Genomic DNA, 49,022 nt, shown 5'->3' on the forward strand with positions numbered 1-49,022 from the left:
CGCCTGCCGCTGCGGGTGGGCTGACCCCGCCGGCGGCCCGAGCCGGTGCCGCCGGCGGCGCAGAGTCGGCATGGTGCCCGGTGGCCGGCCCGGGACCGGCGGACGTCGTCGCCGCGGCCGGGCGGACCCGGCGCGAGTCGCCGCCCGCGGCGGCGCGGTTCAGCCGAGGCGGACCGGGAGGCTGGTCAGGCCGCGCAGGGTGAAGCAGGGCACCCGGCGGCGGGCCGGCCCGGCGACGCTCATGCCGGGATACCGGCGGACCAGCGCGGCCAGCGCGGCGCCGACCTCGATGCGGGCCAGGGTGCCGCCGAGGCAGGAGTGCATGCCCCGGCCCAGCCCGAGGTTGCGCGGCGCCTCCGGGCGGCGCAGGTCGAGCCGGTCCGGGTCGGCGAAGACCCGCTCGTCCCGGTTCGCCGAGCCGAGCAGCAGCATCACCTGGCGGTGGGCCGGGATGTCCACCCCGTCGACGTGGTAGACGCCGGTGGTGACCCGGGTGGAGGTCTGCACCGGGCTGTCGTAGCGCAGCAGCTCCTCGACCGCGTTGGGCATCAGCTCCGGCGAGCGGCGCAGCAGGTCGAGCTGGTCCGGGTGCTCCAGCAGCGCGAGCATCCCGTTGGCGATCAGGCTGACCGTGTTGTGGTGCCCGACGATCAGCAGGAAGACCCCGTTGACCAGCAACTCGGCCAGGGACATGGTGCGGTCGTCGCGGCTGGCCGCCAGCCAGCGGCCGAGCAGGTTGCCGCCCGGCACGGTGTCGCGGCGGCGGACCAGCCGGGCGAAGTAGGCGCCCGCCTCCCGGGTCGCCTCCGCGGCCTGCTCGCGCTGGGCGTCGGTGAGCACCGCGTCCGGGTCGGAGGCCACCCCGAACTCGTGCGACCAGCGGCGCAGCAGCGGCTGGTCCGCCCGGGGGATGCCGAACAGCCGGGCGATGATGGCGACCGGGATCGGGTACGCCACGTCGTCCACCAGGTCGATGTCGGTGCGCCCCCGCGCCTCCAGCTCGTCGAGGACCTCGTCCACCGTCTCGGTGACCACCGGGCGGAGCGCGTCCACGGCGGCCGGGTGGAACTCCGGGGTGATCGCCGAGCGGATCCGCCGGTGGTCCGGCGGGTCCAGCGCGTTGAGCGGCAGCGGGAACCGGTTGTCCACGCCGCGCGCCCGGAAGTAGCGGTCGTAGTGCTCCAGCCGGGCGAAGTCGCAGCTGAGCGCCGGGTCCTTCAGGCCGCGCACCACGTCGGTGTAGCGGGGGACCACCCAGATGTCCGAGCCGGCGTGCATCGCCGGCGCGGTCTCGCGCAGCCGGCGCAGGAAGGGGTACGGGTCGGCGACGTACTCCGGGGTGCCGACCACCGACAGGAAGTCCTCGGTGGAGGTGACGGCCATCGGTCAGCCGATGCTGACCGGGAGCTTCGAGTAGCCCCGCTGGGCGGGCCGGTCCAGCCGGGTGGGTTCCTCCGCCAGGGCCAGGTCGGGCAGCCGGCGCAGCAGCCGGGGGAAGGCGACCCGGCCCTGCAGGCGGCCCAGCGCCTGGCCGAGGCAGATGTGCGCGCCGGCGCCGAAGGTCAGCGGGTGGTTGTTGGGCCGGTCGGGGTCGAAGCGGTCCGGGTCGGGGAAGCGGTTGGGGTCCCGGTTGGCCGCGCCGAGCATCATCTGCACGTGCTGGTTGGCCTTCACGTGCACCCCGGCGACGGTGACGTCCTCGGCCGCCCAGCGCAGCGTCCACTGGATCGGCGACTCCATCCGCAGGATCTCGTCGACGAAACCGGGCGCCAGCGACGGGTCCGCGCGCAGCCGCCGCGCCTGCTCGGGGTGGTCCAGCAGGATGACCAGCCCGCTGCCGAGCATGTTCGCCACCGTCTCCCAGCCGGCCATCAGCAGCAGCACCAGGTTGGCGATCAACTCGTCGTGGTCCAGCCCCTCGACCGCCGTGTCGTTCGCCTCCAGCAGCGCGGTGAGGAAGTCGTCGCGCGGCTCGGCGCGCCGCTGCGCCACCACCCGGTCGAAGTAGCGGGACAGCTCGTCGGTGGCGTGGTCGGCGCTGAACAGCGCCTCGCCGAACTGCATGTTCTGCACCTTCACCAGCTCGTCCCAGTGCGGGCGCAGCCACTCGCCGTCGGCGTCGGGCACCCCCATCAGGTCGCAGAAGATGCCCAGCGGCAGCGGGTAGGCGAAGGTCTCCATGAACTCGACCGACCCGCCCCGGCTCTCCAGCAGGGTGTCGATGAGCCGGTCCACCCGCTGCTCGATCTTCTCCTGCATGGCGGCCACCCGGCGGGCGGTGAACGCGGCCCCGAAGACCCGGCGGACCCGGGTGTGGTCCGGGGGGTTCACCGAGTGCAGCGAGTTCGCCATCATCCGCATCGACGGGTGCTCGCGCCAGTTGCGGACGTACCGGTCCAGCGACACGGTGCCGTCGAGCAGCAGCCGGGAGTCGCGCATCATCGCGTCGACGTGGTCGTACCCGACGATGATGTGGACCCGCCGGCCGAAGGGGATCACCGGTCCGTGGGCGTGCATCGCCGCGTACGCCGCGTACGGCTCGGCGCGGCCCTCCGGAGTGTTCAGCACCTTCAGCGCGCTCGCGATGTCCACGTCCTCCACCTCCGCACTCGGGGCATCCGGGTTGCAAGGTAGACCGAAGGCCGGGACGCGTTCGACTGTGCAACCTCGCCACTTGGACCCCGCCCGGCGGGGGCCTGACCCGCTCACCGGGCGCCGGCTGATCCGCCCGCCGGCGCCGGTCAGCTGCCCCGGGAGAACGCCGCCGGGCGGCTGAGCTGGTGCAGCAGCATCTGCTGCTGACCGGCGGCGATCAGCCGGCCGTCGTCCGACCAGACGGCGGCCGTGCCGCCGACGAAGCCGTGCGCGGCGGCGGTGCCCCGGGCGTCGACCAGCAGCCACTCGGCGTCCCCGGCGTCGCGGTGGAAGGTCACCGCCAGGTGCGTGGTGAGCGCCAGGGTGCGGTCCCGGTCCGGCATCAGCACCCGGATCGCGGGCCACTGGAGACTGTCCACCAGGATCAGCGCCCGGCAGGCGTCCAGCCACGGGTCGCCGAAGGCGGGCACCGGCCGGAACCGGGCCCAGGTCAGCTCGGGCGCCGGGCCGGGCACCACCCGCAGGGTGACGCTGTCGTGCCAGCGCGGCACCCACGCGCCGGCGGCGGAGAGCCGGTCCTTCAGGTCGGGCAGCCGGTCCGGGCCGGGCGCCGCCGGCATCCCGTGCCAGGCCACCGCGGGCCCGGCCGGATGCTCCGGGGTGGCCCACACCTGCGCCTCCAGCAGTTGGTCGCCGCCCTGGAACATCGCCACCCGCAGCGCGGTCGCCCGCTCGGTGACCCGCAGCACGGTGCCGGCCAGCTCCACCCGCCCGAACCGGGCGGGGGTCAGGAACTGGCAGGACATGCTCGCCGGCCGGTACCGGTCGGCCAGCCGCTGACCGGCCCGCAACGCAACCGCCGCCAGGTAGCCGCCGTTGGGCCCTACGAGCTGCCAGTCCGCGGAGAGGGTCGCGGCGAACCGCCCCGGCGCGACGGGTTCCACCTCGGTGTCGGACGCGAGATTGCCCACGATGTTCACCTCCGTGTGCGGCTGCTCACGCTAATGTGACTGTTCCACCGAGCGGAATCGAGGACGGCATGGACCGACAGCCGGTGCGGTACGTGGGTGTCAGCCCCTACCTGTACTACGAGGACGCGGCCGCGGCGTTGGACTGGCTCGCGCGCACCTTCGGCTTCGAGGAGCAGGTGCGCTGGGTCGATCCCGACGGCGCGGTCCAGGAGGCCGAGATCCGGGCGGGTGACACCGTCTTCCAGGTGTGCGGGTGCCCCGGGTTCTGGGCCGAGCGGGGCGTGGCCGGGCCGTTGGGCCAGGAGAACATCCTCTACGTCGACGACGTCGACGCCCACTGGGCCAACACCCGGGCGGCGGGCGCCGACCCGCAGCCGCCGGAGGACAAGCCATACGGGGTGCGCGCCTACGGCCTCAAGGACCCGGGCGGGCACTCGTGGGTGTTCTGGCAGCGGTTGACCGACACCGTCGAGTTGCAGCCGGGGTGGCGGGAGATCCGCGGCGGCCAGGTCACCCGGGAGGCCGTGGCGACATGACCCCGGCGGGCGGGGCGCACGCCCAGGCGCAGGCCCTCGGCGGGCGGCTGTTCCAGGCGAGCCTCGCGGCCGCCGAGCTGATGACCGTCTACCTGGGCGTCCGGCTGGGCCTCTACGAGGCGCTGGCGAAGGGGCCGGCCACCGCCGCCGAGTTCGCCGACCGGGCCGGCGTCGCCCCCCGGTACGCCACCGAGTGGCTGGAACAGCAGGCGGCGGCGGGGATCGTGACGGTCGACGACGTCACGGTCCCCGCCGACCGGCGCCGGTTCACCCTGCCGGAGGGGCACCGGCTGGCGCTCACCGACACCGGCGGTCCCTGGTCGGTCGCCCCGCTCAGCGTGCTGCCGGTCGGCGGCATCGCGCCCGCGCTGCCCCGGCTGGCCGAGGCGATGCGGGCCGGCACCGGGGTGCCCGCCGACGCGTACGGCGAGGCGCTGCGGGCGGCGCAGGCCGGGATGAACCGGTCGGTCTTCACCGACCAGCTCCCCGGCTGGCTGCGTACCGCCCTGCCCGACGTGCACCAGGCGCTGCGCCGCCCCGGCGCGGCGATCGCCGACGTGGGCTGCGGCACCGGCACCTCCACGCTGGTGCTGGCGCGCACCTACCCGCTGGCCCGGGTGCACGGCTTCGACCGGGACGCCGACGCGCTGGCGACCGCGCGGGCCGCGGTGCCGGCGGCGGCCGCCGAGCGGGTCCGGTTCTCCGTCGCCAACCTGGCCGCCGACGCCGTCGACCCCGCCGACCCCGCCGACGCCGTCGACCCCGCCGATCCCGCCGGGGCCGGACGGTTCGACCTGGTCTGCGTGCTCGACGCGCTGCACGACATGGCCCGCCCGGTGCAGGTGCTCGCCGCCTGCCGGGCCCTGCTGAAGCCGACCGGCGCAGTGCTGCTGATGGAGCCCCGGGCGGCCGAGCGGTTCACCGCGCCGGCCGACGAGACGGAACGCTTCATCTACACCGTCAGCCTGCTGCACTGCCTGCCGCAGAGCCTGGTGGACGAGGGGTCGGTGGGCACCGGCGCGGTGCTGCGCCCCGAGACGGTACGCCGGCACGCCACCGCGGCCGGCTTCGCCCGGGTCACGGTGCTCGACGTGGGGCACCGGTTCCACCGGCTCTACCGGCTCGACATCGACTGAGGACGGTCAACTGCGCGCTGTGCTCGCGGTTGTGCCCCCGCGCCGATCCCAGCATGGTGCTCAGGGAGAAGTGTCGTCGGCCAATGGATGAGTGAGGTCCGCGGTGTCAGAGACGGTCGTGAGTACCCGGCAGCCAGCCCAGACCAGTTCGATCGGGAGCATCCGCAGCCAGCAGAACTCGCAGTTCGGGCTGGAGAGCGTGGCGAACCTCGTCACCCCGTACGCGGTGCGGGTCGCCGCGACGCTGCGCCTGGCCGACCACATCACCGACGGTGCGACCGACGTGCCGACGCTGGCCCAGCGCTGCGGCGCGAACCCGAAGGCGCTGCGCCGCCTGCTGGTGCACCTGGCGAGCTACGACGTGTTCACCGAGCGGCCCGACGGCGGCTACGACGTCGGCCCGGTGGGGCAGCAGCTGCGCAGCGACCACCCGATGAGCATGCGGGTGCTGCTCGACCTGGACTCGTTCAGCGGCAAGGCCGACCTGTCCCTGTCCGGCCTGCTGGAGTCGGTCCGCACCGGAGAGCCGGTCTACCCGGCCCAGCACGGCAAGCCGTACTGGGAGGACCTGGTCTCCTCGCCGGCGATGGGGGACAGCTTCGAGACGGCGCTGGACACCATCGTCAACTTCTCCTCGCGTTCCCTGCTGCGCGGCTACGACTGGTCGACGGTGAAGCGGATCGTGGACGTCGGCGGCGGCAGCGGCGCCCCGCTGATCCGGCTGCTGAAGAAGTACGAGCACCTCCAGGCGACGCTGGTCGACTTCCCGCAGATGATCGAGCGCGCCCGGCGCAACTTCGAGGCGGCCGGGGTGGCCGACCGGGCCTCGGTGACCCCCGGCAGCTACTTCGACCCGCTGCCGCCGGGCGCGGACGCGTACCTGCTCTCCGAGGTGGTCGACCAGGAGTCCGAGGAGAACGCGGTGCGGATCCTGCGCCGCTGCGCCGAGGCCGCCGGCGACACCGGCAGGGTGATGCTGCTCCAGACCCCGGTGACCAAGTCCAACCGGGCCGTGATGACCGCCCTCGACCTGCGGATGCTCACCAGCGTCGGCGGGCAGGAGCTGAGCGTGGAGCAGTACCGCGAGCTGTTCGCCAAGGCCGGGCTGAAGCTCGACACCACGTACCCGGCCAGCAACATCACCACCTTCTCGGTGATGCTCTTCGTCTGCTCCGCCGCCTGAGCCGATGGTCGCCCTGGCGACCGCCACCGGCGCCCGGCTGGTCGCGGCGCTCGCCGCCGGGGAGGTCGGCAGCGCCGAGCTGCTGGAGGCGTGCCTGGCGCGGGTGGCGGCGTACAACGACGGGTTGAACGCGGTGGTCGCGACGGACCTGGACCGGGCCCGCGCCGAGGCCCGGGCCGCGGACGACGCCCGCGCCCGGGGCCGGCCGCTCGGCCCGCTGCACGGGCTGCCGATGACGGTCAAGGACGTCTTCGAGACCGCCGGCCTGCGCACCACGGCGGGTGCCGCGGAGCTGGGCGAGCACGTGCCCGCGCGGGACGCCGACGCGGTGGCCCGGCTGCGCGCCGCCGGGGCGATCGTCTACGGCAAGACCAACGTGCCCCGCTACGCGGGCGACTTCCAGACCTGGAACGAGCGGTACGGGCTGACCGTGAACCCGTGGCGGCCGGACCGGACCGCCGGCGGCTCGTCCGGCGGCTCGGCCGTCGCGGTGGCCGCCGGGATGAGCCCGATCGAGCTGGGCAGCGACATCGCCGGTTCGATCCGGGCGCCGGCCCACTACTGCGGGGTCTTCGGTCACCTGCCGAGCTGGGGCGCGGTGCCCGGGCGGGGGCACCTGCCGCCGCCGCCGGGCGCGCTGGCCGTCCCCGAGCTGGGCACCGCCGGCCCGCTCGGCCGCGGCGCCGACGACCTGGAGCTCGCCCTCGACGTGCTGGTCGGCGCCGACCTGGCCGGGGTGCCCGGCGGCCGGCTGCCGGCCAACCGGCTGCGCGAGCTGCGCGGCTGCCGGGTCGGGCTCTGGCTGGACAGCCCGCTGGCCCGCACCGACCGGGAGCTGCTGGGGATCCTGCGCGGGCTGGCCGACCGGCTCGCCGACGCCGGCGCCGTGCTGGTCGAGCGGCTGCGCCCGCCCCGGCCGTTCTACGAGATGCACGAGGTGTACGTGCGGCTGCTCGTCGGCGTGCTGTCGGCGCACTTCACCCCGGACGAGTACGGGCAGTTGCTCGCCGTCGGGGCGGACGACCCGCTGGCCCGGGCACTGAACCAGTCCTACCGGGACTGGGTCGCCGCCCAGGAGCGGCGGGCCCGGATCGAGGCGGCCTGGCCGGCGGTGTTCGACCAGGTCGACGTGGTGCTCACCCCGGTGACCCCGCTGCCGGCGTTCCCGCACGACGTGCGGCGCCCCGCCCCGGAGCGGATGCTGGAGATCGACGGCCGGTCGGTGCCGTACTTCGTGCACATGGTCTGGACCAACCTGGCCAGCCTGGCCCGGCTGCCGGCCACCGTGGTGCCGGTCGGGCGCACCGCCGCCGGCCTGCCGGTGGGGGCGCAGGTCATCGGGGCGCGCTGGGACGACCGCTCCACCATCGGCTTCGCCCGGCTGGTGGAACGGCTCACCGGCGGCTTCGTCGCCCCGCCGCTGCCCGCCGCCACCGATCCGCCGGCGGACACCCGGCCGGCGTCGCCCGCGACGTCACTCGACCTCGGCCGCGAGGCGCTTCGGCGCGGTTAGCCGGTACGCCTCCCGGACCAGCTCGCCCACCTCGTCCCAGTCCAGCCCGGGCGCCTCCAGGTCCACCCCCACCCAGCCCCGCGCGCCCAGGTAGCTCGGCACGTGGAACCGGACCGGGTCGGCGCCGACCAGCGCCTGCTGCGCCCCGGGCGCCGCCTTGACGTGCAGCACCACCCGGCCGTCGCCGTGGTGGTCGTCGAGGAACCACAGGAAGGTCTTCTTCCGCACCCGGTAGCCGACGTGCGGGCCCTCGCCGTCGGCGGTCACCTCGGGCAGCGCGGTGGCGATCGCGCGCACCCGCTCGCGCAGCCCGCCGCCGGTCACGACGCGACCCGCTCGGCGGCCGCGACCCGGCCGGATCCGGCGGTCGCGACCCGGCCCGTGCCGGCGGTCACGACGCGGCCCGCCCGGCGGGGCGGAGCTGGCCGAGCAGCGCCGGCAGCGACCGGCCCGGGTCGGCCAGCACGGCCCGGGCGGTGGCCGCGAAGTCGGCCAGGAAACGCTCGACCCACTCCGGCGCGAACTGGTTGCGGGCGTACGAGAGCCGCGCCTCGATCCGGTCGCCGCGCGGGATGACGGTGAGGTTCAACCCGAACCGGCTCAGCGCCTGCGGCGGCCGGAAGGTGCCGACCTCCAGCCCGGAGGGGAGCCTGGCCGCCTCCCACGCCTCGGGGCTGCGGTCGGGCAGCATCTGGAACACCACGTCGTTGAGCCGGCCGGGCGAGTGCACCAGCGACGGCAGCGAGAGCATCTGCGCCGGCACCGCCTGGTGGACCACCGCGTCCAGCACCGTGCGGCGGGTCTCGGCGAGCAGGTCGCGGAACGACCCGGCGGGCGCGACGGTGGTGCGCAGGGCCAGCATGGTGGCCAGGAAGCCGACGGTGTGCTGCAACTCCCGGCGGGTGCGGTTGGCGAAGAACGAGGCGACGGTGAGGTCGGCCTGCCCGGTCCGCGAGTGCAGCAGCAGGTAGTACAGGGCCAGGAAGACCGAGAAGAGCGTGGTGCGCTCGGCCCGGGCCAGCTCGCGCAGCCCGTCGCCGACCGGGCCGGGCAGTTCGGCCACGGCCAGCGCCGGATCCGGCCGCGCCAGGTCCACGACGTCGGCGCGGCCGGGCAGCACCGGCAGCCGTACCCCGGCCAGCCGCGCCTGCCACCACTCCTGGTGGCGGCGCAGCACGCCGTCGTCGGCCGCGGCCCGCTCCCAGCGGCAGAAGTCGAGATACTGCCAGTCGACCGGGCGCAGCGCCGGGTCCGTCCCGGGCGCCGCGCCGAGCAGCCGCACCACGTCGTCCACCACCACCCCGCAGGACCACGCGTCGGAGATCAGGTGGTGCATGTTCACGCACCAGACGGCGTCGTGGTCGCCGAGGCGCCAGAGCGTGAACCGGGCCGGCGTGCTGTCGACCGGGATCGGCGCGGTCAGCTCGGCGCGCAGCTGCCGGGTCAGCTCGGCCTCCGCCCCGGCCGGCAGGGCCACCGTGCGGACCGGGGCGGGCATCCGGTCGTGCACCCGCTGCACCAGCTCGCGGCCCTGCCGCACCAGGGTGGTGCGCAGCGACCCGTGCCGGGCGGTGAGCAGCTCCGCCGCCGCCCGGACCCGCCCGGTGTCCAGGTCGCCCCGGATCCGGAACAGGGCCGGGCAGCTGACCGACGAGGACTCGGAGCGGTAGTGCTCGAGGAACCAGACCAGCCGCTGCCCGATCGACGCGGGCGCCTCGTCGGTCACCGTCATGGCGTGCCCGCGCCCTCCGGGAGGGCCCGGGGCGCGGTGAACGCCGCCACCCCGGCGAGCAGCACCACCCCGGCGGCCAGCAGCATCGCGTTGGTGTAGCCGGTGGCGGCGGTGGCGAACGACGCGGCGAAGGTGGCCAGCACCGCCACGCCCAGCGCGCCGCCGAACTGGTTGGCGGTGTTGACCAGGCCGGAGGCCAGGCCGGAGCGTTCCTCGGCGACGCCGGCGGTCGCGGTGCTGGTGGCCGGGACGAAGATGGCGCCGATGCCGAGCCCCATCAGGATCGTCGGCACCAGGACGTGGACCGGGTAGCTGCCGTCGTCGGGGGCGAGTGACAGCCAGACCTGCCCGGCCGCGGCGATCACCGCGCCGGCCAGCATCGGCGGCCGGGGACCGACCTTGGGCAGCAGCATGCTGCCGGCGAACGAACCCATCACGATGCTGAACGACAGCGGCAGGAAAGCCAGCCCGGCCTGCAACGGACTGAACCCGTAGACGTCCTGGAGGAAGAGCCCGAGCAGGTAGTACATCGGCAGGCTGGCGGCGTTGGCCAGGAACGCCACCGCGTTGCCGGAGGACACGGTGCGCAGCCGGAAGATGTCCAGCGGCACGATCGGGGTACGTACCCGCCGCTCGATCGCGACGAAGGCGACCAGCAGCGCGACGCCGGCCAGCAGCGGCACCAGGGTGCGCGGCGAGCCCCAGCCGTAGCTGCTGGTGGACGCCGCGCCGAGCACGACGAGCAGCAGGCCGGCGGTGACCGCCGTGGCGCCGGCCAGGTCGAACCCGGGTCGCTGCGCCGGCCGGCGGGTCTCCCGCAGGCCGACCAGCGTGCCGGCGAGCAGGAGCAGCCCGACCGGCACGTTGATCCAGAGCACCCAGCGCCAGTCGAGCAGGTCGGTGAGCAGCCCGCCGATCAGCGAGCCGAGGGCCGCGCCGACCACGCCCGCGGTGATCCAGGCGCCGATCGCGCCGGCCCGCTGCTTCGGGTCGGTGAAGTAGGTGGTGAGGATGGCCAGTGTGGTGGGCGCGATGATGGCCGCGCCGACGCCCTGCCCGGCGCGGGCCGCCACCAGCCAGGCGCCGTTCATCGCCAGCCCGCCGAGCAGCGAGGCCGCGATGAACACCACGAGCCCGACGACCAGCATCCGGCGGATGCCGAACATGTCGGCGGCCCGGCCCCCGAGCAGCAGGAAGCCGCCGAACGCGAGCAGGTAGGCGTTGACCACCCACTGCAGACCGAGGTCGCTGAGACCGAGGTCGTTGCGGATGGTGAACAGCGCGACGTTGACGATCGAGGCGTCGAGCAGTTCGGTGAAGGAGGCGCCGCAGGCGATGAGGAGCACGAGCCAGGCGCCGCGGGCCCGCAGCGGCGGGGTGGGCGGGGCGGAAACCGTGCTGGTCGATTCGTCAGTCGTCACCGGGCTCCTCCGAGGACAGTGCGGACAATCGCCATCCGTGTCGGATGGCTCACGGTAGGTTACTCGACGTCCCCTGCGGACGGCCGACCCGCGCGCGCAGCCGCGCCGCGGTCTTCTCCGAGATCACCCGGAACGTGGCGGTGGCGGTGGCGAGCACCTCGGTGTCGGCCCGGAACACCGCAGACGCGCTCACGTCCGCCCCGGTGACCTCGCCGATCTCCGCCCGGGCCAGGTACGGCACGTCGACCCGCAGCGGCCGGTGGAAGTCGGTGGAGCTGGCCAGCGTGATCGCGATCCGGCCGGTGGTGGTGACCACCGCCCAGGCCATCGCCTCGGCCAGCACGGCCATCGCGAGGCCGGAGTGGACGTACGTCGGGGCGCCGCAGTGCAGCTCGTCGAAGCGCACGGTCGCCTCGACGTGGCCGTCCGCGTCGTCGTACCAGAGCGGGACCGCCAGGCCGCGCGGATTGCCCGGCGCGCAGACGAAACACCGGGATCCCGGCGCCTCCCGCAGCCGTCGCAGCGTCATCCCCGGGCCCCGGCCCCGAGCTCGCGCAGCAGCCGCTTGTCGACCTTCCCGACGCTGGTGCGCGGCAGCTCGTCCACCACCTCCAGCCGGTCCGGCAGCTTGTAGCCGGCCAGCCCGCGTCCGGTGAGGAAGGCGCGCAGCTCGTCGAGCCCGACCGGCTCGCCGCGCGGCACCAGGTAGACGCAGATCTTCTCGCCGAGGGTGGGGTCCGGCACCGCCACCGCCGCGCAGGCCCGCACCGCCGGGTGGGCGCCGACGTGGTCCTCCAGTTCGGCGGCGCCGATCTTCTCGCCGCCGCGGTTGATCACGTCCTTGATCCGGCCGCGGACGGCGAGGTTCCCGTCCTCGGTGATCCGGACCAGGTCGCCGGTGCGCAGGAAGCCGTCGGGCGTGAACGCCTCGGCGTTGTACGCCGGCGCCCGGTAGTAGCCGCGCAGCGTGCACGGGCCCCGGACGAGCAGCTCGCCGACCTCCCCGGGCGGCACGTCCACGCCGTCGGCGTCGACCACCCGGTACTCGTCGGCGGCGGCCAGCGGCCGGCCCTGGGTGTGCGCCACCACGTCCGGCGGGTCGGTGAGCCGGGTGTAGCTGAGCACTCCCTCGGCCATCCCGAACCAGTGGGTGAGCCGGCAGCCCGCCGTCATCACCCGGTACGCCACCTCGGGTTGCAGGTTCGCGCCGCCGACCTGGAGCAGCACCGGCCGCAGGTCCACCTCCAGCAGGGGGGCCAGGTCCACCCAGACCGGCAGCAGCGGCGGCATCAGCGTGGTGAAGGTGACGCCCTCGGCGGTGATCAGCCCGAACGCGTCGTCCGGGCTCGGCGTCGGGCTGAGCACCACGGTGCCGCCGACGGCCAGGGTGCCGAGCACCCCGGGGCAGCCCAGCGCCGCGTTGTGTGCCGCCGGCAACGCCGCCAGGTAGACCGAGCGCTCGTCCACGCCCAGCGCCTCGGCGCAGGCCCGCAGCTGGAAGGCGTAGTCGTCGTGGGTGCGGGGGATCAGCTTCGGCAGGCCGGTGGTGCCCCCGGAGAGCAGGAAGAAGGCGATGTCGCCGGGCGCCGGCCCGGGTAGCGCCACCGGCTCGGCGTCCACCTCGGACAGCGCCCGGAACTCGCCGGGCTCGCCGACGATCAGCACGTGCTCCAGGACCGGGTTCGCGGCGCGCAGCTCGGCGGCCAGCGGCCGGTAGTCGAAGCCGGCGAACCGGTCCGGCGCCACGTAGGCGCGGGCGCCGGTCAGCTCGGCCAGGTGGCCCAGCTCGGCCATCCGGTGCGGCGCCAGCGCGTACACCGGCAGCGCGCCGAGCCGGAACAGGGCGAGGGAGAGCTGCACCAGCTCGGCGACGTTGGGCAGCTGCACCAGGACCCGGTCGCCGCGGCGGATGCCGAGCGCCGCCAGGCCGGCCGCCGTGCGGTCGGCCCGCCGGTCCAGCTCCGCGTGGCTCCACCGCCGCTCGCCGTGCACCAGCGCGGTCCGGTCCCGGTCGGGCACCCGCCGTCCGATGGCGCCGAGAGTCTCGCCCCGCCAGTAACCCTCCGCCCGGTAGCGCCGGGCGAACTCCGCCGGCCAGGGCACGAAACCGTCCTGTGCGTCCACGCCCCGCACTATCGGCGGCGGCGCTCGGGGCGGCAAGGGTGGTCATTGCGCGGCGACCGGACGCGGCCGTGGGCGGCAACGGCGCTCGTTGCGCCGCCCGGCGGGCGCTCCGTAGGGTCCGACTCGCCCGCGTCCCCGAGTCGATGGAGGTACGCCATGACCCGACAGTTGTCGGCGAGGACCCCGGCCGGCGCCCGGATGGTCGAGCTGGCCGAGGAGCACGCGGCCGACTTCGCCACCCGGGCCGCCCGGTACGACGCGGAGAACACCTTCGTCCGGGAGAACTTCGCCGCGATGCGGGCCAGCGGTTTCCTCGCCGCCACCGCGCCGGCCGAGGCCGGCGGGCTCGGCGTCGACTCGCTGCACGACCTGACGGTGGCGGTGTCCCGGCTGGCCCGGGGCTGCCCGGCCACCGCCATCGCCGCCAACATGCACCTCGGCTTCACCTTCGACATCAGCCGCACCCTGCGCCGCTCCGCGGACGACGGCCCGTTCACCGCCCAGCTGCGCATCCTGGTCAAGCTGCTGGGCCGGGGCCGGCTGGTGATGTCGCACGCCGGCACCGAGCCGGGCGGGGCGTTCTCCTTCCCGACCACCGAGGCCCGGCCGGCCGACGGCGGTTACCTGATCAGCGGGCACAAGACCTTCGCCACCAACTCGGCGGTCGCCGACGCGTTCACCGTCTTCGTCCGGGTGCCCGACGGCGCCGGCTGGTACCGGATGGGCAGCGCGGTGATCCGGCGCAACACGCCCGGGCTGACCGTGCTGGACAACTGGGACGCGGTCGGGATGCGCGGCTCGGGCAGCAACGACGTGGTGCTCAGCGACTGCTTCGTGCCGGCCGACATGGTGCAGTTGGGCGGCCGGGTGGGCGAGCCGACCACGGCGATGTGGCCGGGGCTGGTCGCGGTGAACTTCCCGCTGGTCGGGGCGTACCTGGGCATCGCCGAGGCGGCGCACGAGCTGACCGTGACGGCCGCCCGGACCCGCAAGCGCAAGCCGTACGACCACCTGCTGGCCGAGCGCCCGGCGGTGCAGGTGCAGCTCGCCGAGATGGAGGTGGCGCTGGCCACCGCCCGGGCCGCGCTGGGCCGCACCTGCGAGGCGATGGACGAGTTCCTGGCGCTGCCCGAGGACGAGCTGACCATGGACGCGGTGCACCGGGCGGTGATGGATTACCAGTGCACCAAGCTCATCGTCAACCGGGCCGCGACGGAGGTGGTCGACCAGGCGATGACAGTGGTCGGCGGCGGGTCGTACCTGACCGGGCACCCGCTCGGCCGGCTCTACCGGGACGTGCGGGCCGGCGGGTTCATGCAGCCCTATTCGCCGATCGAGGCCCGGGAGTTCATCGGCCGGGTGTCGCTGGGGCTGGATCCGTTCGCCGAGCTGCGGACGCTGGTGCCGGCGCCGCTGGACGCGACGCCGGCCGGCGCAGGAACCACAGCGGAATCCCGATGACCCGCACGGTGCGGACCGCCCGCCAACCCAGCGCCCGGTAGAACCGGACGTTGGCCTCGGTGTCGGTCTCGCACCACCCGTCGTGCCCGTCGGCGTCCAGCGCGGCGGTCAGCTCGCGCACCAGCCGGGCGCCGACGCCCCGGCCCTGGAACCCGGGCTCGACCGCCACCGGCCCCAGGTGCCAGTGCGGCTCCGGCAGGTCGTTGACCGCGTACGTGGCCTGCACGTAGTCGGCGCGGCCCGGGTCGCCGGGCGGCGGCTCCGGTCCGCTCGCCACCTCGGCGGCGCGCGGGCCGTAGGTGCTGCCGACGCAGGCGCCCGGCGGGGTGGCCCCGGCGACGCCGACCAGGCAGCCGCGGTGGAAGGCGCCGACCGCCGGGCCCGGCGGCCGGTGGAAGAAGGCGGTCCAGATCGGCTGCATGTGCGCCAGCCGGTCGAACGGGTCGCCACCGCACATCGCCAGCGTGGTGGGGTTGTCGCGCATCGCCCGGGCGACCAGTCCGCCGGCCAGCCGGCGCTCGTCGGGGCGCAGGGCACGGACCTCCAGCCGGGGCGGGTCGCCGTGGTCAGCCATGTCGCGGAACGTAGCAGCGCCGCGTCGGGCCGTGCCAATGTGTGGCAATGACGTCTGTCGACAGTGGCCCGGTCTCCTTCACCGTCCTGGTCGGCAACCCGCGGCCCCGGTCGCGCACCCGGGGCGTGGTGCTGACGGCGGCGGAGCTGCTGCGCGAGCGGCTGGCCGAGGCCGGGGTCGAGCTGGCCGCGCCGACCCTGGTGGACCTCGCCGAACTGCCGGCCGGGCTGATCGTCGCCGAGGACCGGTGCGCCGCGGTGCGCGAGGCGTACGCCGCGGTGACCGGCGCGAGCCTGCTGCTGGTCGCCTCGCCGACCTACAAGGGCAGCTACACCGGGCTGCTGAAGCTCTTCCTGGACCTGCTGCCCCGGCACGGCCTGGCCGGCACGGTGGCGGTGCCGATGATGACCGCCGCCGACCGCGGCCACCGGCACGCGGTGGAGAGCTACCTGCGCCCGCTGCTGGTCGCGCTCGGGGCGGCGGTGCCCACCGCGGGCCTGTCCGTGCTGGAGTCGGAGTTCGGCGCCGTCGAGCGGGTGCTGTCGGCCTGGTCGGCCGGGGCCACGCCGGCGCTCGGTGGGCTGCTGGACCGGCGGTCGCGTCCGCTACTCAGCCGCGCCTGACCAGGCCGTCCCGCCGGCCGCCCACGTCGATCCGGCCGCTGCGGACCGGATCGGGCGCGGCCGGGCCGGTCGCGGGCCCGGCCGAGCCTGTCAGGGGTGCCGGCCCTCGTCGATCCAGCGGCGGAACAGCGCCACGTCCTCGTCCGGCCAGGGCGCGTCGCACGGCATCGATCCGTCGGCGAGGCGTTCGTGGATGGCCTCGGCCCACGCGCAGACGTCGGCGTGGTCGGACAGGTCGAAGGCGTGCGGCATCTCGAGGTCCAGCTCGCGGAAGAGCGGCAGCACGTCCCTGGCGAAACTCACCGGCTCCGGCACGCCTGGCAGTGTCGCTGCGGACCGCGGCGCCGTTCAACTGGGGAGTCGCGTCACTCGCCCGCCCTCCGGGCGGTTCTGCGCGCCTTGTCGCTCCGGCGACGCCGCGCCTATGTTCCACCACGACCCAGGTCGCCGCCGACCGGTCGCGCCGGGAGGAGAAGCGATGTCTGCACCCCTGATCTGCGGGCTCAAGATGACCCACGACGGCGGCTTCGCGATCGTGGAGGGCGACCGCCTGCGGCTCTCGGTCGAGGCGGAGAAGCTGGAGAACCGGGAACGGCACGCCACCTTCAACCGCTCCGCCGACATCGCCGCGCGGCTGCGCGACGCCGGGATCTCCCCGGCCGACCTGACCAGCGTGGTCATCGACGGCTGGGCCCGGGGCCGGGAGAACGAGAGCTGGGTCGAGGTGGTCGACGACGCCGGGACCGCCCGGCCGGTCGAGGTGGCCGGCTACGACGACGCGCCGGCGGACTCGCCCCGGCTGCTCGACGGACGGGTCGGCACCAGCCCGCTCTTCGGCCCGGCGCCGACCGAGTTCCGCAGCTTCAGCCACGCCACCGACCACGCCTTCGCCAGCTACTGCACCAGCGAGTTCGCCGCTCGCGAGGAGCCGGCGCTGATGCTGGTCTGGGACGGCGGGATGGCGCCGAACCTCTACCACTACGACCCCCGGCGGCGGGCGGTGCGGGCGTACGGCCCGGTGGCGGAGGTCTCCGGCGGCATCTACCCGATCTTCGCCTCGCACTTCGGCCCGTTCCGGGTCGACCACTCCCGGCGGCTCGCGTCCAACCCCGGCCCCGGCATGGAGGCGCTGCTCCCGGTCTCCGGCAAGGCGATGGCGTACGCCTCGCTCGACCCGCCGTCGGAGGAGGCCATCAAGCTGATGGAGGGCGTCACGGCGGCGATGCTGCCGATCGACCGGGCCATCAAGTCGTACGGCTGGAGCCGGCGGGTGCAGCAGGAGGTCGCCGCCCTGGGGCTCTCCGACGCCGCGCTGCTCGCCTCCTTCCAGGAGCACCTGTTCCGGGTGCTCGTCGACGGGCTCAAGCGCAGGCTCGCCGAGCTGCCCGAGCTGGACGGCCTGCCGATCTGCCTCTCCGGCGGCTGCGCCCTGAACATCAAGTGGAACGCCGGCCTGCGGGCCAGCGGCCTCTTCGCCGACGTCTGGGTGCCGCCGTTCCCCAACGACGCCGGCTCGGCGATCGGCGCGGCCTGCGTGGAGATGATCCGCAGCACCGGCCGCTCCGCGCTGCGCTGGTCGGTCTTCGCCGGCCCGCCGGTGACGCCGACCCGGCGGGCGCCGGCCGGCTGGTCCAGCCGCCCCTGCGAGATCGAGGAGCTGGCCAAGCTCCTGGAGGCGGGGGACGAGCCGGTGGTCGTGGTGCACGGGCCGGCCGAGCTGGGCCCGCGCGCGCTCGGGCACCGCAGCATCATCGCCCCGGCCACCAGCGGCGCCATGAAGGACCGGCTCAACGCCATGAAGGGGCGGGAGTGGTACCGGCCGGTGGCCCCGATCTGCCTGCAGGACCGGGCGCCGGAGGTGTTCAGCCCCGGCACCCGCGATCCGTACATGCTCTTCGACCACTCCGTGCGTCCGGAGTGGAAGGACCGGATCCCGGCGGTGGTGCACCTCGACGGCAGCGCCCGGTTGCAGACCGTGGACGCGGACAACCCGACGATGCACCGGCTGCTGACCGCGTACGAGCGGCTCACCGGGATCCCGGTGCTCTGCAACACCAGCGCCAACTTCAAGGGCTCGGGCTTCTTCCCCGACGCGGCCTCGGCGATGCGCTGGGGCCAGGCCCGCTACGTCTGGTCCGAGGGCGTGCTGCACTGGACCGACGCGGCACCCGCCGACGCCGTTCCCACCGCCGGCTGATCCGCGCCCGGTCCCCGCCGCCCTCCCACCCCCGGAGGGCGGCGGTGCGCGCGACAGTTCCCACCCGCACGCCGCCGGGCGGCTCCGCGCCGTGCGGGTTGTCGCTCCGGCCGGATCGCCGCCCCGTGTGGTGCGGTCAGCGGCGGCCGGCGGCGCTGGTCGAGCGGCGGCGCGGCTGACGCGGGCGGGTGCCGACCGCCCCGGCCTCGCGCAGCGCCCGGATCCGCCCGGCGGCGTAGCCGAGCCACTCGGCGAGCACCTCGTCGGTGTGCTGGTCGAACAGGGGAGCGGGCCGGGCCGGCGGCAGCGGATCGCCGGCCAGCCGCACCGGCGGGGTGAGGTACGCCCGCCGGCCGGCCACCGGGTGGTCGACCTCCTCCACCAGCCCGGCGGCGCGCAGCGTGCCGTCGGCGTACCGCCGGCGCAGGTCGGCCACCGCCTCGGCGGCCACCCCCGCGGCGCGCAACCGGGCCAGCACCTCGGCGGTGCTCGACCCGGCCGCCCAGCCGGCCACCGTCTCCGGCGTCGCGGTCGAGCCGGGCCGCCGGTCGACGTACGCCACGTGCCCGTCCCGGGCGGCGACGATGCCGGAGCTGGCGACGCCCGGCTCGGCGTCGCCGAGCCGGGCCGGGTCCCGGCCCTCCCGGGAGGCGAGCACCAGCCCCTCGCCGAGCTGCAACCAGAGCGTCTCCTGCTGGGACAGGTCGAGCCAGTCGCCCCGCCCGTGCCGGGCGCGACCGGCCAGCGCGGCCAGCACCGCGACCACCCCGTGCGCCCCGGCCACCGCGTCCGGGTAGTAGACCGGGCTGACCGCCGCCGGCTCGGCCGGCGATCCGTACCGGGCGGCGAACCCGCCCATCCCCTCGGTGAGCATCCCGTAGCCGGCCATCGACCGGTACGGCCCGGTCGCCCCCAGCGCCGGCATGGTGACCACCACCAGGCCCCGCTCCACCTGCCGGCGTACGTCGTCGACCACGCCGCGCTTGACCAGCACGTCGTGGGTCATGTTCACCACCAGCACGTCCGCGACCGCGACCAGGTCCCGGAAGACGTCCGCGCCGGCCGGGGTGGCCAGGTCCACCGAGATCCCGCGCTTGCCCCGGTTCAGGCTGTTGAACTGGGCCGAGGCGTCCCAGGTGCACTCCTGCGGGTCCACCCCGTCGGGCACCGGCACGCCGAGCTCGTGCCAGCGGTGCCGGGTCCGCCAGCCGTCCGGGCGGTTGCCGACCTCGACCCGCACCACGTCGGCGCCGAGCGTGCCGAGGAACCGACCGGTGAGCGGTCCGGCCCAGGCCAGCGTCAGCTCCAGCACGCGCAGCCCGGACAGCTCCGGCGGCCGGGGCGGCGCCGCCGGGCGGGGGTGCTCGGGGCGGAACCAGCCGGCGTCCCCGCCCGGTTCGGCGAGCCGGACCGGCACCCCCTCGGGCAGCAGCGGGCTGCGCCATGGGCGGGCCGCCACCCGGCCGCGGGCCGCCCCGGTCAGCGGGGCGAGGAAGCCCCGCTCGGCCAGGTGCGGGTCGGTCAGCGCGTCCCGGGCGGTGAGCACCATCGCCGCCGCCCAACCGGCGTCCAGCGCGGCCCGGAAGATCTCCGCCCGGGTGCGCGCGGCGTACCAGGGGCGCAGCTCGGCGGCGAGCAGGTGCCGGTTGCGCCACCGGTGCGCCCAGACGAACCGCTCGTCGTACGGCAGGTCGGGGCGACCGTAGACGGCGCACTGCCGCAGCCAGTCCTCCGCCCGTACGGTGCCCGGCACCACCTGCCCGTCGGCGCAGGCGAACACCCCGGACGGAAAGGTGCGGGCCAGGTGCCCCGCGTTGCGGCGGGCCTCGTCCGGGTCGTCGGGCCGGCCCGAGCTGGCGGTGTAGAGCAGGCCGGCGCCCTGCGCCTCGAACGCGGTCAGCAGCGCCCCGAGCCAGCTGACCCGGGCCCCGGTCGCCCGGCGGGCCAGCCCGGCCAGCGCGGCCACCGCCGCGTACGCCCCGGCCAGGTACTGCGACTGCCAGCCGGGGAACCGGTGCGGCACCCCGTCGTCGTCCACGCTCACCGCCAGCAGCCCGGACGCCGCCTGCACCAGCAGTTCCTCGTCGGTGGCCAGCCCGGAGGCCACGGTGACCACCAGCGGCCCGTCCACTGCCTTTCCGTCCACTGCCTTCCCGTCCACCGGCGGCAGGGTGCCGTCGTCGAGCACCACGTCCGCCCAGCCCAGCGCCGCCGGCAGCACCTCCCGGCCGACCAGCCGCTTGCCGGCGTTCAGGTGCACGAAGACCGGGCTCGGGGCGTGCTGCGGGCCGCCGTCGACCGGCAGCTCGCGCGCCGGGTCGCCGCCGGGCGGCTCCGCCTTCACCACCGTGGCGCCGAGCATCGCCAGCAGCCGGCCGGCGTACGGGCCGGCCACCCCGGTGGCCAGCTCCAGCACCCGCAGCCCGTGCAGCGGGCCGGTCACCGCTGGCCGCCCGGGAAGAAGTGGTGGTGGTCCGAGCCGGTGATCTCGTAGATCGCGGTGCCCCGGCGGCCGTCGTCGGTGACCACCGCGAGGTGGTGCTGCCCGCCGCCGCGCCGGCCGTACCGGGCGTTCCACTCCCCGCTGCCGGTCACCCCGATCCGCCGGCCGTCGGCCAGGTCGAACTCCACCCGGCCGGCCAGGCCGCGCACCGCCGCGCCGGCCCGCCCGTACCCGACCGGCCGGCCGTCGGCCCCGGTCCAGTGCAGCCGGTGCCGGAAGCCGGTGACCGGCACCGGCTCCCGGTCGCCGGCCGGGGCCCAGCAGCCGGCGCAGTAGGCCCGGCCACCGTCCGGCCGCTCCCAGCACCAGACGCCGAGCATCCCGTCGCCGAGCTGCACGGCCAGCCACATCCACAGCGGTACCCGGGCGTGGTCGCGTACCCCCCAGGAGTGGTCGCGCTGCCCCCACCACCGCCGGACCGGCCGGTGCTCGCCGTCGACGGAGTACCAGCCGTCGAACCAGCCGGACTGGAACAGGTGCCGCTGGTCCCACACCAACCGGTCGCCGACCGACATCGACCCGGGCGGCAGCAGGTACGGCCGGGTGCGCGCGGTCCAGGTCAGCTCGAGGCCGACCGGCGCGGCACCGTCGGCCACCGCCAGCCGGATCCGCCGGTACGGCGCGAGCACGTCCACCCGGGCCGGACCGACGGCGGTGGTGCGCGGGTCGTCGCCGTACCGGCGGGTGAACCGGACGAACCGCAACCGCCCGTCGATCCGGCTCATCTGCAGGCAGTCGAACCCGTCCCGGGTCGGATGGCTGGTCAGGTTGAGGATCAGCACGTCACCGGGGTGGTCCGGCCGGTGCGCCACGAAGTAGCAGCTCTCCTGCCAGTACGCGGGCGGGTCGGCGGGCGGCGGCCCGAACGCCTCGTCGGGCAGGGCTGTCTCAGCGGTCGAGGACATCGAACGCCTCCAGATCCGTCACGTGGGCCGCGTGCCGCTCGGCCAGCGACACGAACATGGCGTCGCTGGCCGGGTCCGCCGCGACGAGCATCGCGCCGACCACCGTCATGTGGACCCCGGCCAGCGCGCCCAGCCGCCACGCGCGGCGGCACTCCGACTCGGCCCAGCGGACCCCGGCGGCGGCCAGCGCGCGCCGGTAGTGCCGCAGCAGCTCCTCCTCGCGGTCCCGCCGCACCGGCACCGGCAGCGCCCCGCCCACCAGGTACGCCGCGTCGCTCGGGCCGGACCCGACCGCCACTGTCTGCCAGTCGACGACGGTCAGCGGCGGGCTGCCCCGGCCGTCGCCGAAGAGCAGGTTGTCCAGCCGGAAGTCGCCGTGCAGCAGGGTGTACGGCGGCTGCTGGGCGGCGGCCCAGCGGCGTACCCGGCTGCCGAATCCGGTCACCACCGCCCGCGCCCGGGGCGACAGCCGCGCCCCGAAGCGGGCCAGGAACCCCTCGACGGTCACCCGGTACGCCGCGGCCCGCCGCCGGCCGGCCGCCGGACCGGGCAGTGGCAGCCACTCCTGCCCGGCCAGCCCGGCACCACCCCAGAACCGGGCCTGCAACCGGGCCAGCTCGCCCAGCGCCAGGGCCACGTCGTCGGCGGTCGCGCCGTGTACCTGGTCGCGGGGGCGGGCCGGGGCGGCGTCGGCGAGCAGCAGCACGAACTCGCCGGTCCCCGGCGCCGCCTCGGCGAGGTGGCAGCGCGGTACCCGGATCGGCACCGCCGGCGCGAGCCGGCGGTAGAAGAGCAGTTCCCGGCGGTAGGCGTCGCTGTCGGTGCCGGTGCGCCGGGTGCGCTCGTCGGCGGCGGCGAACTTGCCGATCACCGTGTCCGGCCCGGCCCCGGCCGGCGACCAGCGCAGCCGCAGCCGGACGCAGCGGGCCAGCTTCCCGCCGCCCACCGGCGCCGACTCCACAGCGGTCACCCGGGCGCCGGCGGCCGCCGTCGCCCGCAGCGCGCCGGTCAGCCAGGCCGGGGTCACCTGCTCCGGGGCGGGGATCACGCGGGCACCGTGGCCGCGGTGAGCACCAGCCCGTCGGCGACCCGGAACCGGCCGGCGATCCCGCGCAGGCAGTCGGGAGCCGGCACCAGCAGCTCCACGCTGAAGGTGCCGGCTACGCCGCCGGCCAGCGCGCTGTCGTCCGCCGCGTCGAGGCGGACCAGGGCGTCGCGGAAGCCGAGCCAGCGCCCGGTAACCGGGTGCCAGACCTTGTAGACGCTCTCCTTCGCCGAGAAGAAGACGGTGTCGAGGGCGCTGCCCGGTGGCTGCCCGCGCAACCAGCGCCGCTCGGCCGGCAGCAGGATCCGCTCGGCGACCCGGGGCGGCAGCGGCCGGTGCGGCTCGGCGTCGACGCCGACGGCGAGCAGGTCGGCGCGGCGGGCCACGGCCGCGCCCCGGTAGCCGCGGCAGTGGGTGATGCTGCCGACGAAGCCGGCCGGCCAGCGCGGGGCGCGGTCCGGACCGCGCGGGATGGCCACCGGCGGCACCCCGAACCGGGCCAGCGCCCGCCGCGCGCAGGCCCGGCCGGTGAGGAACTCGCCGCGCCGGCCCGCGCCGGCCCGGGCCACCGCCTCGACCTCCTCCGCCAGGGGTACGGCGGCCGGGTCGTCGTCGGGCCGCTCGGCGACCCGCACGGCCGCCGGCAGCAGCTCGCCCAGCACCTCAGCTCCCGAGCAGGGCCCGGGCCAGGCCGGCCCGGTGCCGGGCCGACGGCGCGTCGAAGCCGCGGATCCAGAGCGCCCGCCGGTACCACCGGTGCACCGGGTGCTCCCAGGTCATCCCGATCCCGCCGAGCACCTGGATGGCGTGCTCGCAGCCGCGTACCGCCGCGTCGCGGGCGGCGACCACCGCGGCGGCCACCGCCTCGTCGACGGTCCCGTCCGGTCGGTCGCCGTCCGGTCCGGCCAGCCAGGCGGCCCGGTAGACCAGCGAGTGCGCCAGTTCGACGGCCACGTAGCTGTCCGCGACGCGGAAGCTGACCCCCTGGAACGCCCCGATCGGCCGGCCGAACTGGGTGCGGGTCCGGGCGTGCGCGACGGCCAGGTCGTACGCCCGGCGGGCCACCCCCAGCGCCTCGGCCGCCAGCAGGGTGTACGCCCGCCAGCGCAGCCGACGCAGCGCCGCCGGGGTGCCGGCGACGCCGGCGACCGGTTCGGCCGGGGTGTCGGCGAGGCGCAGGTCCGCCGGGCGGCGCAGCCCGTCCAGCCCGGCGCGGTCGACCACGGTGACCCCGGCCGCGTCGCGGCGGACCCGGAACAGCGCCACGCCCTCGGCGGTGCCGGCGGTGAGCAGCACCTCGGTGACCGCCGCCAGGTCGGGGACGAGCCGCTTCACGCCCGACACCCGCCAGCCGCCCGGACCGGCGACCGCCCGCACCGCGCTGGCCCGGTGCGCGGCGTCCAGCGTCGCGCAGTCGTCGTCGTGGCAGGCCACGGTGGCCGGCGCGGTGCCGGGCAGGGCCGCGCACAGCGTGCTCCACCAGGGCACCGGGTGCAGCGCGTAGCCGGACTCGTCGGCCAGCACCGCCTGCTCCACCAGGCCGAGGTCGCCGTCCCGCCAGCCCAGCTCGACCAGCGACGCCCAGCCGTCGGGGGCGTGCCCGGCGCCGTCGGCGAGCGCGGCCACCCGGTCGGGCGGGTAGCGCTCGGCGAGGTAGGCGCGGGTCACCTCCCGCAGGTGCCGCTGCTGCTCGGTGAAGCCGAACTCCATCCCGCCCCCTCGTCAGCGCCAGCGCGGCAGCCCGGCGACCCGCTCGGCGATGAGCCCGCGCAGGATCTCCGAGGTGCCGCCCTCGATGGTGTTGCCCCGGCTGCGCAGCAGCTGCCCCTGCCAGTAGCCGGCCCAGAACGCGTCCGGGCCGTCCAGCGCCGCGCGGTCGCCGAGCAGCCGGACCGCCAGGTCGCAGACCCGCTGGTGCACGTGCGACCAGTGCAGCTTCAGCACCGCGCTCTCCGGGCCCGGCTCCCCGGTGCGCTGCAACCCGGTCAGCGCCCGGTAGCCGGTCCAGCGCAGCGCCTGCACCTCGACGTGCAGCTGGGCCACCTCGTCGCGGACCAGCGGGTCGTCGGCGTGACCGGTGGCCCGCACGGTGGCCAGCAACCGGTCGAACTGGACGCTGAGCCGCGCGTTCAGGGTGACGCCGAAGGTGCCGCGTTCGTGGGCCAGGGTGGTCATCGCCACCGCCCACCCCGCGTCGACCTCGCCCACCACGCAGTCGTCGCCGATACGCACCCCGTCCAGCAGGATCTGGCCGAACTCCGCGGCCCCGTTGATCTGGCGCAGCGGCCGGACCGTCACCCCGGGCGCCCGCATGTCGAGCAGGAAGCAGGTCAGGCCCCGGTGCCGCGGCCCGTCCGGCCCGGTCCGGGCCAGCAGCAGGCAGTGGTCGGCCAGCGGGGCGTACGAGGACCAGAGCTTCTCCCCGTCGACCACGAACCCGCCCGGCACCCGGCGCGCCGCGGTGCGTACGGCGGCCAGGTCCGAGCCCGCCTCCGGCTCCGAGAAGCCCTGGCAGAACACGTGGTCGCCGGCGAGGATCGCGGCCAGGTGGCGCTCCTGCTGCGCCGGGGTGCCGTACCGGATCAGGGTGGGACCGACCATGTTCAGGCCGATCACGTTGAGCTGGTCGGGGGCGCCGGCCAGGGCGCACTCCTCGGCGAAGATGCCCTGGTGCACGGGGGAGAGGCCGCGCCCGCCGTAGGCCACCGGCCAGGTGAGGCCGGCGTAGCCGGCGGCGTGCACCTGCTTGGTCCAGTCCCGCAGGTCGGCCGGGTCCGGCGGCGCGCCGTCCGGCGCCGGCTCGGGTAGCCGTTCGCGCAGCCAGGCCCGCAGCCCGGCGCGGAACGCGGCCTGCTCGGTGCTGTCGTTCAGGTCCACGAGCGACACCGTAGCCACGCGTCGTGGCACCGGCTACCGTGCGCGACATGAACGCTCCGCGCACCGAGCGGTCGCCCGAGGAGGAGCGACAGCACCGCAAGCGGCAGCTCGCCGCGACCCTGCGGATCTTCGCCCGGCTCGGCTTCGACGAGGGCGCCGGCGGGCACGTCACCGCGCGCGACCCGATCCGGCCGGACCACTTCTGGATCAACCGGTTCGGCCAGCACTTCGGCCACGTGCGGGTCAGCGACCTGCTCCTGGTCGACCACGCGGGGACGGTGGTGGCGGGGACCGGCACCATCAACCCGGCCGGGTACGCCATCCACTCGCAGATCCACCTGGCCCGGCCGGACGTGGTCGCCGCGGCGCACACCCACTCCACGTACGGGCGGGCCTGGTCGGCCCTCGGCCGGCCGCTGGACCCGATCACCCAGGACGCCTGCGCGTTCTTCGAGGACCACGAGGTGCACGAGCACTACTCCGGCGTGGTGCTCGACCCGGCCGAGGGCAAGCGGATCGCCGGCACGCTCGGCGACCGCAAGGCGGTGATCCTGCGCAACCACGGCCTGCTCACCGTCGGCGGCAGCGTGGCCGAAGCCGCCTGGTGGTTCGTCTCGATGGACCGCTGCTGCCAGGTGCAGCTGCTGGCCGAGGCGGCCGGCCGGCCGGTGCCGGTCGACCCGGACGACGCCCGGTCCACCCGGGACACCATCGGCACCCCCGCGCTCGGGCGGCTGAACTTCCGGCCGCTCTACGCCGACGTGGTCCGCGCCGAGCCGGACCTGCTGGACTGACCGTGGCCCGACTCCTCGACGAGCTGGTCCGCGACCGGGCCGGGGAGCCGGCGCTGGCCGACCGGCACCGCCGGCTCGACTGGTGGGCGCTCAACGACCGGGTCGACCGGTGGCTGCGGGTGCTGCGCGACCACGGCCTGTCGGTCGGGGACACCGTGGCGGTGGTGGTCGGCAACCGGGTCGAGGTGTTCGAGGCGCTGCTCGCCGGCCTGCACGGCGGCCTGCGGGTGGTCCCGGTGAACTGGCACCTCACCGCGCCCGAGCTGCGCCACATCCTGACCGACTCGGCCAGCCGCGCGGTGCTGGTGGACGCGCCCCGGGCCGCCGCCGTCGCCGCCGCGCTGCGCCCGGGCGAGTGCCCGGTCCGGCTGCTGGTCGGCGCCGCCGAGCCGCCCGGCTCCGCGCCCGTCGAGGCGGCGCCCGGCTCCGCGCCCGTCGAGGAGCCGGCGGGCCACGGCGGCGCGGCGACCGGGTTCACCCCCGTCGAGCCGTTGCTCGCCGCCGCCGACGGGGCGGAACCACCGGGGCAGGTCTGCGGGTCGCTGATGCTCTACACCTCGGGCACCACCGGCGTGCCGAAGGGCGTGGTGAACGGGGTGTTCCGGCAGGGTGAGCCGCTCGCCGGGGTCGGCCGGCTGCTGGCGTACGCCGGACTGGTGCTGAAGGTGCCGGCCACCGGCCGGGCCCTGCTGGTCGGTCCCTGGTACCACTCGGCGCAGCTGTACTTCGCCCTGCTGCCCCTGCTGCGCGGCTGTGCGCTGCGCATCGAGGAACGGTTCGATCCGGAGCGGACGCTGCGCCTCATCGACACCGAGTCGATCAACCTGTGCCACCTGGTGCCCACCCAGTTCGTCCGCCTGCTCCGGCTGCCCGAGCCGGTCCGCCGCCGTTTCCACGGCGGCAGCCTGCGCCGGGTCTGGCACGGCGGCGGGCCGTGCGGGCCGGAGGTGAAGCGCCGCATGATCGAGTGGTGGGGCCCGGTGGTGGTGGAGTACTACGCGGCCACCGAGGGCGGCGTGGTGACCCTCATCGAGGCCGAGGAGTGGCTGGCCCGGCCGGGCAGCGTCGGGCGGGCCGTGCCGCCGACCCGGATCCTGGTGGTCGGGCCGGACGGCGCGGAACTGCCCCCGGGTCGGGTCGGCCGGGTCTTCTTCCGCCGGGGCGCGGCGCAGGATTTCCACTACCACGGCGACCCGGCCAAGACCCGCGAGGCGCATCTGGCGCCGGGCGTCTACACCTACGGCGAGCTGGGTTACGTCGACGACGACGGCTACCTCTTCCTCACCGGCCGGCACAGCCAGACCATCGTCTCCGGCGGGGTGAACGTCTACCCGGCCGAGGTGGAGGCGGCCCTGCTGGCCCACGAGGCGGTGCAGGACGCGGCCGTGCTGGGGGTGCCCGACGAGGAGTACGGCGAGCGGGTCTGCGCCCTGGTGCAGCTCACCGGGGAGGGGCTCGCCGCCGCCGACGCGCCGGCCATCCTGGACCGGCACTGCCGCACCCGGCTGGCCGGGTTCAAGGTGCCCCGGGTGTGGCGGGTGGTCGACCGGCTGCCCCGCGACGAGACCGGCAAGCTGCGCCGCGAGGCGCTGTCCTCGCTCGCGCCACGCCCCGCGGCCACCGCCCGCACCTAGGCCGAGTCCCGACGTGCGGGGGCCCGTCGATGACGGGCGGGCGATGGTGGCGACCGCGCCGCCTGTCGATCACCGACACGCCGCAACCAGGTCGGGACGGGGAACGACGCAGCCGGCAGGTACCTCCACCTCCCGGCCCCGGCAGGCCGACGGGGAACGGGCCGCGCTCAGCCGAGCCGGGTCTTCTGCACCTTGCCGAGGGCGTTGCGGGGCAACGCGTCCACCAGGTGCACCCGGCGCGGTCGCTTGTGCACCGACAAGAGCCGGGCCACGAAGTCGATCAGTTCCGCCTCGGCCACCCCGTCGCCGACCACGTACGCGGTGACCTGCTGGCCCAGCACCGGGTCCGGGGTGCCCACCACCGCCGCCTCGCGTACCCCGGGATGCGCCAGCAGCGCCTCCTCGACCTCCCCGGCGCCGATCCGGTAGCCGCCGCTGGAGATCAGGTCGGTCGAGGCGCGCCCGACGATCCGGTGCCGCCCGTCCGGACCGATGGTCGCGATGTCCCCGGTGCGGTACCAGCCGTCGTCGGTGCGGGTGGCGGCGTCCGCGTCCGGCCGGTTCAGGTAGCCGTCGAAGAGGGTCGGCCCCCGGACCAGCAACTCGCCCATCGCCGAGCCGTCCGCGGGCAGCGCCCCGCCGTGCTCGTCGACCAGCCGGGTGCGCACCCCGGGCAGCGGCCAGCCCACGCATCCGGCCGCGCGGGGCCGGTCCGCCCGGGCGCTCACCGTGATCAGGGTTTCCGTCATCCCGTACCGCTCCGCCACCCGGTGTCCGGTGAGCGCGTGCAGGCCGTCGAAGACCGTCGCCGGCAGTGCCGCGCTGCCGGAGACCAGCAACCGGGCCCCGCGCAGCGCCCGGGCGGCCGGCGGGTCGGCGCAGATCCGGGACCAGACCGTCGGCACGCCGAACAGCAGGGTCCCGCCGGCGGCGGCGTACCGCTCGGGACGGGGGCGCCCGACGTGGTCCAGCCGGCTGCCGTGCCGCAGCGGCCCGAGCAGGCCCAGCACCAGCCCGTGTACGTGGAACAGGGGCAGCCCGTGCACCAGCAGGTCGTCCGGGCCCCAGGCCCAGGCGTCGGCGAGCCCGTCCAGGCAGGCGGCGATCGCCCGGCGGGAGAGCAGCACCCCCTTGGGCAGTCCGGTGGTGCCGCTGGTGTAGAGGACCAGCGCCGGCCGCTCCGGCCGGGGCTCCGGGTGGCTGGCCGAGGAGCGCAGGTCCGGTGACACCGGCACCACCGGCAGGCCGCCGCCGACGTCGTCCCCGGCCGCGGCCAGCACCGCGGCCGCCGCGGAGTCCCGCAGGATGTGGTCGCGTTCCATCGGCCCGGCGTCGGGCGGAACGGGCACCACCGTGACGTCCGCCAGCAGCGCGCCGACGATCCCCACCACGGTCTCCAGCGACGGGGTGGCCAGCACGGCCACCCGCTCCAGCCCCCGGATCCGGTCGGCGACCGCCGTGGCGCTGGCCAGCAACCTCGCCCGGGAGATCGAGCGCCCGTCCACCCGGACCGCGTCCGGGCGGTCGTCCCGAGCCGTGGACAACGCCGTCAACAGGGTCACGCCGGCAGCCTCCCGGAACAGCGGGGCGGTCGCCGGACCGGCGCACCGGAGCCCGACCACCCGGGCCCGTCCCGACCGTAGCCACTACCGGGCCGGTCCACCATCCACCGGAGCCGGGGCGCCGTCGACCGTGGCGTTCCGCCTCGGGCGAGCCTGCGGCGGCCGATCGTCCAGTCTGTAGGGTTGGTGGGGTGGCCGCGCGCCACCGTCGTCGCCGCACCGCGGTGCGGGGGCGGACTACTGTCGGGATTCTGCCTGTGCGGCAGTGCCGGCCGGCAGCACAGTGGAGGGCCGGCTTGTCGGCGGGCGTGGCGCCGACGGTCGCCGCGCATCCTACGGGGGGCCAGGGGGTGGTCGTGAGCATCACGGAGGAGGAGCCGCCCCGGACTGATGTCGCGGCGCAGGCGCTCGTCGCCGTCGTCGACGCCGACGCGCACGACGCGCTGGGCGCCGTCCCGGCGTCGATCCTGCGCGACGCCGCGGTGGCGGTCGCCGTGCTGGTCCGCGAGGCCGCGCTGGTCGCCTCCATCGTCACCCCCGACGACCGGCGCCGCGACGAGGCCGGCGCCCGGGCGGTACGGCTGCTCGGCCGGCTGTGCGACGCCGCGTACGCCGCCGAGGACCACCAGCTCAGCCAGTTGCTCGACTGGTTCGCCCGGGCCTGGCTGGGCCGCCCGTTCAACGGCGCCATCTACGGCGACCGGCACCTGCCCGAGGAGGTGCACGCCCCGCTCGCCGCGCTGACCGAGCAGGTGGGCGAGGCGCCGGTGATGATCTGCGCGGCGGCGCACCAGGAACTGGAGCGGGTGCTGGGCGACCTGGAGCGGGACGCGTTCCGGCTCAGCGCGATCGACCGGGAGGTGACCGGGCCGCTCTTCGTCCGGCCGGTGCGGGAGGTGATCGAGGCGGCCCGGGCCGGGCAGCCGCACGACGCCGGCCTGCTCGGACAGCGGCCGGAGGAACTGGTGGCCGTGGTCAACCGGACGCTGCGCGAGCCGATCCCGACCAACGGCCGGCGCTGGCCGCTGCTGGTACGGGCGACCGAACAGATCCAGGAGCACGTGCGGCGGTCGATCGAGCTGGGGCGGCTGGCGCAGGGCGCCGTCGCGCCGCCCGCCGTACCGGGCGAGGCGCTGCCCGCCCCGCTGGACGAACTCCTGACCGTCGCCCTCACCGCGGCCGAGCCGCCGGCCGGCGAGCGCCTCCCGGAGGCGCTGGCCAGGGCCGCCCTCGCGCACACCGGGACCGCCGAGCTGGGTTGCCGGGTGGCGGGCGTGCTGAAGGGTCTGGACATCGCGACGGCCGAGGTGGAGGAGGCCCTGTCACCGTTGCAGGACCTGCACGAGCGGGTCCTCGAACTCGCCGCCCGCTGTCCCGACGACGCCGAGGTGGAGGAGGTCGCCGCGCTGATCGGCGAGGGCATCGCCGACTGCGACCTCGGGTACGCGCGCGACGGCCTGGACCTGCTCACCGCGACGGTGCGCGGCGCGGAGCTGCGGCGCCGGCTGGCCCGGGCCGGCAACCGGATCGACGCCATGCCGCCGGACCGGGCCCGCAGCGCCGGCCCGCACCTGCGGGCCGCCCGGATCGCCGTCGACGAGCAGCGGTTCGAGGACGCCGAGTTCCACCTCACCGAGATCGACGGGCTGACCGACCCAGGGCCGCGGACCGCGCCGACCCCGCGTACGCCGGAGGCGCCGCCGGCCCCCTCGCTGGAGGACCTCAAGCGCCGCCGGGACGTCTCCGACGTCTCCGCCCTGTCGGCGGCGATCGAGCAGGCCGTCGCCGACGGCGACCGCGACGAGCTGCTCGCGCTGGCCCGCCGTCTCGGCCGGCCCGACGCGGCCGAGCTGGTCGACGCGATGATCGACCGGTACGCCACCGACGGCGAGCTGGTCGAGGCGCTGCTCTCCGGCCTACCGCCCCGGCAGCGGCCCGCGGTGCTGCACCGGCTGGCCGAGGTGCGGCGCAGCCGGGGTGACGAGGCCGGCGCCGAGGAGGCGGCGCGGCGCAGCCGGCCCCCGGTCCCGCCGGTGGAGCTGGCCGCGGCGTCGCCGCTGCCGGCCGCCCACCTGCTCGTGCCGCGCACGAACACGTCGTCCGGCGCCGACGACGCCCGCCCGTCCGCTGCCGAGATGGCCGACACGCTGGCCGACGAGGCCCGCGCCGGCTCCGCCATCTCGCTGGGCTGGGCGGTGGGCCAGTACGTGGTCGCCGGCGAACCGGTGCGCGGCCTGGAGCTGTACCGCGAGTGCGCCGAGCGGTTCTACGGCAACGCCACGCTGGCCTGGAACCTGGGCTGCGCGTACGCCGCGGCCGGCTGCCGCGACGAGGCGGTCGGCGCGCTGCGGTACTTCCTCGACTTCATGGCCGACCGGGTGCCGGCGGAGCAGCGCGCCGCGCTCACCGAGTTCCTCCGCCACCACGGCGAGCCGGCGCCGGACTGGACGCCGACCCCGGTGCCGGCGGCCCTGCCGCACCACGTCATGCAGGCGCAGGAGAAGGCCGCGAAGGCCCTCTACGAGCAGGGCCAGGCCGAGGCCGCGCTGCGCCGGATCCGGCGCCTGCTGCGGCTGGCCCCGCACTCGCCCGGCGCCTTCCTGCTGCTGCGGATCTGTCGCGAGCAGCGCTGGCTGGACCAGGCCAGCGAGGCGGTCGCGGAGATCGCGGCGGCCGGGGCGGCGAACTGGCGCCACCACTACGAGCTGGCGCGGATCGCGGTGGAGGTCGACGCCGTCGGCATCGCGGAGGAGCACCTGCGCACCGCGGCCGGCCTCGGCGCCTCGATGGACGAGCTGTACCGGTTGCGGCAGCGGATCGGCGCCGACCGGCCGGTGGCCGCGGCGCGCCTGGACGGCGCGGCGGAGACCGGCGCACCGGCGCTGCCCCCGCTGCCGCAGCCGCGCGACCTCGTCCGCGAGGTGCGGGCCGCCATCGCCGACCCGTACGACCCGTCGCACCTGGTGGAGCTGGCCCGCCAGGCGCTCATGGTGATGCCCTCGGCCGCCACGGTGATCGTGGACGAGGTGCTGGCCGCGCCGCACGCCGACGAACTCGTCCGCGAGCTGGTCCGGTTCCTGCCGGCCGAGGGTCAGCTCACCGCGGTGCTGGTGCTGGCGCCCGAGCTGGGCCGCGCGGGCCGCACCCGGGACGCGATCGACCTGCTGCGCGGCATGGAGACCGTCGTCCGGCCGACGGAGCTGCCCCGGGTGTGGCTGACCCTGCAACGGCTGATGCGGGACGCGGGCATCGACCCGGAGACCGAGCCGGGCGGCTGGCTCCGGTTGCCCGCCACACCGGGACCGCCCCGACCGGACGGTCCCGCGCTCGCCCCGCCGCCGTGGATCACCGAGATCGCCGTCACGTCCGGCACCCCGCCCGCCGTCCACCGGGCCCACCAGGTGCAGCTCGAGCAGGGCCCGGCGGCCGCGGCGCAGCTGTGGCGGGACGCGGTCGCCGCCGGCTTCGGCCTGGCGCTGCCCAACGCGCTCGGCACGCTGGTGCTGACCGGCCGGGCGGGGGAGGCCGTGGCGCTCTACCGGCAGACGTCCGACCGCCTCTACCTGGTGGCCAGCGCGGCCTGGAACCTCGGCTGCGCCTTCGCGCACCTCGGCGACCTGGAATCGGCCGGCGCCGCCTTCGAGTACCACACCCGGGTCACCTCCCGGACGTACCTGCCCGAGCAGCGGGCCGCGCTGGAGCGGCTCTTCGCCGAGCTCGGTCGCCCGCTGCCGATGCCGATCGCCCACCCCGGGTGGCGTCCCGTCCCGTCGCCCCGGTCGGCGCCGGCGGGCGGCGTGCCGGCGGCCCGCGCCGTCGAGGCGTTCCGGCGTGCCCCGGACGCGCACAGGTTCATCGTGGCCAGCTCGGCCCTGCGCGCCGAGATGGCCGACGCGGCACCGGACCGGCAACGGCTGCTGCTGGCCCAGATCGAGGAGATGTTCGCGGAGCTGCCGGCGCCGACGGCCCATCCGTACGCCGAACGCATCCGTGCCCTCGCGCTGGCCGGGGAGGACCAGCGGGCCTGGGCGATGGTGCTGGACTGCCTCGACCGGTTCGACCTGGCCGCCGACCTGCTGGCGCCGGCCCTGGCCCTGGCCAGCAGCCGGGCGCGGGCGGCGCAGCTCGAGGCGATCCTGACCCGGCAGGCCGACGGCGGGGACTACACCCGCTACCTGACCCTGGCCAAGCTCGCCCGCAAGCGGGGCGACGGCACGGCACGCCGGCGGTACGCCGAGGCCGCGCTGCTGCACAACCCCTCGTCGGCCGAGGCGCGGCAACTGCTGGGCAAGGGCGCCCGGCCGACCGAGAGTCGGCCGCTGCGGGAACGCCGGTCGGCGCTGGAGGACCTGGTGCGGTCGATGACCACCCGGGAACCCGCCGAGGTGCTCAAGCAACTGCCGGACTACTCGGCCGAGATCATGCGGCTGGAGAGCCGGGCGGTCGACGTGCTCACCCCGTACCCGCCGCGCGACGAGTTCATGGACATCGAGGACGAGACCCGGCCGTCGGTGGACGCCGGGATCCGGGCCGCGCGCAACGAGGACTGGCCGCTCGCCGCGACCGAGTTCGGCGCGGCGCTGCAGATCCAGCCGCGCCACCTCGGCGTGGCCCGGAACACCGCCGGCGCGCTCATCCGCCTCGGCCGGTTGCCGGACGCCCGGGCCATCGCGGAGTCGATCTCCTACAGCCACCACGGCAAGCTGCTGCTCGCGCAGCTCGCGTACGCCGAGAAGGACCTGGACCGGGCCGCGGAGTACCTCGCCGAACTCTCCGTGGCCAGCGTTCCGGAGGCGAACGCGTACGCGTTCGGCCTGGCCGGCCTGCGCCTGCACCTGCAGAACCGCCCCCGGGAGGCGGCCGAGGCGCTGCTGCGCCGCGCCGAGGACGCGCTGCCGGGCCGCCCCGAGTTCTCCACCGCGATGGCCGCGGTGATCGCCGACAGCCACGGCCACGACGACCTCGTCCAGCGGGCCGTCGGCCTGCTGTTCGCGCCGCGGCTGACCAGCCAGCAGGCGGTCACCTGGGCGATCGAGCGGCAGCGGCTGGAGGCCCTCGGCGCGGCCCACGCGCCACAGTTGCGCCCCGACGACCTCGCCCGGTTGGTGGACCACTTCGCCGCCGAGGACCCGGTCCGGATGCGCAACTTCCTGGACCGGCTGGCGGACCGGCTGCCCGCCGACCGCAACCGCGAGGTGCGGCTGCTCCGCGCGCGGGTCGCCGAGGAGTGCGGTCTCATCGAGGACGCGTTCGCCGCCCGGTTCAGCCTGCTCGACCCGAACGCCCGGGACCGCCGGGCCATGCTCGACGACCTCACCGCCTTCTGCGAACGCACCCTCTACGTCGAAGGGCTGGAACGGGTCCTCGAGGTCAAGCGGGAGTGGCAACTGCTCACACCGCTGGACCGCGACCGCGTGGAGGCGCAACGCAGCAGCATCGAGTACCGCCGGTCGGTCTACCGCGAGAAGATCAACGCCACGCTGTGGGAGATCCAACGGATCAAGGCGGACGACGACATCGCCCGGGTCGCGTCGCCCCTGGCGGCGCTGACCGACCGGCTGGTCGGGTTCACCGAGGGGACCGGCGTCGCCCACGCGGTCCGCCGGCTCGCCACGTTGTGGCAGCGCTGCGTCGAACTGCTGCCCCTGGTCGGTGACCCGGTCACCGACGTCGGGCTGCGCAGCGAACTGCTGACCGTGCTGCGGCAGATCCGGGCACTGCAGGGCGGTCTCGGCTCCCCGGTGGTCGAGGAGGCGGCGGCCACCGTCGGCAAGTGGCTGTACGGGCGGTGGGAGCAGATCGCCCGTGACCAGCGCAGCTCCACCGGCGCCATCGAGGTGAACGTGCTCGCCGCCACCCGGATCGTCGGCGGACCGGTGGAGGCCGTCGTCGAGTTCACCGCGCACGTCGACGTGCGGGAGCTGCGCGTCCGGCTCGGCGGCCAGACCACCAACCTCGGGCCGTTGGACGCCGAGGACCAGCGGACCGAGGGGTTCTGCGCGGACGTCACCACGGACGACGTGAGCCTGACGGTGACCTTCCAGACCGCCGACGGCCTCCGCGACGAGATCGTCCAGCAGCTCGCCCTCGAGGTCGGCGACCAGCACGAGCATCCGGTCCGGTCGCTGTTCACCCCGAACGTCACAGCGACCGGGGACATGTTCTTCGGCCGCAACGCCGAGCTGGAGAAGCTGCGCCTGGAGTACGGCGAGGCGCACAGCCGCAACGCCACCATCCGCAGCCTCACCGGGCCGCGGAAGGTCGGCAAGACCTCGCTGTTGCAGTGGCTGGAGACCGACGGCCCGCCGCAGACCTGGAAGATCCCCTACGTGCTGCCGATCTACCTGGACGTCAGCTCGTTCCCGTCGGGCGTGCACCCGCTGGGCCGGATCGGCCGGACGATCGCCTCCGCCGCCGAGGCGCTCGCCGCGCAGGGCCGGTTCACCGAGCCGGTGCCGCCGCCACCGGCCGAGCCGGACGACGCGCAGGCGTTCATCCGGTGGTGCCGGCGGCTGCGGGCGGCGTGCGCCGAGCGGATCGGTTTCCTCGTCATCCTCGACGAGGTCCAGGAACTGCTGAAGGACCTGCACGCCCGGCAGGAGCTCGGCCCGGTGGCGGCCAGCCTGCGGACGATCGCCAACAGTGGCGCGGTCGCCCTGCTGCTCTGCGGCTCGTGCACCGGCGCCACGCTCAAGGCGCTGCTCGCCGGCACCGCCCTGCAGGACGAGTTGCAGACCGAGACGCTCGGCTACCTCGACCGCCGGGCCACCGAGCAGGCATTCGAGGAGGGCTTCGCCGGGACGGCCCGCATCCTGCCGGAGGCGAAGGCCGAGGTGTGGCGGCTGACCGAGGGCCACCCGAACCACATCCACCACATCGGCAAGGACGTCGCCCTGCGCCTGACCACCGACCGGCGCCGGCTGGTCACCCGGGGCCTGGTCGGCGAGGTCGGGCTCGCCATGGCGAAGACCTCGGCCGCCACCATCGGCATCGTCAAGCTGGACACCGAGGGGCCGGACGGTCGGGACCTGCTCGTCCAGCTCGCCAACCGGGCGCAGGGGGCGATCGACCTCGGCGAGACGGCCGAGCTGAAGCGCGAACTCGACGCGCGGCACATGGACCAGATCGACCGCTACCTGCTGATCGGCCTGCTGCGGGTGGACCGCGAGCAGTACCGGTGGGCGAACGAGATCATCAACCTGCACGTCCAGCACTTCGCGGAGCGGCAGTTCTCCCAGCTGCGGTTCACCATCGAGGAGAGCCACCTGCACGCCAGCCAGTACGAGACCCAGCGGACGTACTCGCTGGGACCGTGCCGTACCCGGCTGGTGATGCGGGAGGGGCAGTTGTTCACCGCGAAGCGGGTGACCCACACGACCGACACCGGCGGGCGGTCGCGGGCCGACTCGTCGGCGCTGACCGGCGACGAGACCGCCAAGCTGGTGGACGAGTTCCTCACCCACCTGTCCCGCACCCCGTTGACCGGCGTGCCCCGCTACGTCGGCCGGGAGGGCGACTGGTTCCTCTTCGACCACGCCGAGGGCCGCTCGCTGGCCGAGATCGCCCGGATGCAGCGCGACGTGCCGACCGAGCCGTACAAGCTGGTCCGGTGGATCGCCGCGGCGTGCGACGTGGTGGAGCGGGTGTTCCGGGCGCGCGGGATCACCCACGGCAACATCAAACCGGGCAACGTGATCGTGGACGACACCACGGTCAGCGTCGTCGACTGGGGTCGCGGCACCCACGACGGGTCGGCCAATCCGATCAGCGGCGGCACCCTCGGCTACCTGAGCCCCGGCTATCTGCGCCGGCTGGAGCAGGACGAGGGCGGCGCCCTGCCGACCGACGACGTCTTCGCCCTGGGCGTGGTGCTCTACCAGATGCTCGACCCGAACGGCGAGCTGCCCTACGGCACCGATCTCGGCGATCTCGACAGCTCCGGCCGGCCGGTCGGCGCCCGGCCGTTGCCGGTCGAGCTGCCGCTGATGGCCTGCCTGAGCCGGGCCATCGCGCTGCGGGACGAGGACCGCTACGTGACCGCCGGCGACTTCGCCCGGGACCTGCGGCTGGCCGTGCCGGAGGCGGCGCCGGAACGGCCGGCCGAGTTCCCACCCGCGCCCGCGCCGGCCCCCACGACGGACCCGCGAGTGATCATCCAGCATGTAGAGAGGGTGGACCTGATGAGCAAGGACAGCGTCAGCATCAAGGACAGCTCGGTGGCGAACTCGGTGGTGGGCAACCGGAACCGGGTCGGCACCTTCGCGGTGAACGCCGGTGCCGAGACCTCGGAGCTCGCGGCGCGGATCGCGCAGCTCGAATCCGCCGTCGAGGCGCTGCGGGCCGAGCTGGCCCCGGGGGTCGCCGACGGCGTGGCCCGGGACCTGGCGGCGTTCACCGGCGAGGCGACCGCGGAGACGCCGCGCCCGGACCGGCTCCAGCGCATCGGCGCGGACATCGTGGACGCCGCCGAGACGCTGCCCGCGTCCACCCCGCTCTTCCAGCGGGTCGGGCTGCCCGTGATCACCCTGGTCAACGAGATCATCAACATGATCGCCGGCTGACGGCTGACGGCTTGTCGCGGGCGGCGGGCCGGGGGCGCACCCCGGCCCGTCCGTCCTAGCGGGAGACGTGCTGCGTCTCGGTGAACTCGTCGTCGCCCTCGGTCCAGCGCATGACCACCGTGAACGCGCGGCCGTCCCCGAACGCGCCCATCAACGGCCAGGAGAACTCGCTGCCCGGGAGGATGTCCGGCGCCTCGTCGCCGTACAGCCGGGGCGGGGTGCCCTGCCCGGCGAGGCTCTCGACGCCGACCCGCACCCGCTCCGCCTTCGCGTCCCCGGCGTTGGTGACGACCAGCCGCTCCCGGCGGGTCCGGTACTTCACCGCACCGCGATCGTCCCGGTACTGCTCCCGCTCGCTGTCGTACCGGGCGCGCAGCACGGCGTGTTCCCGGCCGGTCGGGCGGCGGGGCGCCGCGCCGAGCCCGAGCAGGTCGAGATCGCCCTCGATCGCCTGCCGCACCTGGTGCCCGAGGTCCTCCGGGCTGGCGTACGTGCCGAGCAGCCCCAGCTTTGACAGCTGCTCCTGGAACGAGCGCAGGGCCTGCACCTGCCCGAGGTCCGCGTCGCGGGGGATGGGCTCGGTGGAGAAGTAGACGTGCACCGGCTTGCCCGCCGCGTGCGACCGTTCGATCTCCTCCGCGGTGCCGGACACCGCCGCCGCCGTCGCCATGCCGAGCCGCGAGTCGAACAGGGCGATCACGATGTCGGCGCGGTCGACGAGCTGGTCGTTGATGACGCTCTGCGCGCTGCCGCCGAGCCGGGGCACCGCGTTGGTCTCCCACCGCCGGGGCAGCAGCACCACCTGTTCCCGCTCGGCGCGGGCGGCGTTCCAGCCGTGCAGGGCCTCGGTCACCGCGTCCCGTTCCGCGGCGGTGTCTCCGGGCGAGGCGATCAGCACCCGCAACACGTGGGCAGTGAAGGGCATGGCGACCAAGGTATCGGACCGCGGCACCGGCTCGACCCGCCCCGTCGGCCGGTCGCCGTGCCGCCCGCCGGGGCCGGTCGGCGGGCCCGCGGCGCGGCCGGATCCTCGCCCGGACCGGCCGGCGGGCCGGTCGCGCCGCCGTCAACGGGGCGCGTCGGCGCGCTCCAGGAAGAGCAGCTGGGCCCGCTTCTCCGGCAGCTCGACCTGCGGGCCGGCCACGAAGCCGGTACGCAGCAGCCGGCGGATCGCCCGCTCGTTGCGCGCGTCCGGCTCCACCACGATCCGGTGCCGGTCCGGATCGGACAGCACGAAGCGGAGCATCTCCCCGACCACCGTGCCGGTGAACCCGTGCTCGGCCGACGTCGGCGGGCCGAGCAGCAGGTGGATGCCGTAGTCGCCGGGGCGGACGTCGTAGCACTCGCCGACCGGGTCGGCGTACGGGTCGTAGGTCTGCAGCAACGCGACCGGCACCCCGTCCCGGCGCACCAGGTACGCGTGGTGCGTGGGCGACGAGTCCAGGTAGCGGTAGATCTCCTCGACCCGCTCCCGGTCGGCGTCGAGCATCCCCCAGAACCGGGCCCGGTCCTGGGTCACCCAGCCGTGCAGCAGGTCGATGTCGGTGTCCGGGTCGACCGGCCGGATGGTCACCGTGCCGAAGCCGGGCACCTGCCGGGCGTACCGGTGCGGGTCGGGTCCGGGCTCGGTGGCGATGGGCTGCTCAGTGCTCATCTCACTCCTCGGTGAGCTGCTCCCAGTCGGTGGTGACCGGGGCCAGTCGCCCGGTCAGCCAGAGCGGCTGCTGGTCACGGTGGTGCGGGTCGCCGGGCACGCCCGAGGCACCCAGTGGCACCACCCACCGGCTCTCCTCGCGCCGGCCCAGGTCCCAGACGTACCGGGCGACCGGGGCCCGCAGGCAGACGTCGGTCACCCCGGGGACGCTGGAGGTGGCCAGCACGCAGTCGTGGTCGCCGGCCAGTTCCGGCCCGGGCTCGGCGGCCGGCTCGGGCAGGGCGCGCCACGGTGCGAGCCGGTGCCGCTCACCCCAGTTGCCGGTGGCGTCGGCGGCGGCCACCTCCTCGGCCGCCGCGTGCACCAGCGCCGGGCGGTCCACCTCGGGCAGTCCGTCGCGCAGCAGCGACTCCAGCGCGTAGCCGACCCGCGGGGTAAGCGCCAGCCAGGGCCGGAACAGCTCCGGACCGGCCGGCGGGTCGGCGAGACCGGCCAGCGCGGGGTGGGCCGCGAACCGGCGGACCACCGCGGCGCGCAGCGCGGCGAAGGCCGCCGCGTCCACGCTGTCGGCGTCCATCCGGCGGTCCCAGCGGCGCAGCCGGTGGCGCAGCGCGGCGGCCCGCGGGCTGAGTCCGCTGAGGCCGTCGAGCAGCGCCAGCAGCGGCTCGGCCGAGCCCAGATAGGTGTCGGTGTGTACGCGCGCCATGTCCGCGGCCCGCCAGGCGGTCGACGCGTCGAGCAGGTGGCGGATCCGGTCCGCCCGGTGCGGCGGGGCGAACTCCACCCCGAGCGGCGCGGCCAGGCCGCGCTGGTTAGCCATCACCGCGACGCCGTCCACCTCGGCCCGGGGGAGCGGGGCGTGCCAGCCCTGCCAGGCGTGTCCCGGCTCCCAGGCCGGCACCACGCGCAGCCGGTTGTCCGGGTGCCGTACCGGCACCGCGCCGGCGACCCGGTGCAGCAGGCCACCGGCGGTGTCCGCGGCCTGCACCACGTTCACCGGCTCCACCCAGTGGTCGAAGGCGGCGTCCACGTCGGCGACGGTACGCGCCCGCAGCAGCGCGGGCAGCGCGGCGAAGCCGAGCCTCCCGGTGACCCGGGGCGGGTAGCGCAGGCTGACCGCCGCGCCCTCGTCCGGGCCGCCGACGATCACCGGGCCCCGGTCGGTCTCCACCACCTCGACCTCGACCGGAGCCGAGCCGGCCACCTCGATCGTCTCCACGTGCGCCCGGGCCGGCCGCCAGCCGTCCGGCCCGTACGCCTGCACCGCCGTGCCGCGCCGGCGCAGCCGCTCGGCGTACAGGTCCTGGTAGTCGGCCATCGCGTTGGTGATCGACCAGGCGACCTCGCCGGCGTGCGCGAAGTGGCCGAGCCCGGGCACCCCGGGCACGGCGAACCCCACCACGTCGTACTCCGGGCAGGCGAGCCGGACCTGCTGGTAGATGCCCGGGTCCTCGACGAAGCGGTGCGGGTCGCCGGCGAGCAGCGCCGCCCCGCTCGCGGTGCGCTCACCGGCCACCAGCCAGCCGTTGCTGCCCGAGGTGGCCGGCCCGTCGGTGTGGAAGAGGGTGATCGCGCCGTCGCCCAGGTGCCGGGCCACGTGCTCGCGCCACAGCTTGCCGGGGAAGCCGGCGAAGAGGATGTGGTGGCTCAGCCAGAGTGCCAGCGGGGTCCACGGCTGCCACCGCCCGGGGGCCAGGCCGGCGGCGGCGAACTCCGGCGCCCGGGCGGCGCCCTCGGGCAGCCCGGCGTTGACCCCGTCGACGTAGTGCCCGACCCAGCTCGCGGTGGCCGGGTCGAGGCCGGCGTGGCAGCGCCGGGCGGTGTCGTCCAGCCGGACCCGGCGGGCGAACCGGTCCCACTCCACCGCCTCCGGGCCGAGGAACGCCGCGCTGGTGCCCTGCGACCGGTGCCGCTCGACCTCCAGCTGCCAGGCCCGGTCGACGGCGGCGTTGCGGCCCTGGGCGAAGGCCAGCTCGTCGGGGCTCTCCGCGCGCAGGTGCGGGACACCCCAGGCGTCCCGGAAGACCCGGATGGTCATCGCCGGCCCCCGCCACCGGCCGGACGGCCGGCCGCGCCGCGCCGGGCGGTCCGGTCGCTCAGGGCGCCACCGTGGCGCGCGGTCCGGTCCCTCACGGTGCCACCGCGGCGGACGTCCCGGTCGCCCACGGCGTCCCCGCGCCGGCCCGGCGGCGGGCGGCGGGCACGACCAGCGGGGTGCCGCTCTCCGGGTCGTCGATGACCCGGCAGGGCAGCCGGAACACCTCCTCGACCAGCTCGGCGGTGACCACCTCGGCGGGCGGTCCGGCGGCCACCACCCGACCCTCGCGCATGGCGATCAGGTGGGTGGCGTAGCGCGCCGCGTGGTTCAGGTCGTGCAGCACCGCCACCAGGGTGCGGCCCTGCTCCTCGTGCAGCCGGGCGCAGAGGTCGAGGATCTCGATCTGGTGGGCGATGTCAAGGTACGTGGTCGGCTCGTCCAGCAGCAGCAGCGGCGTCTGCTGGGCCAGCGCCATGGCGATCCAGACCCGCTGCCGCTGCCCGCCGGAGAGCTCGTCGACCGCGCGGTCGGCGAGGTCGGCGACGCCGGTGGCGGCCATCGACTCGGTCACGATGCGCTCGTCCTCGCGCGACCACTGCCGCAGCAGCCGCTGGTGCGGGTAGCGGCCACGGGCGACCAGTTCGGCGACCCCGATCCCGTCCGGCGCGATGGACGACTGGGGCAGCAGCCCGAGGGTCCGGGCGACGCTGCGCGCCGAGCGCCGGTGGATGTCCTCCCCGTCCAGCAGCACCGCTCCGGCGGCCGGTCGCAGCAGCCGGGCCAGCGCCCGCAGCAGGGTCGACTTGCCGCACGCGTTCGGGCCGATGATCACCGTGAAGGACCGGTCAGGTACGGCGACCGTCAGGTCCTGCGCGACGGTGCGCCGCTCGTAGGCGAGCGTCATCGCCTCGCCGCTGAGCCGGTGCTGCATGGTCGGTGCTCCGTTCTCGTTCGTGGTCGTCACAGCCGGCCCGCCTTCCGTTCGGTGGCCAGCAGCCAGACCAGGTAGCCGCCGCCGATCACGCCGGTGACCACGCCGACCGGCAGTTGGTGCCCGCTGAACGCCCGCTGCGCCAGCTGGTCGGCGCCGACCAGCAGGGCCGCGCCGACCGCCATCGCCGGCAGCAGGTTCGGCCCCGGTGCCCGGGTCAACCGGCGGGCCAGGTGCGGCGCGGTGAGCGCCACGAACGACACCGGCCCGGCGGCGGCCGCGGCGAGGGAGACCAGCAGCACCGCCGCGCCGAGCAGCAGCAGCCGCACCCGCTCCACCGGCACGCCCAGCGCGCTGGCCGCGTCGTCACCCAGCTCGATCATCCGCAGCGCCGGCCCGCGGCCGAGGAACACCACCGGCACCAGCACCGCCAGCGCGATCAGCAACGGCAGCGCGTTGACCCAGCCCCGGCCGTCCAGGCTGCCGGTGAGCCAGAGCACGGCCCGGGCCGCGTCCATCAGCGGCGCCCGGGTCAGCAGGTAGCCGTTGACCCCGGTGAGGATCGCGGTGACCCCGATGCCGACCAGGATCAGCCGGAAGCCGGGCAGCCCGTGCCGCCAGGCGAGGGCGTGCACCAGCACCCCGGTGACCAGCCCGCCGGCCACCGCGGCCGCGCCGAGCGCCAGACTGCTGCCGCCGACCACGACCACCAGCAGCGCGCCGGTGGACGCGCCCTGGGTGAACCCGAGCACGTCCGGGCTGCCCAGCGGGTTGCGCACCAGCGACTGGAAGACCGCGCCGGCCAGGGCCAGGGCGGCGCCGACGCAGACGGCGGTGACCAGCCGGGGCAGGCGCAGCTCGGTGACGATGAACTCCTCCGCCGGGCTGCCCCCGCCGGTCAGCGTGCGCAGCACGTCGGCGGCGCTCATCGGGTAGTCGCCGCTGCCCAGGGCGAGCACGCCGAGGGCCGCGGCGAGCAGCGCGCAACCGGCGCCGACGACGAGCGCGCGCGGGCGCAGCCGCAGCGACACCCCGCCCGGGGTACGCAGGACGATCACGGGTGGGCCACCCTTCCCCGCCGGATCAGCCACAGGAACAGCGGCCCGCCGAGCACCGCGGTCACCATGCCGACCTGGAGTTCGCCGGGGCGGCCGAGCACCCGGCCCAGCACGTCCGCGCCGAGCAGCAGCACCGGCGCGAGCAGCGCGCAGTAGGGCAGCAGCCAGCGCAGGTCCGGCCCGGTCAGCGCGCGGACCAGGTGCGGCACCAGCAGCCCGACGAAGACGATCGGGCCGCAGGCCGCGGTGGCCGCCCCGCAGAGCAGCGTGATCGCGGCGATCACCACGGCCCGGATCAGCGCCGGCCGGGCGCCCAGCGCCCGCGCCGAGTCGTCGCCGAGGGCCAGGGCGTTCAGCGGGCGGGCCGCGACCAGGGCGACCAGCAGGCCGGCGCCGATGAACGGCAGCACCCGCAGCACCGTCGCGGTCTCGGCGCTGGCCAGCGAGCCGACCGTCCAGAACCGCAGCCGGTCCAGGGACGCCGCGTCGAGCAGCATCACCGCGCTGACGTACGAGTAAAGGGTGGCGTTGAGCGCCGCGCCGGCCAGCGCGAGCCGGGCCGGGGTGGCCGCCCGGCCGCCGCCGACCGCGTACACGCCGGCGGTGACGGCGGCGGCGCCGAGCAGCGCGAACCAGACGTAGCCGTCGATCGCGGTGACGCCGAGGAAGGCGGCGGCGGTGGCGACCGCCGCGGCGGCGCCGGCGTTGATGCCGAGCAGCCCGGGGTCGGCGAGCGGGTTGCGGGTCAGCGCCTGCATCACCGCGCCGGCCACCCCGAGGGCGGCGCCGGCGAGCAGGCCGAGCAGCGTACGCGGCAGCCGCATCCGGTGCACGACGGCGTACTCGGCCGAGTCGGGGTCGAGCAGCCCGTGCCACACCTCGGCGAGCGGCAGCTGCTTGGCGCCGACGGCGATGCTGAGCACGGTGACGGCGACGAGGAGCAGCAGGGCGACGGCCAGACCGGCGGCCCGCAGCGCGGCACGGCCGCTTCGGGGCGGCGGCGGCACGGCCGGGATCGCGGGCAGGTCACCGCTGCGTGGTGACTGGATGACGGACAGTGTGAGCTCCGATTTGGGGGCGCCGAACTTGACAGGCGATTAGGTTAGGTTAACCTAACCGGGCTGTCCACGGTCACCCCCTCCGACCCTGATCGAAAGACGACGTCATGCCTGATCCCGTGTCCGCCCGTCGACTCTCCCGCCGCGGCCTGCTGGCCGGTGGCGCCGCCACCTTCGCCGCGCTGCTCGCCGGCTGCGGTGGCGACGGTGACTCCCCATCTCCGGCGGCCAGCAAGGGTTCCGGCCCCTGGTCGTTCACCGACGACCGCAACGAGAAGGTGAGCGCCGGGGCTCGGCCGACCCGCGTGGTGGCCTTCACCGGCACCGCGGCGGCGTTGGTCGATTTCGGACTCGACAAGCAGGTGGTCGGCGTCTTCGGGGAGACGAAGCGAGCGGACGGCACCAAGGACCCGCAGGCGGGCGACCTGAACGTGGAGAGCGTGGAGATCCTCGGCAACGTCTGGGGCGAGTTCAGCGTCGAGAAGTACGCTGCCCTGCGCCCGGAGCTGCTGGTCACCCACATGTACGACCCCGGAGCGCTCTGGTACGTGCCGGACGAGAGCAAGGACAAGATCCTCCCGCTGGCCCCCAGCGTGGCCGTGACCACCGCCCGGGTGCCGATGACCAAGCCGATCGAGCGGTACGCCCAGCTCGCCGAGTCGCTCGGCGCCGACCTGTCGGCCAAGAAGGTCACCGACGCGAAGGCCCGCTTCGAGGCCGCCGCCGAGTCGGTCCGGCAGGCGGTGAAGACCAACCCGGGCATCAAGGTGATGGCCGCCTCCGGCAGCCCCGACCTGTTCTACGTCTCCAACCCGAAGGTCAGCACCGACCTGATGTACTTCGCCGAACTCGGGGTCGACATCGTGGTGCCGACCAAGCTCGAGGCCGGCGACTACTTCGAGGCGCTGAGCTGGGAGAACGCCGGCAAGTTCCCGGCCGACCTGATTCTGCTGGACAACCGCAGCACCGCGCTGCAGGCCAAGGACCTCACCGCCAAGCCGACCTGGGCGCAGCTGCCGGCGGTCAAGGCCAACCAGGTCACGCCGTGGGACGCGGTGCCGCGCTTCTCGTACGCCGGCGCGGCGCCGCTGCTGGAGAACCTGGCCAAGGCGATCCTGGCCACCAAGAAGGTCAGCTGACACCTCTCGTCCGCGACGGGTCCCAGCTCCGGCACCACGCCACCCGTCCCCGGCCCGCGCCGACCCCGGTCGGCGCGGGCCGGAACGCCGCCCGGCGTCAGGCGGCTCCCGGCACGCTGGCGTCCGGGAACTCCTGGTACATCACGTGCAGGCCGACCCGGCCGAGGCTGGGGTGCCGGAACGCGCCCGGCACGGTGCCGACCACCGCGAAGCCCTCCCGCCGGTACAGCTCCACGGCGGCGGTGTTCGTCGCCACCACCGCGTTGAACTGCATCCCGGCGTAGCCCCGCGAGCGGGCCCAGTCCAGCGTGTACCGGCACAGCGCGGTGCCCACGCCCCGGCCGCGCGCCTCCCGGGCCACCATGAAGCTCGCCGTGGAGACGTGCGAGCCGGGCCCCGGTCGGTTGGTGCCCATCTTGGCGGTGCCGAGCACCGCCCCGCCGTCCACCGCGACCACCGTGAGCCCCGGCGGCTGCTCCACCCACATGTCGTACGCCTGGCCGGCGGTCATCGCCGGGTCGTAGGGAAAGGTCTCCTGCGCCCGGATCACCTCGTGGAGGATCGGCCACACCTGGGACCAGTCGGACTGCGTGAACGGCCGGATCTGCACGGCGAGCACCCTAGGGGCCGTTGACCGGGGCCGGCAACGTCTTTCCGCCGGGCCGGGCGGACGCCGCCGGGCGCGGTGTCCGGGACGCCGCACCGGCCAGCGCGGACGCGACGGTCACCAGCGCGAGGGCCCCGGCCAGCGCGGCGACGGCCAGCACGGCGTGCCCGGCGTCCGGCGCCCAGAGGAGCAGCGTGTCGAGGCCGCCCACGAACCTGGGCAACACCCCGAGCGCCGCGCCGGCCAGGGCCGCCCACCCGGCGGCCACCACCAGCGCCCGGACGCCGGGCCGCGAGCGGCGGAGCTGCTGCGGGAGTCCACCCGGCCCGGCCCGGACCGACCCGGTGCGGTGCCGGCGCACGGCGCGTACCAGCGTCGCGGCCAGCACGAGCAGGAGCAGGCCGGCGAAGCCGAACAGCACGGGGGCGATGGAGAGCAGCAGAGTGTCGTTCTCTGCCGGTGCGGGTGCGGCCCCGAGCAGGATCCGCACGATGTCGAAACCGGCCGAGGCGAGCGCCGGGTCCGCGGCCGGGTGGTAGAGGTTGGCCAACACGATCACGGCCAGCTCGGAGCCGGGCACCAGTACCAGGTGCGTGAAGTAGCCGGGGGTGGCGCCAGCGTGCCAGACCAGCCGGGTGGCGCCGCCGTCCAGAGCGGTGTCCCGCCAGCCCAGGGCGTACCGGCCGCCGCTGCTGATGGGGGCATGACCCCGGTGCATCTGCTCGACGCCGCCGGCCGACAGCACCTGGGCCGACCCGTACCGGCCGCCGTCGAGCTGGGCGACCGCGAAGTGGCCGAGGTCCGCGAGGCTGCTGGCCAGGTAGCCGTACGGAACGCCGGAGGTGTCGTACGGCGGGTCGAAGCGCTGCGGCCGACCGAGGTAGCGGCGATGCCCCGCGGGCAGCCGCACCTGCTCGGCCTCGCCGGCGGTGGCTGCCGTGCGCCGCATCCCCAGTGGCTCGAGCACGGCACGACGCAGGTGGCGGGCGAACGTCTCACCGGTGACCTCCTCGACCAGCGCACCCAGGATCATGTAGTTGGCGTCGCTGTACCGGTGCCCCGCACCGGGCGGCCCGGCCAGCGGCACGCCGGCGAGGTCCCGCACCGACCGGGCGAGCCCGCCCTCGGTGTTGTCGAAGCGGTCGGTCAGACCGATCGTGGCCACCTCGGGCAGCCCGCTGGTGTGGGTGAGCAGCTGCCGGACGGTAACCCGCGCGGTCTCCTCGGCACCGTTCAGCCGCAACCACGGCAGGTAGTCGCGGGCCGGTGCGTCGAGGTTGATCCGGCCAGCCTCGGCGAGCTGAAGTACCGTCAGCGCGGTGAAGGGCTTGCTCACCGACCCGAGCAGGAACGGGGTCTGTGCCGTGACCGGTGTGCCGTCACCGGTGAGGCCGAGGACGTGTTCCTGCACCACCCGGTCGCCGCGGACCACCGCCACCGCGAGTCCAGGTATGTGGTTGGCGTCCCGATAGCGGTCCAGGTAGGTCCGCACCCGGGTGGTGTCGTCCTCGGCGGCCCGTGCCGGGATGACGCCGGTGGCGCCCAGGCAGGCGACCGCGATCAGTACCGTCGCGGCCGGGCGTGACCAGCGCCTCAACGTCGTGCCTCGTATCTGTCCCATGGAGTGCGGTCAGCCGATCTGGCTCAGCAGACGCTCCAGCTCGGTCAGGCGTTCCCTGACCTTCGCCAGTTCCACGTGGGTCGCCTTGACGTCCGACCGCAGGCCCTGCAGCTCCGCGGTGGTCTGCTGGGAGCTCTCGGCCAGGCGCGCCTGCGCGTCGGATGCCTGCTCGGCGAGGCCGCGGTAGTGCGCCTCCCGAGCGGCGGAGTGCCGGGCCCGGTAGATGCCCAGCGCCACGAACGCCACGATCGCCACCAGGGCGATCAACAGGACGGTCGACGTGATCATCCCGATCTGGGCGACGTTGTCGGCTGCTGCTGTCGTCACTTCTCTTCCTTTCCGGAGCCACCGGCTGCCAGTGTCGGTACGGCCGCCGCGACCGTGGCGGGGGTCAACGACAGCGCGAAGGGCACGACCTCGAACCACTTCACCGAGCTGCCGTCGGCTGCTGTCTCCAACGTGCCGGCGACCAGCCCGGCGGCCTCAAGCCGTTGCAGGTGCATGTAGAGCAGGGGCCGGTTCATCTGCAGGCGCCGCGCCAACTCGCTGACGTAGCTGCGCCCCTCCGCGAGTGCGGCGATGATCCGCAGCCGGTGCGGGCTCGCGAGTGCCGCGAGCGCGGCGAGCAGTTCCTCCCCGGTGGGCGGTGTCTCGTCCATTCCTCAGCCCTCCCGGTGTCAGAAGATGCTGACACCCCCCTGTCAGAAGATGCTGACACCCTGCCGGGTGGCTGTCAAGCCACTTGGGTAAGGGGTGCGGCGGCGGAGTCGTCGGTCGTTGCGTGGGTGGTGAAGACGCCGAAGGGCCGGCCCCCGGGTGTGGGGGTCGGCCCTTCGGCGTTTGGTGTTCGCTTGTTGGTCGCCGGTGGTTGTCAGGCGGTGTAGCCGCGGGTGGCGATCCAGTCGGCGAGGTTGTCGATGCTCATCCGGTAGCTGGCGGTGTCCGGGTTGGCCGAGTCGGCGATGGTGA

At 75.5% G+C, this 49,022-nt stretch carries 39 protein-coding genes and 1 pseudogene (1 of these 40 cut by a window edge); 12 read left to right on the forward strand and 28 right to left on the reverse strand.

Annotated features, from left to right (window positions below; all coding sequences use genetic code 11):
• A protein-coding gene (locus SM577_RS27850) for a cytochrome P450 (protein ID WP_302919884.1) crosses the window boundary here: on the forward strand, positions 1-24 show its end. Its footprint begins 1,176 nt before the window's first position; only the last 24 of its 1,200 coding nucleotides appear in the window; its start codon lies off the left edge, out of view; its stop codon occupies positions 22-24.
• A gap of 135 nt (positions 25-159) precedes the next feature.
• Here the strand turns inward: SM577_RS27850 and SM577_RS27855 are convergent, their stop codons facing one another.
• From SM577_RS27855 to SM577_RS27865, 3 genes are all read right to left on the reverse strand, one after another.
• Entirely contained in the window at positions 160-1,383 is a 1,224-nt protein-coding gene (locus SM577_RS27855) for a cytochrome P450 (protein ID WP_474588370.1), read from the reverse strand.
• Between the two features lie 3 nt (positions 1,384-1,386).
• A complete protein-coding gene (locus SM577_RS27860) occupies positions 1,387-2,592 on the reverse strand; it encodes a cytochrome P450 (RefSeq protein ID WP_302919882.1) in 1,206 nt (401 codons plus the stop codon).
• Positions 2,593-2,741: 149 nt separating this feature from the next.
• Entirely contained in the window at positions 2,742-3,566 is an 825-nt protein-coding gene (locus tag SM577_RS27865) for a thioesterase family protein (protein ID WP_474588371.1), read from the reverse strand.
• Positions 3,567-3,634: 68 nt separating this feature from the next.
• Here SM577_RS27865 and SM577_RS27870 point away from each other — a divergent pair, with 68 nt between their 5' ends.
• From SM577_RS27870 to SM577_RS27885, 4 genes are all read left to right on the forward strand, one after another.
• Complete coding sequence (locus tag SM577_RS27870) at positions 3,635-4,102, forward strand: VOC family protein (RefSeq protein WP_474581017.1); 468 nt, start codon at positions 3,635-3,637, stop codon at positions 4,100-4,102.
• The gene (locus tag SM577_RS27875) at positions 4,099-5,238 is read left to right on the forward strand and encodes a class I SAM-dependent methyltransferase (RefSeq protein ID WP_474588372.1); all 1,140 of its coding nucleotides are present in this window, start codon (positions 4,099-4,101) and stop codon (positions 5,236-5,238) included. The genes SM577_RS27870 and SM577_RS27875 overlap by 4 nt, the downstream gene beginning before the upstream one ends.
• A 118-nt stretch (positions 5,239-5,356) precedes the next feature.
• On the forward strand, positions 5,357-6,421 hold the full coding sequence (locus SM577_RS27880; RefSeq protein WP_474581015.1) for a methyltransferase: 1,065 nt from the start codon (positions 5,357-5,359) through the stop codon (positions 6,419-6,421).
• Between the two features lie 4 nt (positions 6,422-6,425).
• On the forward strand, positions 6,426-7,934 hold the full coding sequence (locus SM577_RS27885) for an amidase (RefSeq protein ID WP_474588373.1): 1,509 nt from the start codon (positions 6,426-6,428) through the stop codon (positions 7,932-7,934).
• On the opposite strand, the gene SM577_RS27890 is transcribed toward SM577_RS27885, so the two are convergent.
• The 5 genes from SM577_RS27890 to SM577_RS27910 form a co-directional block, all read right to left on the reverse strand.
• Entirely contained in the window at positions 7,896-8,258 is a 363-nt protein-coding gene (locus SM577_RS27890; RefSeq protein WP_302919876.1) for an MmcQ/YjbR family DNA-binding protein, read from the reverse strand. The genes SM577_RS27885 and SM577_RS27890 overlap by 39 nt on opposite strands.
• A gap of 67 nt (positions 8,259-8,325) precedes the next feature.
• On the reverse strand, positions 8,326-9,666 hold the full coding sequence (locus tag SM577_RS27895; RefSeq protein WP_474588374.1) for a condensation domain-containing protein: 1,341 nt from the start codon (positions 9,664-9,666) through the stop codon (positions 8,326-8,328).
• Entirely contained in the window at positions 9,663-11,087 is a 1,425-nt protein-coding gene (locus SM577_RS27900; protein WP_302919874.1) for an MFS transporter, read from the reverse strand. The genes SM577_RS27895 and SM577_RS27900 overlap by 4 nt, the downstream gene beginning before the upstream one ends.
• 49 nt (positions 11,088-11,136) lie before the next feature.
• Complete coding sequence (locus SM577_RS27905; protein ID WP_302919873.1) at positions 11,137-11,616, reverse strand: PaaI family thioesterase; 480 nt, start codon at positions 11,614-11,616, stop codon at positions 11,137-11,139.
• On the reverse strand, positions 11,613-13,211 hold the full coding sequence (locus SM577_RS27910) for a (2,3-dihydroxybenzoyl)adenylate synthase (RefSeq protein ID WP_474588375.1): 1,599 nt from the start codon (positions 13,209-13,211) through the stop codon (positions 11,613-11,615). Before SM577_RS27910 ends, SM577_RS27905 begins: the two co-directional genes overlap by 4 nt.
• A gap of 156 nt (positions 13,212-13,367) precedes the next feature.
• Here SM577_RS27910 and SM577_RS27915 point away from each other — a divergent pair, with 156 nt between their 5' ends.
• Positions 13,368-14,672: an acyl-CoA dehydrogenase family protein gene (locus SM577_RS27915; protein ID WP_474588376.1), complete on the forward strand. Its 1,305-nt coding sequence runs from the start codon at positions 13,368-13,370 to the stop codon at positions 14,670-14,672.
• Here SM577_RS27915 and SM577_RS27920 read toward each other — a convergent pair.
• Positions 14,560-15,246, reverse strand: coding sequence for a GNAT family N-acetyltransferase (locus SM577_RS27920; protein ID WP_302919870.1), 687 nt, complete (start codon positions 15,244-15,246; stop codon positions 14,560-14,562). The two genes, SM577_RS27915 and SM577_RS27920, sit on opposite strands and share 113 nt — an antisense overlap.
• Positions 15,247-15,293: 47 nt before the next feature.
• Here SM577_RS27920 and SM577_RS27925 point away from each other — a divergent pair, with 47 nt between their 5' ends.
• Positions 15,294-15,869 carry an NAD(P)H-dependent oxidoreductase gene (locus SM577_RS27925; protein WP_302919869.1) on the forward strand — a complete coding sequence of 192 codons (576 nt, stop codon included), beginning with the start codon at positions 15,294-15,296 and terminating at the stop codon, positions 15,867-15,869.
• 90 nt (positions 15,870-15,959) lie between these two features.
• Here SM577_RS27925 and SM577_RS27930 read toward each other — a convergent pair whose 3' ends face one another.
• Complete coding sequence (locus SM577_RS27930; RefSeq protein ID WP_109902898.1) at positions 15,960-16,184, reverse strand: HAD family hydrolase; 225 nt, start codon at positions 16,182-16,184, stop codon at positions 15,960-15,962.
• Between the two features lie 163 nt (positions 16,185-16,347).
• Between SM577_RS27930 and SM577_RS27935 the strand changes: the two genes are divergently transcribed.
• A complete protein-coding gene (locus SM577_RS27935) occupies positions 16,348-18,066 on the forward strand; it encodes a carbamoyltransferase N-terminal domain-containing protein (protein ID WP_302919867.1) in 1,719 nt (572 codons plus the stop codon).
• A gap of 136 nt (positions 18,067-18,202) precedes the next feature.
• Here the strand turns inward: SM577_RS27935 and SM577_RS27940 are convergent, their stop codons facing one another.
• Genes SM577_RS27940 through SM577_RS27965 form a run of 6 tightly spaced genes read right to left on the reverse strand, consistent with a single transcriptional unit; the run spans position 18,203 to position 25,396 of the window.
• Entirely contained in the window at positions 18,203-20,509 is a 2,307-nt protein-coding gene (locus SM577_RS27940) for a CoA transferase (protein ID WP_474581009.1), read from the reverse strand.
• Entirely contained in the window at positions 20,506-21,474 is a 969-nt protein-coding gene (locus SM577_RS27945; protein WP_474588377.1) for a hypothetical protein, read from the reverse strand. The genes SM577_RS27940 and SM577_RS27945 overlap by 4 nt, the downstream gene beginning before the upstream one ends.
• Positions 21,458-22,522, reverse strand: coding sequence for a phosphotransferase (locus SM577_RS27950; RefSeq protein WP_474588378.1), 1,065 nt, complete (start codon positions 22,520-22,522; stop codon positions 21,458-21,460). The genes SM577_RS27945 and SM577_RS27950 overlap by 17 nt, the downstream gene beginning before the upstream one ends.
• On the reverse strand, positions 22,519-23,178 hold the full coding sequence (locus SM577_RS27955; protein WP_474588386.1) for a 4'-phosphopantetheinyl transferase family protein: 660 nt from the start codon (positions 23,176-23,178) through the stop codon (positions 22,519-22,521). Before SM577_RS27955 ends, SM577_RS27950 begins: the two co-directional genes overlap by 4 nt.
• A gap of 4 nt (positions 23,179-23,182) precedes the next feature.
• The gene (locus SM577_RS27960) at positions 23,183-24,229 is read right to left on the reverse strand and encodes an acyl-CoA dehydrogenase family protein (protein WP_302919862.1); all 1,047 of its coding nucleotides are present in this window, start codon (positions 24,227-24,229) and stop codon (positions 23,183-23,185) included.
• A gap of 12 nt (positions 24,230-24,241) precedes the next feature.
• On the reverse strand, positions 24,242-25,396 hold the full coding sequence (locus tag SM577_RS27965) for an acyl-CoA dehydrogenase family protein (protein ID WP_302919861.1): 1,155 nt from the start codon (positions 25,394-25,396) through the stop codon (positions 24,242-24,244).
• A 38-nt stretch (positions 25,397-25,434) separates the two neighbouring features.
• Between SM577_RS27965 and SM577_RS27970 the strand changes: the two genes are divergently transcribed.
• The gene (locus SM577_RS27970; protein WP_474588387.1) at positions 25,435-26,190 is read left to right on the forward strand and encodes a class II aldolase/adducin family protein; all 756 of its coding nucleotides are present in this window, start codon (positions 25,435-25,437) and stop codon (positions 26,188-26,190) included.
• A gap of 2 nt (positions 26,191-26,192) precedes the next feature.
• Positions 26,193-27,824, forward strand: coding sequence for an AMP-binding protein (locus SM577_RS27975; protein ID WP_474588379.1), 1,632 nt, complete (start codon positions 26,193-26,195; stop codon positions 27,822-27,824).
• 167 nt (positions 27,825-27,991) lie between these two features.
• Here the strand turns inward: SM577_RS27975 and SM577_RS27980 are convergent, their stop codons facing one another.
• Entirely contained in the window at positions 27,992-29,386 is a 1,395-nt protein-coding gene (locus SM577_RS27980) for an acyl-CoA synthetase (RefSeq protein ID WP_474588380.1), read from the reverse strand.
• Between the two features lie 356 nt (positions 29,387-29,742).
• Here SM577_RS27980 and SM577_RS27985 point away from each other — a divergent pair, with 356 nt between their 5' ends.
• Positions 29,743-37,947 (forward strand): protein kinase domain-containing protein, encoded by an 8,205-nt coding sequence (locus tag SM577_RS27985; RefSeq protein ID WP_474588381.1) that lies wholly within the window; start codon positions 29,743-29,745, stop codon positions 37,945-37,947.
• Between the two features lie 55 nt (positions 37,948-38,002).
• Here the strand turns inward: SM577_RS27985 and SM577_RS27990 are convergent, their stop codons facing one another.
• The 6 genes from SM577_RS27990 to SM577_RS28015 all read right to left on the reverse strand — a co-directional run bounded on the left by SM577_RS27990 (position 38,003) and on the right by SM577_RS28015 (position 44,575).
• The gene (locus SM577_RS27990; protein WP_302919857.1) at positions 38,003-38,872 is read right to left on the reverse strand and encodes a hypothetical protein; all 870 of its coding nucleotides are present in this window, start codon (positions 38,870-38,872) and stop codon (positions 38,003-38,005) included.
• 141 nt (positions 38,873-39,013) lie between these two features.
• On the reverse strand, positions 39,014-39,601 hold the full coding sequence (locus tag SM577_RS27995; RefSeq protein ID WP_474588382.1) for a GNAT family N-acetyltransferase: 588 nt from the start codon (positions 39,599-39,601) through the stop codon (positions 39,014-39,016).
• 1 nt (position 39,602) lies between these two features.
• Positions 39,603-41,633: a penicillin acylase family protein gene (locus SM577_RS28000; protein WP_474588388.1), complete on the reverse strand. Its 2,031-nt coding sequence runs from the start codon at positions 41,631-41,633 to the stop codon at positions 39,603-39,605.
• Positions 41,634-41,730: 97 nt separating this feature from the next.
• A complete protein-coding gene (locus SM577_RS28005; protein ID WP_302920415.1) occupies positions 41,731-42,570 on the reverse strand; it encodes an ABC transporter ATP-binding protein in 840 nt (279 codons plus the stop codon).
• Positions 42,571-42,599: 29 nt separating this feature from the next.
• Positions 42,600-43,628 carry a FecCD family ABC transporter permease gene (locus tag SM577_RS28010; RefSeq protein WP_302919855.1) on the reverse strand — a complete coding sequence of 343 codons (1,029 nt, stop codon included), beginning with the start codon at positions 43,626-43,628 and terminating at the stop codon, positions 42,600-42,602.
• The gene (locus SM577_RS28015; RefSeq protein ID WP_231928855.1) at positions 43,625-44,575 is read right to left on the reverse strand and encodes a FecCD family ABC transporter permease; all 951 of its coding nucleotides are present in this window, start codon (positions 44,573-44,575) and stop codon (positions 43,625-43,627) included. Before SM577_RS28015 ends, SM577_RS28010 begins: the two co-directional genes overlap by 4 nt.
• Before the next feature lie 218 nt (positions 44,576-44,793).
• Between SM577_RS28015 and SM577_RS28020 the strand changes: the two genes are divergently transcribed.
• Positions 44,794-45,825 carry an ABC transporter substrate-binding protein gene (locus tag SM577_RS28020; protein WP_302919854.1) on the forward strand — a complete coding sequence of 344 codons (1,032 nt, stop codon included), beginning with the start codon at positions 44,794-44,796 and terminating at the stop codon, positions 45,823-45,825.
• A gap of 97 nt (positions 45,826-45,922) precedes the next feature.
• Here SM577_RS28020 and SM577_RS28025 read toward each other — a convergent pair whose 3' ends face one another.
• The 5 genes and pseudogenes from SM577_RS28025 to SM577_RS28045 all read right to left on the reverse strand — a co-directional run.
• Positions 45,923-46,435: a GNAT family N-acetyltransferase gene (locus SM577_RS28025; RefSeq protein ID WP_302919853.1), complete on the reverse strand. Its 513-nt coding sequence runs from the start codon at positions 46,433-46,435 to the stop codon at positions 45,923-45,925.
• Positions 46,436-46,445: 10 nt separating this feature from the next.
• On the reverse strand, positions 46,446-48,029 hold the full coding sequence (locus tag SM577_RS28030; RefSeq protein WP_474588383.1) for a serine hydrolase domain-containing protein: 1,584 nt from the start codon (positions 48,027-48,029) through the stop codon (positions 46,446-46,448).
• A 33-nt stretch (positions 48,030-48,062) separates the two neighbouring features.
• Positions 48,063-48,380, reverse strand: a complete 318-nt coding sequence (locus SM577_RS28035; protein WP_302919851.1) for a hypothetical protein — start codon at positions 48,378-48,380, stop codon at positions 48,063-48,065.
• Positions 48,377-48,712, reverse strand: a complete 336-nt coding sequence (locus tag SM577_RS28040; RefSeq protein WP_474588384.1) for an ArsR/SmtB family transcription factor — start codon at positions 48,710-48,712, stop codon at positions 48,377-48,379. Before SM577_RS28040 ends, SM577_RS28035 begins: the two co-directional genes overlap by 4 nt.
• A gap of 212 nt (positions 48,713-48,924) precedes the next feature.
• Positions 48,925-49,022, reverse strand: a pseudogene (locus tag SM577_RS28045) (C39 family peptidase); the annotation flags it as partial.

It is taken from the genome of Micromonospora desertarenae (assembly GCF_056150265.1).

Excerpts from the sequence above, each read along its gene's own strand:
- SM577_RS27885 (WP_474588373.1), top strand. The coding sequence starts at position 6,426 with ATGGTCGCCCTGGCGACCGCCACCGGCGCCCGGCTGGTCGCGGCGCTC.
- SM577_RS27990 (WP_302919857.1), bottom strand. The coding sequence starts at position 38,872 with ATGCCCTTCACTGCCCACGTGTTGCGGGTGCTGATCGCCTCGCCCGGA.
- SM577_RS27915 (WP_474588376.1), top strand. The coding sequence starts at position 13,368 with ATGACCCGACAGTTGTCGGCGAGGACCCCGGCCGGCGCCCGGATGGTC.
- SM577_RS27870 (WP_474581017.1), top strand. The coding sequence starts at position 3,635 with ATGGACCGACAGCCGGTGCGGTACGTGGGTGTCAGCCCCTACCTGTAC.
- SM577_RS27920 (WP_302919870.1), bottom strand. The coding sequence starts at position 15,246 with ATGGCTGACCACGGCGACCCGCCCCGGCTGGAGGTCCGTGCCCTGCGC.
- SM577_RS27905 (WP_302919873.1), bottom strand. The coding sequence starts at position 11,616 with ATGACGCTGCGACGGCTGCGGGAGGCGCCGGGATCCCGGTGTTTCGTC.
- SM577_RS27925 (WP_302919869.1), top strand. The coding sequence starts at position 15,294 with ATGACGTCTGTCGACAGTGGCCCGGTCTCCTTCACCGTCCTGGTCGGC.
- SM577_RS27935 (WP_302919867.1), top strand. The coding sequence starts at position 16,348 with ATGTCTGCACCCCTGATCTGCGGGCTCAAGATGACCCACGACGGCGGC.
- SM577_RS27945 (WP_474588377.1), bottom strand. The coding sequence starts at position 21,474 with ATGTCCTCGACCGCTGAGACAGCCCTGCCCGACGAGGCGTTCGGGCCG.
- SM577_RS27855 (WP_474588370.1), bottom strand. The coding sequence starts at position 1,383 with ATGGCCGTCACCTCCACCGAGGACTTCCTGTCGGTGGTCGGCACCCCG.
- SM577_RS28020 (WP_302919854.1), top strand. The coding sequence starts at position 44,794 with ATGCCTGATCCCGTGTCCGCCCGTCGACTCTCCCGCCGCGGCCTGCTG.
- SM577_RS27895 (WP_474588374.1), bottom strand. The coding sequence starts at position 9,666 with ATGACGGTGACCGACGAGGCGCCCGCGTCGATCGGGCAGCGGCTGGTC.
- SM577_RS27995 (WP_474588382.1), bottom strand. The coding sequence starts at position 39,601 with ATGAGCACTGAGCAGCCCATCGCCACCGAGCCCGGACCCGACCCGCAC.
- SM577_RS28040 (WP_474588384.1), bottom strand. The coding sequence starts at position 48,712 with ATGGACGAGACACCGCCCACCGGGGAGGAACTGCTCGCCGCGCTCGCG.
- SM577_RS27960 (WP_302919862.1), bottom strand. The coding sequence starts at position 24,229 with ATGGAGTTCGGCTTCACCGAGCAGCAGCGGCACCTGCGGGAGGTGACC.
- SM577_RS27875 (WP_474588372.1), top strand. The coding sequence starts at position 4,099 with ATGACCCCGGCGGGCGGGGCGCACGCCCAGGCGCAGGCCCTCGGCGGG.
- SM577_RS28005 (WP_302920415.1), bottom strand. The coding sequence starts at position 42,570 with ATGCAGCACCGGCTCAGCGGCGAGGCGATGACGCTCGCCTACGAGCGG.